General features: G+C 65.4%; 43 protein-coding genes (2 of these 43 cut by a window edge). 21 read left to right on the top strand and 22 right to left on the bottom strand.

Annotated features, from left to right (window positions below):
- Positions 1–2,159 carry the 5' portion of a TonB-dependent receptor gene (locus EDF58_RS11310; RefSeq protein ID WP_132265509.1) on the bottom strand. It extends 190 nt beyond the left edge of the window, so only the first 2,159 of its 2,349 coding nucleotides appear in the window; its start codon is at positions 2,157–2,159; the stop codon falls past the left edge of the window.
- A 207-nt stretch (positions 2,160–2,366) separates the two neighbouring features.
- Here EDF58_RS11310 and EDF58_RS11305 point away from each other — a divergent pair, with 207 nt between their 5' ends.
- Complete coding sequence (locus tag EDF58_RS11305; protein ID WP_132265507.1) at positions 2,367–3,146, top strand: DeoR/GlpR family DNA-binding transcription regulator; 780 nt, start codon at positions 2,367–2,369, stop codon at positions 3,144–3,146.
- Positions 3,147–3,157: 11 nt separating this feature from the next.
- On the opposite strand, the gene EDF58_RS11300 is transcribed toward EDF58_RS11305, so the two are convergent.
- The 3 genes from EDF58_RS11300 to EDF58_RS11290 are packed head-to-tail and all read right to left on the bottom strand — an operon-like array spanning position 3,158 to position 5,584.
- Positions 3,158–4,165: an SMP-30/gluconolactonase/LRE family protein gene (locus EDF58_RS11300; protein WP_132265505.1), complete on the bottom strand. Its 1,008-nt coding sequence runs from the start codon at positions 4,163–4,165 to the stop codon at positions 3,158–3,160.
- Positions 4,162–5,271 (bottom strand): Gfo/Idh/MocA family oxidoreductase, encoded by a 1,110-nt coding sequence (locus EDF58_RS11295; RefSeq protein WP_132265503.1) that lies wholly within the window; start codon positions 5,269–5,271, stop codon positions 4,162–4,164. The genes EDF58_RS11300 and EDF58_RS11295 overlap by 4 nt, the downstream gene beginning before the upstream one ends.
- 46 nt (positions 5,272–5,317) lie before the next feature.
- A complete protein-coding gene (locus EDF58_RS11290) occupies positions 5,318–5,584 on the bottom strand; it encodes a LuxR C-terminal-related transcriptional regulator (RefSeq protein ID WP_132265502.1) in 267 nt (88 codons plus the stop codon).
- Positions 5,585–5,918: 334 nt separating this feature from the next.
- Between EDF58_RS11290 and EDF58_RS11285 the strand changes: the two genes are divergently transcribed.
- Positions 5,919–7,265, top strand: a complete 1,347-nt coding sequence (locus EDF58_RS11285; RefSeq protein WP_132266164.1) for a gluconate:H+ symporter — start codon at positions 5,919–5,921, stop codon at positions 7,263–7,265.
- 76 nt (positions 7,266–7,341) lie between these two features.
- On the top strand, positions 7,342–8,019 hold the full coding sequence (locus EDF58_RS11280) for an FCD domain-containing protein (RefSeq protein WP_132265500.1): 678 nt from the start codon (positions 7,342–7,344) through the stop codon (positions 8,017–8,019).
- A 113-nt stretch (positions 8,020–8,132) separates the two neighbouring features.
- Here the strand turns inward: EDF58_RS11280 and EDF58_RS11275 are convergent, their stop codons facing one another.
- Positions 8,133–8,618 (bottom strand): gluconokinase, encoded by a 486-nt coding sequence (locus EDF58_RS11275; protein WP_132266161.1) that lies wholly within the window; start codon positions 8,616–8,618, stop codon positions 8,133–8,135.
- A gap of 212 nt (positions 8,619–8,830) precedes the next feature.
- On the opposite strand from EDF58_RS11275, the gene EDF58_RS11270 reads away from it, so the two are divergent.
- The 4 genes from EDF58_RS11270 to EDF58_RS11255 all read left to right on the top strand — a co-directional run bounded on the left by EDF58_RS11270 (position 8,831) and on the right by EDF58_RS11255 (position 18,892).
- Positions 8,831–11,878: a glycosyl hydrolase family 28-related protein gene (locus EDF58_RS11270; RefSeq protein ID WP_132265498.1), complete on the top strand. Its 3,048-nt coding sequence runs from the start codon at positions 8,831–8,833 to the stop codon at positions 11,876–11,878.
- A gap of 141 nt (positions 11,879–12,019) precedes the next feature.
- The gene (locus EDF58_RS11265; protein WP_132265496.1) at positions 12,020–15,010 is read left to right on the top strand and encodes a TonB-dependent receptor; all 2,991 of its coding nucleotides are present in this window, start codon (positions 12,020–12,022) and stop codon (positions 15,008–15,010) included.
- Between the two features lie 73 nt (positions 15,011–15,083).
- Positions 15,084–18,131, top strand: coding sequence for a glycosyl hydrolase family 28-related protein (locus EDF58_RS11260; protein WP_132265494.1), 3,048 nt, complete (start codon positions 15,084–15,086; stop codon positions 18,129–18,131).
- Entirely contained in the window at positions 18,128–18,892 is a 765-nt protein-coding gene (locus EDF58_RS11255; protein WP_132265492.1) for a ThuA domain-containing protein, read from the top strand. The genes EDF58_RS11260 and EDF58_RS11255 overlap by 4 nt, the downstream gene beginning before the upstream one ends.
- 63 nt (positions 18,893–18,955) lie before the next feature.
- Here the strand turns inward: EDF58_RS11255 and EDF58_RS11250 are convergent, their stop codons facing one another.
- The 3 genes from EDF58_RS11250 to EDF58_RS11240 form a co-directional block, all read right to left on the bottom strand.
- Entirely contained in the window at positions 18,956–20,578 is a 1,623-nt protein-coding gene (locus EDF58_RS11250) for a DUF5597 domain-containing protein (protein WP_132265490.1), read from the bottom strand.
- A gap of 14 nt (positions 20,579–20,592) precedes the next feature.
- Positions 20,593–20,937, bottom strand: coding sequence for an L-rhamnose mutarotase (locus tag EDF58_RS11245; RefSeq protein WP_132266159.1), 345 nt, complete (start codon positions 20,935–20,937; stop codon positions 20,593–20,595).
- A gap of 95 nt (positions 20,938–21,032) precedes the next feature.
- Positions 21,033–23,846: a TonB-dependent receptor gene (locus EDF58_RS11240; protein ID WP_132265488.1), complete on the bottom strand. Its 2,814-nt coding sequence runs from the start codon at positions 23,844–23,846 to the stop codon at positions 21,033–21,035.
- A gap of 266 nt (positions 23,847–24,112) precedes the next feature.
- Here EDF58_RS11240 and EDF58_RS11235 point away from each other — a divergent pair, with 266 nt between their 5' ends.
- The 7 genes from EDF58_RS11235 (at position 24,113) to EDF58_RS11205 (ending at position 33,048) form a co-directional block, all read left to right on the top strand.
- On the top strand, positions 24,113–24,901 hold the full coding sequence (locus EDF58_RS11235; RefSeq protein ID WP_132265487.1) for an IclR family transcriptional regulator: 789 nt from the start codon (positions 24,113–24,115) through the stop codon (positions 24,899–24,901).
- On the top strand, positions 24,898–25,866 hold the full coding sequence (locus EDF58_RS11230; protein ID WP_132265485.1) for an alpha/beta hydrolase: 969 nt from the start codon (positions 24,898–24,900) through the stop codon (positions 25,864–25,866). Before EDF58_RS11235 ends, EDF58_RS11230 begins: the two co-directional genes overlap by 4 nt.
- Positions 25,863–26,657, top strand: a complete 795-nt coding sequence (locus tag EDF58_RS11225) for a GDSL-type esterase/lipase family protein (RefSeq protein ID WP_132265484.1) — start codon at positions 25,863–25,865, stop codon at positions 26,655–26,657. The genes EDF58_RS11230 and EDF58_RS11225 overlap by 4 nt, the downstream gene beginning before the upstream one ends.
- Positions 26,654–27,478 (top strand): SGNH/GDSL hydrolase family protein, encoded by an 825-nt coding sequence (locus EDF58_RS11220; RefSeq protein ID WP_132265482.1) that lies wholly within the window; start codon positions 26,654–26,656, stop codon positions 27,476–27,478. The genes EDF58_RS11225 and EDF58_RS11220 overlap by 4 nt, the downstream gene beginning before the upstream one ends.
- The gene (locus EDF58_RS11215) at positions 27,475–29,103 is read left to right on the top strand and encodes an alpha-L-fucosidase (RefSeq protein ID WP_132265481.1); all 1,629 of its coding nucleotides are present in this window, start codon (positions 27,475–27,477) and stop codon (positions 29,101–29,103) included. The genes EDF58_RS11220 and EDF58_RS11215 overlap by 4 nt, the downstream gene beginning before the upstream one ends.
- Positions 29,104–29,200: 97 nt before the next feature.
- Complete coding sequence (locus EDF58_RS11210; protein WP_132265479.1) at positions 29,201–31,579, top strand: TIM-barrel domain-containing protein; 2,379 nt, start codon at positions 29,201–29,203, stop codon at positions 31,577–31,579.
- The gene (locus EDF58_RS11205) at positions 31,576–33,048 is read left to right on the top strand and encodes a GH1 family beta-glucosidase (RefSeq protein WP_132265477.1); all 1,473 of its coding nucleotides are present in this window, start codon (positions 31,576–31,578) and stop codon (positions 33,046–33,048) included. Before EDF58_RS11210 ends, EDF58_RS11205 begins: the two co-directional genes overlap by 4 nt.
- 52 nt (positions 33,049–33,100) lie before the next feature.
- Here EDF58_RS11205 and EDF58_RS11200 read toward each other — a convergent pair whose 3' ends face one another.
- The 6 genes from EDF58_RS11200 to EDF58_RS11175 all read right to left on the bottom strand — a co-directional run bounded on the left by EDF58_RS11200 (position 33,101) and on the right by EDF58_RS11175 (position 38,636).
- Complete coding sequence (locus tag EDF58_RS11200; RefSeq protein ID WP_243654193.1) at positions 33,101–33,946, bottom strand: IclR family transcriptional regulator; 846 nt, start codon at positions 33,944–33,946, stop codon at positions 33,101–33,103.
- Between the two features lie 91 nt (positions 33,947–34,037).
- Complete coding sequence (locus EDF58_RS11195) at positions 34,038–34,883, bottom strand: fumarylacetoacetate hydrolase family protein (protein ID WP_132265474.1); 846 nt, start codon at positions 34,881–34,883, stop codon at positions 34,038–34,040.
- Positions 34,884–34,905: 22 nt separating this feature from the next.
- A complete protein-coding gene (locus EDF58_RS11190; protein WP_132265472.1) occupies positions 34,906–35,682 on the bottom strand; it encodes an SDR family oxidoreductase in 777 nt (258 codons plus the stop codon).
- Positions 35,682–36,956 carry an L-fuconate dehydratase gene (locus EDF58_RS11185; RefSeq protein WP_132265471.1) on the bottom strand — a complete coding sequence of 425 codons (1,275 nt, stop codon included), beginning with the start codon at positions 36,954–36,956 and terminating at the stop codon, positions 35,682–35,684. Before EDF58_RS11185 ends, EDF58_RS11190 begins: the two co-directional genes overlap by 1 nt.
- Positions 36,953–37,696 carry an SDR family oxidoreductase gene (locus EDF58_RS11180; RefSeq protein ID WP_132265469.1) on the bottom strand — a complete coding sequence of 248 codons (744 nt, stop codon included), beginning with the start codon at positions 37,694–37,696 and terminating at the stop codon, positions 36,953–36,955. The genes EDF58_RS11185 and EDF58_RS11180 overlap by 4 nt, the downstream gene beginning before the upstream one ends.
- 49 nt (positions 37,697–37,745) lie before the next feature.
- Positions 37,746–38,636 carry an amidohydrolase family protein gene (locus EDF58_RS11175; protein ID WP_207912922.1) on the bottom strand — a complete coding sequence of 297 codons (891 nt, stop codon included), beginning with the start codon at positions 38,634–38,636 and terminating at the stop codon, positions 37,746–37,748.
- Between the two features lie 165 nt (positions 38,637–38,801).
- On the opposite strand from EDF58_RS11175, the gene fucP reads away from it, so the two are divergent.
- The 3 genes from fucP to EDF58_RS11160 all read left to right on the top strand — a co-directional run bounded on the left by fucP (position 38,802) and on the right by EDF58_RS11160 (position 41,136).
- On the top strand, positions 38,802–40,142 hold the full coding sequence (gene fucP / locus EDF58_RS11170; RefSeq protein ID WP_132265467.1) for an L-fucose:H+ symporter permease: 1,341 nt from the start codon (positions 38,802–38,804) through the stop codon (positions 40,140–40,142).
- A gap of 131 nt (positions 40,143–40,273) precedes the next feature.
- Positions 40,274–40,510, top strand: a complete 237-nt coding sequence (locus EDF58_RS11165) for a hypothetical protein (RefSeq protein ID WP_132265465.1) — start codon at positions 40,274–40,276, stop codon at positions 40,508–40,510.
- A 131-nt stretch (positions 40,511–40,641) separates the two neighbouring features.
- Positions 40,642–41,136 (top strand): trehalase family glycosidase, encoded by a 495-nt coding sequence (locus EDF58_RS11160; RefSeq protein ID WP_165921380.1) that lies wholly within the window; start codon positions 40,642–40,644, stop codon positions 41,134–41,136.
- A 430-nt stretch (positions 41,137–41,566) separates the two neighbouring features.
- On the opposite strand, the gene EDF58_RS11155 is transcribed toward EDF58_RS11160, so the two are convergent.
- The 3 genes from EDF58_RS11155 to EDF58_RS11145 form a co-directional block, all read right to left on the bottom strand.
- The gene (locus EDF58_RS11155) at positions 41,567–43,069 is read right to left on the bottom strand and encodes an aldehyde dehydrogenase family protein (protein WP_243654192.1); all 1,503 of its coding nucleotides are present in this window, start codon (positions 43,067–43,069) and stop codon (positions 41,567–41,569) included.
- A gap of 73 nt (positions 43,070–43,142) precedes the next feature.
- On the bottom strand, positions 43,143–45,491 hold the full coding sequence (locus EDF58_RS11150; RefSeq protein WP_132265461.1) for a TonB-dependent receptor: 2,349 nt from the start codon (positions 45,489–45,491) through the stop codon (positions 43,143–43,145).
- Positions 45,492–45,573: 82 nt separating this feature from the next.
- The gene (locus tag EDF58_RS11145; protein WP_132265459.1) at positions 45,574–46,875 is read right to left on the bottom strand and encodes a cytochrome P450; all 1,302 of its coding nucleotides are present in this window, start codon (positions 46,873–46,875) and stop codon (positions 45,574–45,576) included.
- A gap of 216 nt (positions 46,876–47,091) precedes the next feature.
- Between EDF58_RS11145 and EDF58_RS11140 the strand changes: the two genes are divergently transcribed.
- Positions 47,092–48,192, top strand: a complete 1,101-nt coding sequence (locus tag EDF58_RS11140; protein WP_132265457.1) for an NAD(P)-dependent alcohol dehydrogenase — start codon at positions 47,092–47,094, stop codon at positions 48,190–48,192.
- Positions 48,193–48,228: 36 nt separating this feature from the next.
- Here the strand turns inward: EDF58_RS11140 and EDF58_RS11135 are convergent, their stop codons facing one another.
- The 5 genes from EDF58_RS11135 to EDF58_RS11115 form a co-directional block, all read right to left on the bottom strand.
- Positions 48,229–48,924, bottom strand: coding sequence for a MerR family transcriptional regulator (locus EDF58_RS11135; protein ID WP_132266151.1), 696 nt, complete (start codon positions 48,922–48,924; stop codon positions 48,229–48,231).
- Entirely contained in the window at positions 48,917–50,170 is a 1,254-nt protein-coding gene (locus tag EDF58_RS11130) for a Bcr/CflA family efflux MFS transporter (protein ID WP_132265455.1), read from the bottom strand. The genes EDF58_RS11135 and EDF58_RS11130 overlap by 8 nt, the downstream gene beginning before the upstream one ends.
- On the bottom strand, positions 50,170–51,216 hold the full coding sequence (locus EDF58_RS11125) for an aromatic ring-hydroxylating dioxygenase subunit alpha (protein WP_132265454.1): 1,047 nt from the start codon (positions 51,214–51,216) through the stop codon (positions 50,170–50,172). The genes EDF58_RS11130 and EDF58_RS11125 overlap by 1 nt, the downstream gene beginning before the upstream one ends.
- 140 nt (positions 51,217–51,356) lie before the next feature.
- On the bottom strand, positions 51,357–52,136 hold the full coding sequence (locus tag EDF58_RS11120; protein WP_132265452.1) for an SDR family NAD(P)-dependent oxidoreductase: 780 nt from the start codon (positions 52,134–52,136) through the stop codon (positions 51,357–51,359).
- Positions 52,137–52,205: 69 nt separating this feature from the next.
- Positions 52,206–54,485, bottom strand: coding sequence for a TonB-dependent receptor (locus EDF58_RS11115; RefSeq protein WP_132265450.1), 2,280 nt, complete (start codon positions 54,483–54,485; stop codon positions 52,206–52,208).
- A gap of 249 nt (positions 54,486–54,734) precedes the next feature.
- On the opposite strand from EDF58_RS11115, the gene EDF58_RS11110 reads away from it, so the two are divergent.
- The 3 genes from EDF58_RS11110 to EDF58_RS11100 form a co-directional block, all read left to right on the top strand.
- Positions 54,735–56,048: a Rieske 2Fe-2S domain-containing protein gene (locus tag EDF58_RS11110; RefSeq protein ID WP_243654191.1), complete on the top strand. Its 1,314-nt coding sequence runs from the start codon at positions 54,735–54,737 to the stop codon at positions 56,046–56,048.
- A gap of 149 nt (positions 56,049–56,197) precedes the next feature.
- On the top strand, positions 56,198–57,130 hold the full coding sequence (locus tag EDF58_RS11105; RefSeq protein ID WP_132265448.1) for a PDR/VanB family oxidoreductase: 933 nt from the start codon (positions 56,198–56,200) through the stop codon (positions 57,128–57,130).
- Between the two features lie 94 nt (positions 57,131–57,224).
- Positions 57,225–57,671: the 5' portion of an MFS transporter gene (locus EDF58_RS11100; RefSeq protein ID WP_243654190.1), read on the top strand. Its footprint extends 909 nt past the window's final position; the window shows 447 of its 1,356 coding nt (coding positions 1–447); its start codon is at positions 57,225–57,227; its stop codon lies off the right edge, out of view.

The following is a 57,671-nucleotide window of genomic DNA, read 5'->3' as shown; positions in this document are numbered from 1 at the left end:
TGCGCCACTTCGCCGCCCACGGTATCGATGAAGCGATCGCCGACGAACTTGGTCGAGAGACCGGCCTTGAAGAAGTCTCGCTTGTAGTCGGCCGAGAGCACCCACATGTTGCGCGGCGAGCTTTCGACCTGAACGCCCGGCGTGATGCCAACGTCCGCATCCTGCTCGGCATTGCCGGTGCCGATGTAGACGGCGTGGTTGTAGCTGTAGCTGCCCGAAAGCATCAGGCCCATCGGCAGGCGATAGGCCAGCGCCGCCTCCACGCCGCGGCTGCGCACGCCGCCGACGTTGAGATAGACGCTTTCCTGCTGCTCCAGATAGTCGATGCCGGTGACCAGGTTGGAAGAGATCGAGACGATATGGTTGTCGAACTTGATGTCGTAAGCGGTGATCGAGGCCTGGACGCGCGGCGTGCTGTAGCGGGCGCCCACTTCGATGCTGTCGGCCGTTTCCGGCTTGATGCGATCGATCACTTCCTGCGATTCGCCCAGAACGCCGTTGCTGATGGCCGAGAAGTTCTGCGCATAACCGGCGAAGAATTCCAACCCGTCGATCGGTGCCTTCCAGGTCAGGCCCGCCGAGATCAGCGGATCGGAATGCGAGGTGATGCCGGTGCTGACCTGATCATCGAACAGCTCGGCCCGCGTCTGCTTCAGGAAGTATTGCTTGATGCCGAAAGCCGCCGTGAGGTTGCCGTAAGTCACGGCGTCCTGCGCGTAATAGACGAATTCGTTAGTGTCGTAGTCGGTGCTGAACTGGACCCAGTAGGGCGTCGTGTCATAGGCCAGGCCGAGCAGCGGGTTCTTTACACGGTGCCAGTCGCGAACCTGGTTGGCATTGACGTTCTCGTACCAGGCGCCTGCGCGCAGGGTATTGGTGATCGCGCCGAAATCATGGGTCCAATCGGCGTCAGCGGTGAAGCCGACGCGGTCGTTTTCGTAGTGGGTGTGGCGGTAGGACATCGCGCCGGTGGCATCGGCGGCATAGCAGCTCGGCGAATACTGGGCCGGGATGCCGGCCGTGCCGGTGCAACCTGCGATCATGGTCGCCGCAGCGCCGGTGGGCGTCAGGAAATAGACCTGGCCCAGCGCGCTGCCGCCGATCACGGTGGAGCCGCCCGCATATTCGCTCTCGGTCGCCCCGGCGCCATCTGCGGTCACATCCACGAGATAGGGCGGAAGCCAGTCACCCCGGCCGCGCATCCGGTGGTAGTAACCGGTCAGCGAGAGCTTCACTTCGCCCAGGTCGACCTTTCCGCGCAGATAGCCGAACAGGTTCTTGCGCAGTGCACGCGAACCGGCGCGGTAGTTCTGGTCGATATAGGGAATGCCGGTCCAGTTGTCGGTATAGACGTCGTGGTCGGGATCGGCCTCGAACTGCGCCAGCGAGACGGAGCCGAATTCGGATTCGTCGGCATCGTCGTAGGACAGGAAGCCGGTCAGATTGACGTTGGAGAGCGTGCTGGTGATCTTGGCGCTCAGGTGGTCGCGGCTGGTCTTGCCGGCGCCGCCGATCCAGTCGTGCGCCTTGGAGTGCGAGGCGCTGATATAGGCGCGGGTATCGGGTGCGAACTCACCGGTATCGACGCGGGCATAGAACTTCTGCGCGCCATAATCGCCCGCTGCGCCCGAAAGGCGAACGCGGAAGTCGTTCTCGGGATCGGAGGTCACGTAGTTGAGCGTACCGCCGAGCGCTTCGTTGGAGCGCGAAGAAATGTCGGCGGTGCCCTGGGACACTTCTACCGTCCGCAAGTCCAGAACGTCGATGTAGCGGTTCGCCTTGGAGCCGCCGCCATAGCCCGAGCCGCCGTTGGGCAGGCCGTCGATGGTGGTGCCGATCTGCGTGAAGCCGCGGATGGAGATGGAAGTCGCCCAGTCCGACGAACCGAAAGCATCGCCTTCCGAAACGAAAACGCCCGGAAGCTCGTTGATGACATCGTTCACGCTGGTCAATGCCGACTGGCGCTCGATCATCTCAGGAGTGACGCGGGTATTGGCGAAGTGCACAGCCTCGCCGGTGACGACGATGTCCTCGTTCGACGCCGTGTCACCGCTGTCGGGCGCTTCCGCGGTCGGCGCTGCCGCCGCATCCTCGGCGTGCGCCTGCGTCGTTGCCGCAGCGATCGCGAGGATCGCCGTTCCGATCATCCATGTCTTCATTTCTGCTTCCCCTGAAGATGCAGCACCCTGGCCTCGGCCATTCAGCCGTTGACGGCGAGCTAGGCGCCTCCGATTACAGGTCTGTGACATTTTGTGGCTTTGCTGGATTAAATCCACATAGACCGCCATGATACGGGCAAGAACCCACTTGCCCTCACAAGCACAAACAAGCATGGTCGGCAGGCACGTTCGTCAGGGGGAAACTGCATGATACAGGCCGACCGCATTTCCGCGATCCTGGCCGCGTTGGACGAGCGAGGGTCCTGTTCGATCTCCGAACTGGCCCTGCGCTTCGACGTCTCGGAGGAGACGATCCGCCGCGACGTGCGGCAGCTTGAGGCGAACGGTTCGGTGATCAAGGTGCATGGCGGCGTCACCCTGCCCGCCCCGCGGCTGGAAGCGCCCTATCGCAAACGCCTTCGCGAGCAGCTCGAAGCCAAGCGCTCGATCGCCCGCCACGCCGCGGGCCTGGTGCAGGACGGGATGACGGTGTTCATCGATTCCGGCACCACTTCCTTCTGGGTGGCGCAGGAACTGGGGCATCGGAAAGGGCTCACCCTGGTGACCAACAGCGTCGAAGTGGCGGCGGACCTGCTGGGCCGTTCCGACCACCGCGTCTTCCTGGCGGGCGGCATGCTCAATGCCGACTACCGCGCGGCTTTCGATGCCGACGCGGTCCGCATGGTCCGCGGTTTCCTGCCGGACATCGCCATCTTCTCCATGGGCGCCATCGACGCGCACCATGGCTTTCTCGATTTCGATCCGGACGAAGCCGCGTTCAAGCGGGCCCTTCTGGACCGCGCGCGGCGCATCGTCGTCGTGGCCGACCACGCCAAGTTCTCACGGGTGGGCACCGTCCATGTCGCGGACTTCGGCCAGATTCATGACCTCGTGACGGATCTGCCGCCCCCGCCGCCGCTCATCGACGCTGCAAGAGGCGGCGGGACGGCGATCCACCTCAGCGAGCCGGCCCTCCAGGGCGGCTGACGGCGCGGCGCTCAGGAACTGCGCAGCGGAATCACGGCCAGGCTGTCGGAAGAGGTAAGGAACAGGACCTTGCCGCCCTTCCCTATCGCGCAATTGGCGATCGCCTTGCCCGTCTCGATCACGCCGAGCAGCCGCGCGTCGGCCGTGCAGACGTGGACGCCGCCCGGCCCTGTCGCGAAGACGTGCCCGGAGGCGCCGACCTTGATCCCGTCGGGCAGCCCCGGCCGGCCGGCATCATGCTGCGCGCGCATGTCGAGGAACTGGCGGCTTTCACCGATCATTCCGTCCGCGCCGAGTGGATAGGCCAGCACTTCGGGACGGGTCTCGTCCGACAGCGACAGATAGAGCGTCCGCTCATCCGGCGAGAGCGCGACGCCGTTGGGGCGGCGATGGCTGCGGTCCAGCAGGTCCACCCGGCCGTCCGGCGACAGACGATATAACCCGCACCACGCCACTTCGCGCAGCGGCGAATCGTCGCCTTCCGCCAGGCCATACGTCGGGTCGGTGAAATAGATCGCGCCGGACCTGGCGACGCAGAGATCGTTGGGGCTGTTGAAACGCTTGCCGTCAAAACGGTCGGCCAGCGTTTCCCGCTGGCGCGTGGCGAGGTCGATCCGCACGATCGCCCGCGAGCCGCTGTCCGCCGCAATCAACCGCCCTCGCGCATCCAGCGCCAACCCGTTGAGCCCCGGCTCCCGGATCGCGGCAGGGACCGGCGTCTGCAGTCCCGAGGGACGCAGGAATATCTCTACGCCCTTTGCCGCCGTCCAGCGGTGGACTGTATTGCTTGGCGGATCGCCGAAGAGCAGGCAGTTGCTGCCGGGAACCCAGACCGGGCCTTCCGCCCAGCGAAATCCTTCGGCAAGACGCGTCACCGAAGCGCCGGGCGCGACGATCCTGTCGAGCGCCGGATCGAGGCGGCGCACAGTGCCGATCGCCGGCGCCTTGGCCTCGGCACCCACCGCGTCGAGCAGCGGCACGGCGGCGAGGCCGGCCAGCATCATGCGGCGATCGATCATGCCTTCAGCTCGACGATGCGGCGCTCCGCCGCCGATCGATAGATCGCCTCTATTATACGCATGTCCGCAAGTCCTTCTTCGCCCGCGACGATGGGGGCGCCGCCGGTCAGCACGCATTCGGCGAGGTGATCGAGCTGCCCGGCGAACTGATTACGCGCGGGCGGCGGCAGCGTCCTCGGTGCAGTGACACCGTCCTTGCGGATCGTCATCGCCTGTCCGGTGTAGGGCGTGGCCGGCTCCATCGCGATCCACCCCTGGGTGCCATGCACGCGGTAGGCATTGTGCGAAGAACTGTAACTGGAGATGCAGTTCGCCTGCACGCCCGATGGGAAGCGGAGCACGAAGCTGACGCGGTCCTCCACGGTGCGGAAACGCGGATCGGCACGGTCGGTCGATTCCACCGCGCTCACTTCCACCGGCTCCTCGCCGGTGAGGTAGCGGGCGGCGTTGAGGCTGTAGATGCCGATGTCCATCATCGACCCGCCACCGGAAAGCGCCTTGTCCAGCCGCCATTGATCGGGCTGAATGGGAAAGCCGTGCTCCGCCGTGACGAGCCGCGTCGGACCGACATGACCGCCCCGCGCCAATTCGATCGCCAGGCGGTTGTAGGGTTCGAACCGCGAGCGATAGCCGATCATCAGCTTCTTCCCGGCCTTGCGACAGGCCGCGATCATCGCCTGACATTCCGCCACCGAGGTGGCCATGGGCTTTTCGCAAAGGACATGCTTGCCCGCCTGAGCGGCGCGGATGGTGTATTCGGCATGGAGACTATTGGGCAAGACCACATAGACCGCGTCGATATCCGGGTTGTCGCGGATGCGGTCGAACTCGGCATAGTTGTAGCGATGCGTCCTGGGGATGCCGTATTGCGCGCCGTACTGCTCCAGCTTGGACGGCGTGCCGCTGACCAGCGCAACCAGCCGCGACTGTTCGCAATTGGCGAAGTTCGGCAGGATCTGCCGGGTGGCGTAGTAGCCCAGGCCGACGACGGCATAGCCGATCTTGCGCGGCGCCGCGAAGGCCTGCGCAGAAAACCCCGCAGCGACTCCCGCCGCCGCCAGTCCCGCGCCCATTCCCAGAACCTCGCGCCGCGAACCTGTCGTCATCGTCCTGTCCCCACGTTGCCGTTCCTGCCCCACGACGGATGCGCGATCACGCGCGCGCCAGACGTCCCGCCGCGATGGCGACCTGCGTTCGGTTGCGCACGTTCAGCTTGCGCATGAGCGCCGTCATGTGGACCTTCACCGTCGCCTCGGCCATGCCGAGTTCATAGGCGATCTGTTTGTTCAAAAGCCCCGAACGCACGCAGCGCAGCACTTTAAGCTGGGTCGGCGTGAAATGGAGCGGTTCGGCCGGAGCCTCCCGCGCGGCAACATCCTGACTGACGGGAACCGTGCACAGATCTGCAACCAGGTGCATCTCTTTCTCTCCCCTAAATGACTCGGTTCTTGAGGTACCGCGCATGCCCGCTGAGAGCCTGCCGCACCGGAGTTCGTTAAGCCTAGTGATAATGGAATCAGTCTGACAGGTTCAAGAGAAATCTTACCTCTCACACTAAATTGTCTAGAATATGCCGATCTTCCAGCTATAACCTGTCCAACAGGTTTGGGTGGTATTGCCAACCCGATCACAAAGCAAAGACTAGGGAGAGGCGAGGGATGACCCTGTCATTTCGTCGAGCGCGGGCGTGTGGCCCATGGAAGAATGTCCGATTCCCCGCAGCAGCATCGACCGCATCGGAATCGCAGGCATCATGACGCCGGAAGACATCAGGCTCGTCCTGTCCGCCATCGTCGGCATCGCGCTGTCGATTGCGCTCATCGTCCGCGGGCGACTGCATCCTTTCGTGGGACTGCTGTGCGGCGCCTTCACCGTCGGCGTGCTGGCCGGCATACCGCTGGATGAAACGGCAAAGGCCGTGGAGAAGGGCGCCGGCTCGATCCTGGGTGGCACCGGCCTGGTGGTCGCCCTGGGTCTCGGGCTTGGCGCCATGTTGCAACTGTCGAACGGCGCGGCCGGGCTGGCGCGAGCCGCGCTCGGCGTGTCGGGCGTCAAGGGCGCGCCCTGGGCCAGCCTCTTCACCGCACTGCTGATCGGGCTGCCGCTGTTCTTCGAGACCGGACTGGTGCTGCTGCTGCCGATCGTCGCCTCGGCCGCGGCGGCGCTGCCCAAGGGCCAGGACGATGACGCTTCCAAGCTGCGGCTGATGCTGCCGGCACTGGCGGGTCTCTCGGTAGTCCACGCCCTCGTGCCGCCGCACCCCGGACCGCTGCTCGCCGTGAATGCCCTTGGCGCCAACCTCGGCCTCACCCTGGCTTACGGCCTGCTGGTGGGCATTCCCACCGCGATCATCGCCGGCCCGGTGCTCGCCCGCTTTACCGCGCCCGGCGTGAAACTCAGCCCGCCGCTGCTCGCGCCCGAGACGATCGACGTGGCGACGCCCTCGGTCGGCCGCACCCTCACCGCGGTCCTGCTGCCGGTGGTGCTGATCGCCGCGGGACAGGCCGTCGCCATCGCTCCGCCAGCGGTCGCCGCGAAGCTGGCCTGGCTCGGCTGGGTGAGCGATCCCGTCATCGCCCTGCTCATCGCCAACCTCGTTGCCCTGCCCCTGCTGTTCGGAGGCCGCCTCGGCGAGCGCCGCATTCAGGACGCGATCTGGCTGGAGGCCATGGCGCCCGCGGGCGGCATCCTCCTGGCCATCGGCGCCGGCGGTGCGCTCAAGCAGGTCCTCGTCACCGCCGGTCTTTCGGACATGCTGGTGCGTCTGGCGGGCGGCGGGGCGATCTCGCCCTTGCTGCTGGCCTGGGGCGTCTCGGTCTGCATCCGCCTGGCCACCGGCTCGGCCACCGTGGCGACGATCACCACGGCCGGCGTCATGGAAGGACTGGTCGCCAGTTCGGGCGTAGAGCCCGAATGGATGGTACTGGCCATCGGCGCGGGCTCGCTGTTCTTCTCGCACGTCAACGATCCGGGCTTCTGGCTGGTGAAGAGCTACCTCGGCACGGACATGCCAGGAACGTTCCGCACATGGTCGATCATGGAAACCGTGGTCGCCGTGGTCGGACTGCTGCTGGTGCTTGCGGCCAGCAGCATCATCTAACAAAGGACCATCCCGGTAACCGGCCCGCACTGGCGGGCCGCCGACTGCAAACGATGATGGACAAACAGGAAACTCGATGAACCAGACGCGGCTTTCCGATCAGGCCTATGCGGGCATCGTCGAGATCATCAAGTCCAGGAACCTCGGGGTCGGCTCACGCCTGCCGTCCGAGGCGGGCCTGGCAGAGATGTTCGGCGTATCGCGCGCCATAGTGCGCGAGGCCCTGGTGCGGCTGGCCTCGGACGGCATCACCGAGGCGCGGCGCGGAGCAGGCTCTTTCGTCAAGAGCCGCCCTTCCGAGCGCCTCGCCGCCTTCATGCCGATGGCAGAGCTTCCCGCCACCCTGGGCAGCTACGAAGTACGGTTCGTTCTGGAAGCGGAGGCCGCCCGCCTGGCCGCCACCCGGCGTACTTCGGTGGAAATGGTCCATGTCGAGGACGGCATGGAATTGCTGCGCAGTGCCCTGCTGTCCAACGCGCCCGCCCATGCCGAAGACATGGAGCTGCATCGCCGCATCGCGGCCGCCACCGGGAACCCGGCGTTTCTGGTCGCTTTCGATGCGCTCTGGTCCGATGTCGAGAAGATCATGCGCGCCGGCGTGGACATCTCCCGTTCGCGCCCGCCCGAAGTGATCGCCACCATGCTGCGCGAACACGAAGTCATCGTCGAGGCCATTCGCGCACAGGATGCCGAAGGGGCCGCCCTGGCGATGCGCTGGCACCTCTGGGAGGGGCGCCGCCGCCTGATGCCCTGAACCTGAGAAAGGCCCCACAGGCCTTGCCAGGCGGCGTGGGGGCGTGTGCCGCCAGGCGATGTGGGGGTGTGTGCCGCCAGGCGGCGTGGGGACTGCGCCGAAGGCCTGGAGGTTCAGCCGCCGCGAAGCATGCGAAGCACGGAATCGCGCAGGATTTCCGGTGGCTGTTCGCTGGGGAGCACCACGGCCTGCTCGCGGTCCAGCGGCCCTTCGAGCGTGGCGAGCTGGCTGTCCAGCAGGCTGGCAGGCATGTAATGCCCCGGCCGGTTCTCCAGCCGCGTGAAGAGATCGTCGCGGCTCGCTTCCAGCAGCACGAAGCGGGCGCCCGCCTCGATGGCCGCACGCAAGCGGTCGCGGTAGACCAGACGCAAGGCCGAGCATGCCACGATCACCCGGCCATTCTCGCAAACCGCCTCGTCCGCCGCCCGGCCCAGGCGGTCGAGCCAGGGCCAGCGGTCTTCGTCGGTCAGGGCATGTCCGGCGCGCATCTTCGCCACCGCTTCGGGCGAGTGATAGGCATCGCCTTCCAGAAAGGCGCAATCGAGCGCCTCGGCCAGCAATGCGCCGAGTGTGGACTTGCCACAACCGCTGACGCCCATGACGATGATCGCGCCGCGAGGAAAGGCGCTTCCTGAGGATTTTGGCAAAACGGGGTCCTTGCAGCCCGGGCGATGCCGCAAAGCGCACCGCGATGATGGGCGACCTATAGAAGCGCGGCGACCGACCTGGGAACTACGACCTTTGTCGCAAGTGCCAAGTCCGCGCTTCCGCATTAGCAACAGGCAAAGATAAACCGACAGGGAGGCGGGAAATGATCGGACGCGGCGGAATAACGGCGGCCTTGCTGGCGGCCAGCGCGCTCGTTCCCGCGGGCGGCGCGGCCGCTGCCGTTCTTGAGAGCGGGCCTTCCGTATTTCCTGTCGCCCCGGCCGAACCGCGCGCGGTGACCGTGAAAGCCGCCGGAGACGGCCGCACCGATGACACGGCCGCCATCCAGCAGGCCTTCGACAAGGCGCGCGACGCCAGCGGACACGGCATCGTTTTCCTGCCTTCCGGCCGCTACCGGATCACCCGCACGCTGGTGGTTCCGGCAGGAGTGCGGGTCTACGGCGTCGGGCAGGAGCGCCCCACCATCTTCCTGGCCCCGCGCACCCCCGGCTTCCAGAAGGGCGTATCGACCATGATCGTCTTCGCCGGAGACGATCAATACGCGGTCGGCCAGGTGCCCGTCCCCGTGCCCACCGTGGTTCCGCGCGACAAGACCGTGCGCGACGCCAATTCCGGCACGTTCTATTCGGCCATGAGCAATCTGGATATCGAGATCGGCGAAGGCAACCAGGCCGCCGCCGGGGTGCGCTTCCGCATGGCGCAGCACGCCTTCCTCAGCCACATGGACTTCCGCCTCGGGTCGGCCTTCGCGGGCGTCTACCAGGCCGGCAACGTGATCGAGAACGTGCGCTTCCACGGCGGCCGCTACGGCATCGTTACCGAGAAGACCTCTCCTGCCTGGCAATTCACGCTGATCGATTCCAGCTTCGACGGCCAGCGCGATGCCGCCATCCGCGAACACGAAGTTGGCCTCACCATGGTCAATGTGCTGATCCGCGACACGCCGGTGGGAATAGAGGTCGACCGCGGCTACGGCGATTCGCTCTGGGGCAAGGACGTCCGGTTCGAGAATGTCAGCCGCGCGGGCGTCGTCATCTCCAACGAGAACAACGTCTTCACCCAGATCGGCTTCGAGAATGCCCTTGCCAGCGGCACGCCGGTCTTCGCCCGTTTCCGGGACAGCGGCCGGTCGGTCGCCGGCAAGGGCAAGGCCTACAAGGTCTCCGACTTTTCCTATGGCCTCGCCGTGCCCTCGCTCGGAAGCGACGGCGATTACGCGACGAAGGCGGATATGGAGGCCCTCCCCGCCCTGCCCGCCGCGCGCAAGCCTGCGATCCGCGACTTGCCCCCGATGTCGGAATGGGTCGACGTGCACAGCCTGGGCGTCATGGGCGATGGCCGCACCGACGATACCGCCGCCCTCCAGCGCGCCATCGACACCAATCGTGTGCTCTACCTGCCGGCCGGGTTCTACAAGGTCACCAACCGCCTGACCCTGCGGCCGGACAGCGTGCTGATCGGGCTTCATCCGGCGCTGACCCAGCTCTACATTCCGGACGGCAATCCGGCCCATGCCGGGCTCGGCGCAGTCCTCCCCATCCTCGAAAGCCCGCGCGGCGGAGACAACGTGCTCTCCGGCATCGGCCTGTTCACCGGCCGTATCAACCCGCGCGCGAGCGCCCTGCTCTGGCGCTCGGGCGAGAACAGCCTTGTCGAGGACGTGAAGATCATGGGCGGCGGCGGCACGCCCACGGCCGATGGCAAGCCCCTTGGCTCGCTCGGCGCACGCAGCGGCGATCCGGTTGCCGATGGACGCTGGGATGCCCAGTACCCCAGCATTTGGGTGACCGACGGCGGCGGCGGCACTTTCGCTGACGTGTGGAGCCCGAACACGTTCGCGCAGGCGGGCTTCATGGTGACGAACACCAGCACCCCCGGCCACGTCTACGAGATGTCGGTCGAGCATCACGCCCGCAACGAGATCGTGCTCGACAAAGTGGAGAACTGGGAGTTCCTGGCGCCCCAGACCGAGCAGGAAGTGGGCGACGGGCCGAACGCCGTCTCGCTGGAAATCCGCAACTCGCGCAATCTCCTCTTCGCCAACTACCACGCCTACCGCGTGACGCGCAGCTACCACCCGGCCCGCAGCGCCGCCAAGCTGTTCAACTCGGGCGAGATCCGTTTCCGCAACGTCCACGTCAACGCCGAAAGCGGCTACGCGACCTGCGACGACGAGGGCTGCGGCACCTTCCTGCGTGCCAGCAAGTATCCCTTCGACAATGCGATCGAAGATGTGTCCAGCGGCAGCCTGGTGCGCGAGCGCGAATTCGCCAGCCTCGACATCGGCGCGCCGGGCAAGGCTGCCGGTACGCCCGCGCAGCCTTCCGCGATCCCCGTGGAGAAGCTGGCGGAAGGGTTCTGGTCGATCTCGGGCGCGGCCGCGGATGCCAGGGGTTCGCTCTATTTCATCGACCGCCGCTTCCAGCGCATCCATCGCTGGACTGCGGACAAAGGCCTCGAAGTCGTGCGCGACAACGCGCTCGACCCCGTAAACCTGGCCGTCGATGCCTCGGGCCAGTTGCTGGTCCTGTCCTCGCTCGGCCCGAAGGGGGGCGTCTACGCCTTCGATCCCGATGGCCCGAAAGACGCGATGACCGTGATCGCGCCTACGCCGGTACGCGGAAAATCCGCGGCCCGCACGTTGCTCCCTGTCAACTGGTGGATCAATGGCGAATTCCGCGACCAGATCGATCCGAAGACCTACCAGTTCACCACCCTGGCCGAGATGTTCGCGCAGGATGCCGGGTCCGCCAAGGCCATGGAATATGTCTCGCCCGACGGCAGCCTGGCGCTGCCGGCCTTCCGCGTGTGGCAGCAGGGGCCGGAAGACCACGTCGGCTGGCGTTGGTCGCACAGCCTCGATGCCAACGGCCTGATCGGCGGTAAGCCGGGCGAGCAGGTCTTCGTCACCAACGGTTCGCAGAACATGACTTACAGCGCCACGATCGGCAGCGGCGGCGCTCTGCAGGGCCTCAAGCCCTTCGCCGGTCGCGGCGGCGAGAGCGTGGCGGTAGACCGGCAGGGCCGCGTCTTCGTCGCGAACGGGCAAGTCTACATCTACACGCCGGACGGCAAGGAACAGGCGCGCATCGACGTACCGGACCGGCCGCTCCAGATCCTGTTCGGCGGAGCGGACGGCGGCACGCTGTTCATCCTGACACATCACGCACTTTACGCCGCACGGCCATGAACGAGGCGGCCATGAACGGAACAGGCATGAACGGAACAGGCATGAAAGCCGATCGGCCCGAACATGGTCTGCAAAATGCGTCATCAGAAAAAGGGAGGGTCGTCTTGGGAGAGACGGCCCGGAAGTAAAAGGGGAAGGACGATGAAAATGAGGACAGCAATCCATCGACAGCGCGCCGGGGCCAGCCTCGTTGCGCTCGTCGCCGTAGCCCTCGCCGGCACGGCGCAGGCCCAGGAACAGACGCAGGACGCGCCGGAAACGGCCGCACAGGCTCTTGCTCAGACCACGCCCACGGGCGTCGCAGCCCCGGACCGTCAGGCCGCGGAGATCGTCGTCACCGGCTCGCGCATCACCACCAGCGGGTTCAACGCGCCGACGCCCACGACCGTCATCGGCGAAGAACAGATCACCGCCAACGCCCAGCCGAACATCTTTACCACGATCGCGCAGTTGCCCTCGCTCCAGGGTTCGACCGGCGCGTCGACGGGCACCTTCAGCACGTCAAGCGGCCAGCAGGGCCTCAGCTCGTTCTCGCTGCGCGGCCTGCAGCCGATCCGCACGCTGACCCTGCTCGACGGGCAGCGCGTCGTCGGCGCGAACGTGACCGGCGTGCCCGATATCAGCATGTTCCCTCAGCTTCTCGTCAAGCGCGTGGACGTGGTGACAGGCGGCGCCTCCGCTTCCTATGGCTCCGACGCGGTCGGCGGCGTGGTCAACTTCATCACCGACACCCGGTTCGAAGGCTTCAAGGGCAACATCCTTGGCAGCATCACCAAGTACGGCGACGATGAGACCGCGCTCGTCCAGGCGGCATGGGGCAAGTCGTTCCTCGACGACCGCCTGCATGTGGTGGTCAGCGGCGAGTACGACCACGAAGGCGGCGTCGGCGCCGGAGACTTCGGCACCGACCTTGCGGGCAGCCGCGACTGGTATCGCGCGACCACGCTGATGAACACCGGCCAGACCAACAACGGCCTGCCGCAGTTCAACTATCGCGACTTTGCGCAGCCCTACCAATATGCCCGCTACGGCCTCATCAACAATGGCCCTCTCCAGGGCATCGCCTTCGATGCCAACGGCACGCCCTACAACTTCAACTACGGGTCGAACGGCCAGCCGCTCGGCAATGGCCAGGTCAGCAACTGCTATCGCGGCAACAGCTTCTGCGAAGGCGGCGATCTGTCCGGCGCACCGGGCTCGGGCGCCTCGCTCAAGTCCGCGCTGGAGCGCATCAACGGCTATGGCCGCATCGGCTACGACTTCGCCGAGAACAACGAAGCCTACGTCACCGTCAACATCGCCCAGGTGAAGACCCACAATCAGCCCAGCCCCGGCTACAACCGTCCTTCGCTGACGGTGCAATGCGCCAATCCGTTCCTGCCGCAGCTGGTGCGCGATCGCTGCACCGCCGCGGGTATCACGAGCTTCGGATTCGGCACCAGCAACGGCTCGTTCCCTGATCCGCGCGTCGATACCGACCGCAAGCAGTACCGCTTCGTCGGCGGTCTCAAGGGCGCGTTCGACGCGGTGGGAACCTCGTGGAACTATGACGCCTACTATGAGCACGGCATCACCATCTCGGACATCAGGGTTCGCGACATCGTGCTGCAGAACCGCTACGTGGCGGCGACCAATGCGACCACGCTGAACGGCGCCATCGTCTGCGCCGATCCGGTGGCGCGCGCCAACGGGTGCCAGCCGATCAACATCTTCGGCAACTTCGCACCTTCCGACGCCGCGCTCGCCTATGTCGCCCCGCACGAAAACGGGCCGTTCCAGCACACCAAGCTGACCCAGGACGTCCTCAGCGCGAACTTTTCGGGCAATCCCTTCGATTCCTGGGCAGGCCCGGTCTCGGTGGCGTTCGGCGGCGAATACCGACGCGAGTTCTATCGCGTGAACGCCGACCCCTATGGTGCGGGCGTCTCCGACATCAGCCCCAACAGCGCCGACTATCCGGCCGATCCGCTGCTCAACTCCACGCTCGGCAGCAACTGGGCGGCAGGCAACTACAAGAACGGCAGCGGCAAGTACGACGTCTACGAAGGCTACGTCGAAGTCGACCTGCCCCTGCTCAACAGCGACTCGATCGGCCGCGCCAACCTCAACGGCGCAGCGCGTGCCACGCATTACAGCACTTCCGGTACCGTCTGGACCTGGAAAGTCGGCGGCACCTGGGACACCCCGCTCGACGGCATCCGCCTGCGCGCGGTCACCTCGCGCGACGTCCGCGCGCCGAACCTCTCCGAACTCTTCGCCGCGCCGACGGTCACCACGGTACCGAACTTCAACGACCCGTTCCGCAACCAGGCGGTACAGATCTTCCAGAACACCATCGGCAATCCCAACCTGAAGCCGGAAGTGGCGCGCAACACCGAACTGGGCATCGTGCTGTCGCGCCCCTCGTGGCTGCCGGGCCTCAGCCTCTCGTTCGACTACTACCGCATCAAGCTCGACGGCGTGGTCTCCACCCTGTCGGCCGACCAGATCGTGCGCTTCTGCTTCGAGGGTAATCAGGCCTTCTGCGGCGGCTTCCAGCTGGATGGTCCGCAGGGCACCAACTTCGTCAACGTCCAGCCTTTCAACCTCGCCTCCTGGAAGACCAGCGGTTTCGATATCGAGGCGAGCTACCAGTGGCAGCAGCCGCTGGGCCTGCCTGGCAGCTTCACCGTCCGCGCGCTGGCCACGCATATCCAGAAGTTCATCGTCAGCGCCGGCATCGCGGGGGTCGATCCGGTCGACCAGGCGGGCAACAACGCCGGTGCCACGCCCGACTGGAAGTGGTTGGCGGTGCAGACCTACGACAGCGACCGCTTCAGCCTGACCCTGCAGGAACGCTGGATCAGCGATGGCACGTTCGGCAACCAGTACGTCGTGTGCCAGTCGTCCTGCCCGGTTTCGACCGGCAACCATCCGACCATCGACTACAACACCATGAAGGGCGCCTTCTACGTGGACGTCGGCGCGACGATCAAGTTCGGCGACAACCTGCAACTCTACGGCAAGATCGACAACCTGTTCGACAAGGATCCCGTCGCCTCGCCGCAGACCAACACCGGGCTCGACGTGAACCCGGCCCTCTACGACACCCTGGGGCGGATCTACCGCGCCGGCATCCGCTTCAATTTCTGAAGCTTTCGTCGTCCCGGGTCGCCCCCGGGACGACGACAGGATACACGTGCCTTGAAACCCGGAGAGAATTGACATGAAACGTGGACCGATCGGCGCCTCGACGGCCCTGCTGGCCTCCCTTGTAGCGATCCAGCCCGCCTACGCCTCGCCCTCGGTCTACACCGCAGCTCCCGATGAACCCGGTGCCTTCACCGTATCCGGCAAGGCCGATGGCCGTGCCGATGATACGGCCGCGATCCAGCAGGCCATCGACGCCGCCGCCGAAAAGGGCGGCGGCGGCATCGTGTTCTTGCCCGCCGGCACCTACCGCATCAGCCGCACCATCTTCCTCTGGCCCGGCGTGCGCATCTTCGGCATCGGCGAAAAGCGGCCGACGATCGTGCTCGGTCCGCGCACGCCCGGCTTCCAGAAGGGCGTGGGCCACATGGTGATGTTTGCTGGAGGACGCCGCGAGCGGGACCCCAAGGATGCTCGCCCCGTCGCCTTCGCCCCGCCCGGCAGCGTGCCCTTCAACAAGGACATTCCGGACGCCAACCCCGGCACGTTCTACTCCGCGCTCGGCAATATCGACTTCCGCATCATGGACGGCAATCCGGCCGCCACCGCCATCCGCTTCCACTCCGCCCAGCACAGCTTCGTCAGCCATGTCGATTTCGACATCGGCTCCGGCCTCGCGGGGCTCTATCACGTCGCCAACGAGGCCGAAGACCTGCACTTCCGCGGCGGCCGCTACGGCATCCTGGCGGAGAAGCCCTCCCCCGCCTGGCCCTTCGCCCTGGTGGACGCCACTTTCGAAGGCCAGCGCGATGCGGCGATCCGCGAGCACGAAGCGGGGCTGACCCTGCTCAACGTCTCCATCCGCGACACGCCGGTGGGCATCGAGATCGACCGCGGCTACGGCGACTGGCTCTGGGGCCAGGATGTCCGCTTCGAGAATGTCTCCAAGGCTGGCGTGCTGATTTCCAACGAGAACAACGTCTATACCCAGATCGGCTTCCAGAACGCGGTGGCCACGCATACCCCGGTCTTCGCGCGCTTCCGCGAAAGCGGAAAGACGGTCGCGGGCAAGGGAGAGACCTACAAGGTTTCCTCATTCACTCACGGGCTGACGCTGCCGGCGTTCGGGCAGATGGGCGCCTATCGCACCCAAGTGGATGCCGAGCCGCTCTCCGCCCTGCCCGCGCCGTCCGCCCTCGCCATCCGCGCGCTGCCGCCGGTCTCCGACTGGGTGAACGCCCGCAGTCTCGGTGCGAAGGGAGACAATCAGAGCGACGACACCGCCGCGCTTCAGAAGGCCATCGACACGCACCGCGTGGTCTACCTGCCTTCCGGCTTCTACAAGGTCAGCGACACCCTGCGGCTGCGGCCCGATACCGTGCTGCTGGGCCTTCATCCCAGCCTGACGCAGATCGTCCTGCCGGACGGATCTCCCGGCTACGCCGGCGTCGGCGCGCCGAAGGCGCTGGTGGAGAGCGCCTCGGGCGGAGACGCCATCGTCGCCGGCATCGGTCTCAATGCCAACGGCAACAACCCGCGCGCCGCCGCCCTGCTGTGGAAAGCGGGGGCACGCTCGATGGTGAACGACGTGAAGTTCCAGGGCGGCCACGGCACCAACCGCTTCGACGGCACACGGATGGATCCCTACAACAACAACGCGACGGCCGATCCCGATGCCGCGCGTCGCTGGGACGGCCAGTACGCCAGCCTCTGGGTGACCCAGGGCGGCGGCGGTACTTTCGCCAATATCTGGAGCCCCAGCACTTTCGCGCACCCCGGCATCCTGATTTCCGACACGACCACGCCCGGCCGCCTGATCCAGGCCTCGGTGGAGCACCACGTCCGCACCGAGATCGGGCTCAACCGCGTCTCGAACTGGGAACTGCTGGCTCCACAGACCGAAGGCGAAGCCGGCGAAAGCGGCGATGCGGTGGCGCTGGAAATCCGCAATTCCAGCAATATCCTGGTCGCCAATCTCCACGCCTACCGCGTCACCCGCACGCGCAAGGCGGCCCCGGCCGCCATCACGCTCTACAATTCGCAGGACATCCGTTTCCGCAACGTCCACGTCAATGCCGAGAGCGGCGTCGGGACTTGCGACGAGAACGGCTGCGCCACGTTCCTTCGCCTCACCAAGTTCCCCTTCGAGAATGCCTTGCGCGACGTGACGCATGGGCTGGACGTGCGCGAACGCGAATTCGCGGTGCTGGACGTCAGGGCCGCCCCCCAGCCCGTCGCACCCGTCACGTTCGAAGGCGCCCGCATCGAGAAACTGGCAGACGGATTCCACTCCATCGGCGGAGGCGCCGTAGACGCGCAAGGCAAGCTCTATTTCATCGACCGCCAGTTCCAGCGGATCTGGAGCTGGTCGGACAGCGGCAAGCTGGAAATCGTGCGCGATGCCGCGCTCGATCCGGTGAACCTGACGGTCGACCGCTCGGGCAACCTGCTTGTGCTGTCCTCGTTCGGGCGCAACGGCACCGTCTACAGCCTCAAGCCGGGTTCGCCCGACACCGAGCTGACAGTGATCGCGCCCCGACCGGCGGGCAAGTCGGGCAATGCCGCAACGGTGCTGCCGGTCAACTGGTGGATCAACGGCGAGTTCAAGGATCAGATCGACCCGAAGACTTACGCTTTCACCACGCTTGCCGAGATGTTCACGCGCAACATGGCGCTGCCCAAGGCCGAGGAATATGCCTCGCCCGATGGCAGCGTGGTCCTTCCCGCCTGGCGCGTGTTCGCCCAGGGTCCGGCCGATCACCGGGGCCTGCGCTTCTCGGACTCGCTGGACAGCTACGGCTTCATCCAGGGCAAGCCCGGCACGCGCGTGTTCCTGACCAACGCCTCGGAAAACCGCACGTATAGCGGCGTGGTCGGCGCGGAAGGCGCCGTCACCGGCCTCAAGCCCTTTGCCGAGCGCGGCGGAGAAGGCGTTGCCAGCGATGCGCAGGGCCGGGTCTACGTGGCCAACGGGCAAGTCTTCGTCTACTCGCCAGAAGGGCAGGAGGTTGGACGGATCGACGTGCCCGAGCGGCCGCTGCAACTGGTGTTCGGCGGCGAGGACGGCAAGACGCTCTACATCCTGACGCACCACGCCCTCTATGCCGCGCGGACCGGCCGGTGACGCGCCTGATCCGGGCGCTGCTGCTCCTGCTCGCGCTCGCCTGCCCGGCGAGCGCATGGGCAGAAGCGCAGTACCGGCTGCTCGTCCTCGCGATCCCGAACAAGTACCATTACGAGTATATCCCGATCGCGCGCGACAGCCTGGAGCATCTTGCCCGGCTTCACGATTTCGACCTGACGTACACCAACGATCCCAAAGTCTTCGAAGGCGACCTGCAGCGCTATGCCGCGGTCATGTTCCTCAACACCCCGGGCGAGGAACTGAACCCGGCCCAGCGCCAGAACTTCGAAAGCTACATGCGCGGCGGCGGCAATGCCATCGTCGTCCACCGCGCGCTCATCATGCCGCCGGGGAACTGGCCCTGGTATGAGAAGCTGGTCGGCCGCAGCTTCGTCAATCACCCGATGCTGCAGACGGGCGTTGTCACCGCCGCCGATCCCGGATTCCCGGCAACCTTCGGCCTGCCTTCGCGCTGGATATGGAGCGATGAATACTATGTGCTGACCAATCCGCACGGGATCAGGATCGAGCCGGTGCTGCGTGTCGACGAAACGAGCTACGACCCCACCCGCATCTGGCCGGGACAAGTCGCGAAACCGATGGGGGACCACCCTGTCGCCTGGTATCACCGTTTCGAAAAGGGCCGCGTCTTCGTCACCACGCTGGGCCATAGCGGGGAGGCCTACCGCGAGCCGCAATACCTCGCGCACCTGATGGGCGGGATCTACTGGGCCGCCACCGGGCTGGGCCAGCAACGCTGAGAACGCGCTTCCGCGGAGACGCGAAGTCCCCGCTCTTACCCAGGGCTTAGCGCAGGCGCCTTCTTACCTGTAGCGCCCCATCGTGACCTTCAGCCACACGGGCCGCGCGGTGAGATTGATGCCGTAATCGGTCTGGTCCCCGTTCCACACCCGGTCCGTAACCCAATCGTCCTTGGCGAAGTGCCCTTCCTCGATCCTGAGGACCATGCCGTTCGGCGGGCTGCCCGCTGCCGGTGCAAACGACACTCGGGCGTGATCGCCCGTCAGCAGGAACGTGTCGGCCGAAAGCTGCGCGACGGCGATGCCGCCGACTGGCTCCGAGGCCCAGGCCGGAAGGTCGGCATCGGGGAACCATTCGCGCTGGCCGAACTGCCACTGGCCGAAGCTGGCCGTGATCTGCCAGCTGCCCATGGTCATCTCCTGCGCCGCGCCGTCATCGGGCTTGGCGGCACCCCAGGTCGGATGCTCGAAGGCGATCTTCGCCCAGGGCCGCATCGCCTCCGACAGCACGCGGTACTTCGCGGCATAGGCGTCCAGCGTGGCCTCGTCGAAGCTCTTGGCGCCGAGCGGGAAGTTGAAATAGTCGCTGCCGTCCATGCCGAACGGCGAGAACCCGATGGCGCCGCGCCCCAGCGCCGGCCAGAAGTACCGGGCGTATTCGCGCGCATTGCCGATTTCCGGCACCATCAGCGCGTTGTCCGGCCGGGTGTAGAGATCGAGGTGCTTCAGGACATTGCGGCTCTTGCGGTCATAGATGTCAGGCGCCGCGAAATCGAGCGAAGGCGCCGCCGCCTTCCAGATGTCGAGGACATCGCCCTGCGGCCCGCCGCTGGCGACGCTTTGCGGATCCGGCTCCTTGAACGGGTCGGCCAGTGCGGCGTTGACGTACATCGGCAGCGGCTTGATCGCCTTGCCCGCCGCCGCCAGTTCCTCGATGTAGCGCGCCGTGAACCAGGTGTTGAAGGCCCGGTCCGCCTTGTTGCCGAAGACCTGGCTCCAGGTGCCCGAGCGGCCGCCAAGCCGCCGCGTCAGTGCTTGCGGCACGGCGCCTGCAAACAGCTTCTGCGCCGCTGCCCCGTAATCGCGGGGATTGCGGTAGCTTCCGACCTCGTTCTCGGGCTGGACCATGACGATGGTGTTCTGCGGATCGTGGTCCCGCACATAAGTCATGAGCGCCAGGAAGGCCCGCTTGTCCGCGCGCAGCGTTTCCGCGCTGTGCGGCGTCAGGACATCGTGGTCGCTGCCATCCGGCTTCTTCATCCGCGGGAAGCGCCGATTGTCCACCTTCACCCAATCAGGCGTATAGGCGAGGCCCGTGTTCTTCCAGGCACCGAACCACAGCAGGACCACGCGCTTGTCATGGCTGCGCGCCTGGTCGAGCAGGGCCTGGACGAAGCTGAAATCGAACTGCCCCTCGCGCGGCTCCAGTTGCTGCCAGGCGACGGGCACTTCCACCGTGTTCGCGCCGATCCGGTCCAGCACCGGCCAGGCGGTCTGCAGCGGCTTGGGATAATTGGAGCTGTTGTTGACTTGCCCCGCCAGCATCAGGAACGGTGCCCCGTCGACGATCAGGGCATGGCGTCCCTGGCGCGTCTCGATATGCGGGACCTCGCCCTCCTGGGCCAGTGCCGGGGCAGCCGTGACGGAGAGCATGGCGCTGGCCAGCAGGATTGCAGAAGATCGCATCGTGCGGGTCGTCCTCAGGGCTGTTCTTGAAGGGAAAAGATGCGGCTGGCCGCCGTCCATTTGCTGTCGGCGGCGGCCCAGGCAAGCGGACGCTGGAACTGGTCCATCAATTGCTCCCAGGCCTGCACGGCCGGGTCCGCAGCATCGGCGGCCGCCTTCTCGGCCGGATCGAAGCCGGGCTCGGTCTCCATGACCATGACCAGCCGGTTCCCGGTGCGGTAGATCTCCATGTCGCGGATCCGCGCGGTGCGAATGCTCTGCACGACCGCCTCCGGCACCGCGCCCGCCGCATGCCAGGCCTCATAGCGCGCGATGGCTTCGGCTTCGTCCGCAAGATCTATCAGCAAGACCTGTCGCATCGCCTTCCCCTCTTCCGTGGCATCGCCGGCGGCCGGCGTCATGAGCGGCCGCCTCGCCTGCGGGATAGCAAGCGAGGCGGCCGCAGCAAGCCGGATCAGTAGGTCAGGCGTGCCGTCAGGCTGACGCGGCGATCGTTCAGAACGTTCGACTGCGGCCTGCTGGCGATACCGTAATAAGTGCGGTTCTCCGTATTGGTCAGGTTCACGCCGTCCACCGTCAACGCGAAGTTCGGCGTCACGGTGTAGGTGATCGAGGCGTCAAGCTGGCCGCGCGCGTCATTGAAGATCGGCAGATTGCCGCTGCCGTTGCCACGCGTGGTCACCACGTACTTGCTGCGCCAGTTGTAGGCCACGCGGGCCGAGAGCGGCCCCCGATCGTAGAAGCCGATCAGGTTGTAGCTGTACTTCGAGAGCAGTTCGAGCGGCACCGACAGCTTGTTGCCTTCGTTGTCGGCCGCGTCGGGGCTCGGCGCCTTGCTGTCCACGTAAGTGAAGTTCGCCTGGACACCGAAGCCGGACCATATGCCGGGCAGGAAGTCGAAGAAGGTGTTGCCACCGATCTCGAAGCCCTTGATCTTGCCGTTGTCGCCATTGAGCGGGCGCGTGACGTCGACGGTGAAGGGACCATTGCCGAAGTCATACGTCTCGGTGCTGGTGATGTTGGCGATGAAGCCGTCCACCTTCTTGTAGAACGCCGCGCCGTAGAGCGAGCCGGTCTGGGAGAAGTACCATTCGAGCGAGGCGTCGAACTGCTTGGCTTCCAGCGGCTTCAGGAAAGGATTGCCGCTGGAGGCGGTGCGCAGGCCGCTGCCGGAATTGAACTCGACGATATTGATGTTGGGGTTCAGCTGCGAGAAGTCGGGGCGCGTCAGGCCCTTCGACGCGGCCAGGCGGAGCTGCAACTTGTCATTGAAGTGATAGCGCAGGTTCAGGCTCGGCAGCGCCTTGGTGTAGTTGGAATTCACCCCCAGCGCCACGTAGGAGATCGGGCCGTTGCCCGGCTGGCCGTCGATGATGACCTGGGGGGTCTGGACGATGAAGCCGTCGGTTGAAACCTTGGTCTTGATCACGCGGACGCCGATATTGCCGTCCAGCGGGAAGCCGGCGTCGGCGAAGTCGAACTTGGCCAGACCATAGGCGGTATAAGTCTTCTCGCCCTGGGTGTTGCGGTCGCTGGGGACGTAGCTCACGCCGTCAAGCAGCGACTGGCGCTGGGAATCGCTGACATAAGGCGCCAGCGCCTGGCGGGTGGCGTCGTAGTCGAGCACGATCCCGCGGCTGAAGAACACGCCGCCGTCCGGCACGCCCTGATAGCCGCGATAGAGATCGCCGCGGAACGGGTGGACCTCATAGAGGTTATCGGCCAGCGCGCTCGTGCCGTAATAGGCGTAAGTGCTGGAATCGGTGACCGCGGAACGGTCGGTATAGCGCAGGCCTGCCGAAATCGAGCGCAGGATGCTGTTGTCGAAGCGGTATTCCGCATCGAGGCGCCCGGCGTATTCCTTGCCCACCGAGTGATCGATGTGGTCCAGGTACCCGCCGCCCAGCGGGGCGTAATTGGCCACGTCGGTGACGGAGCCGTTGCCGTTGCTGGGATCGTTGTCGGGCAGGATGTCCATCGTCGGCACGCCGCTGCCGACCACCTGATAGAGCCGCTCCGCATTGGAGTGCAGGATGACGATCGAGCGCTGGCCGTCCGTGGTGCCGCGAATGTACTGGAAGTCGCCGTTGACCGACAGGTTGTTGGTCGGCGTCCACTTCAGGTTGAGCGAGAAGTCGTTGGTGACCGACTTGCGGCGCTCGAGGCTGGTGTTGGAATCGATGGGAACGCTGGCGAAAGTGCCGCTGCGGAAATTGCCGTCGTCATCAAAGGTGAACGGCTGGGTATAGTCCGGCGTGATCGGATTGTTGCCGGTATAGGCGAAGAAGCTGTAGTCGCCGTACTGGAACTTGTAGTCCGAGCGCACATATTCGCCCGTGACGAGCAGGGTGTCGGTCGGCTTCCACTGGATCGCCGCGTCCACGCCCAAGCGGCGGCGATCGCCCAGGTACTGACCGATGCCCACGCCGTGCGGCAGGTAGGTGTCCTTGCCCAGGCGGCCGAGACCGGATGCCACGGCATAGTCGGTGGCGTTGTTCGGATTGCCGTTCGCATCCAGTGACTGGTCCAGTTCGTAGAACGGCTGGCTGGAGATCTGGTCCTGGCGGAACGCGGTCTTCTGGTAGGCGAAGTCCACCATAACGCCGATTTCGCCGATGCCGGTATTCCAGCGATCGGAGAGCAGCAGGTTGGCCTGCGGCGTCGATTTTCCGTAGAGATCGTAATAGTTGATGCTGGCGCTGGCCGAGGCCTTGAACCCGTCGAAGTCGAAGGGCTTGCGCGTGCGCAAGTTGATCAGGCCGCCGATGCCGCCTTCGATCTGGTCGGCCGAGGGGTTCTTGTAGACGTCCACGCCGGCCAGAAGCTCGGAAGGCACGTCTTCGAGGCTGAGGTTGCGGCCGCCGTTTGCCGTGAACACGTCGCGGCCGTTCACTTCGGTGCGCACCTGGCTGAGGCCGCGGATGGAGACCGAACTGCCTTCGCCGAAGCTGCGCTGGATCTGGATGCCGGTGATGCGCTGAAGCGCTTCGGCCACGTTGCGGTCAGGCAGCTTGCCGATGTCTTCCGCCACGATGGAATCGACGATCACGTCCGAGTTGCGCTTGATCGACTGCGCGTTGCTGAGGCTCGCGCGCACGCCGGTCACGACGATGTCTCCGGCCTGGCCTTCCGCATCCTGCGGCGCGGCGGCTTCCACGCCCGAAGCGTCCTGAGCGCTGGCAGGCGACATCACGCCCAGAGCGACGGTTGCAACCGAAATACCCGTAAGCAGACGCGCACGGCGCGATGCCTGATCAATCGTCCTCATGGACTTCCCTCTCCCTGGCTCCTCGGCGGAGCACATCCTCAAAAGTCGCATCGCCGGGCGGCCTTGGCCCGTTACCGACCTTGCCCGTTCCCGATCCTGCTTCGCCTTGTCCGCACGAGCGCGGTGACGACGAGCGACTCATTACTCGCAATTGACACATTGTGAAATATAAAAATTGATTTCATATGTGGATTGTGGTCGATGGCACATGGAAATTCCGCGCTCCCTCGGCGAATAAGGGGCGGGCAAGGGATCGGAGAGGATCGATGGACGGCAAGACGCGCTATCAGGCGCCCGCGCTGAAAAAGGGGCTGGAAATCCTCGAACTTCTGGCAGGTTCGAGCGAGCCACTGATCATGTCGGACATATCGGCGGCGCTGGGCCGTTCGGTCAGTGAAATATTTCGAATGTTGCAGGTGCTGGAAGAGCACGGCTACATCGCGCGGGCCGAGGACGGCTACCGGCTGACCAACCGGCTGTTCGCGCTGGGCATGAGCCAACCGCCGATCCGCGACTTGGCCTCCACCGCGCTTCCGGTCATGCAGGAGCTGGCCCGCGGCGTGGGCCAGAGCTGCCATCTCGCCGTCGCATCGGGTGCCGAGATGATCGTCATCATCGCGATCGAAGCGCCGGGACTTTCGGGATTCGCGGTCAGGGTCGGCTATCGCCGTCCGCTGCATCTCTCGAACTCCGGCCGCATCCTGCTCGCCTTCCAGTCGGCCGAGTCGCGCGCCGCCATGCTGGGCGACATCCGCAGCGCAAACCCGGCCTTCGATGAGGACGAGCTGATCGCCAGGCTCGAAAAGGTGGCCGCTGCCGGCGGCGCCAGCGAGCCCAGCCCGATGCTGACCGGGATCACCGACCTTTCGGCCCCCATCCTGTTCGGCGGGATCGCGCGCGCCGCGCTCACCGTGCCGTTCGTAGCCGGGCCTGCCAGCAAGACCACGATCGAGGAATGCAGCGCCAGCGTGCGCCAGGCAGCGGCCGCGATCGGCAATGCCATGTCCCCGATCCGCCAATGGACATCCCCGGAGCTTCAGGAGCAGACCCCGTGACCCAGTTCACCCGCCGCACCACGCTGGCCGCCGCGGCCGCGCTGACCATCCTGCCACGCCTGGCGCGTGCGCAGACCAGCGCCCAGGACGAAGTCGTGCCGCTCTGGCCCGGCGCGGCGCCCGGTGCGCCTGCCGCGCCGATCCACCGCAAGGTGGCGGACCAGTCCAGGGACCCCGCAAAGCCCGATCGCTGGGTGACGGGGATCGACCGGCCCGTCCTGGTGGTGAAGCGTCCGGCCCGGCCCAACGGCAGCGCCATGCTGATCGTGCCGGGCGGCGGCTATGGCTTTCTGTCCTACGACAACGAAGGCACGAGCCAGGCGGCCTGGCTCAATGCCAGGGGCGTGACGGCCTTCATCCTGCTCTACAGGCTCCCCGGCGAAGGCTGGAGCAAACGCGAGGACGTTCCCTTGCAGGATGCCCAGCGCGCCATGCGCCTGATCCGCGCCGGCGCGAGCCGGTTCGGCATCGATCCCGGCAAAGTGGGCGTGCTCGGCTTTTCCGCGGGCGGCCACCTGGCCGGATCGCTCGCCACCCGGCATTCCGAGCGCGTCTACCAGCCGGTCGATCAGGCCGACAGCCAGAGCGCCGCGCCGCAAGTGGCCGGTCTGGTCTATCCCGTCGTCAGCCTGCTCGCGCCCTTCACGCATGTCGGTTCGCGGGACAACCTGCTCGGACCGGGTTCCACCCCCGCCATGCAGAAGGCCCGTTCGGTGGAAGAGCGCGTCGACGGCGCGACCTGCCCGACGTTCCTGGTCCATGCGGCCGATGACGGTCTGGTGCCGCCCGCCAACAGCATCGCCCTGTTCCAGGCCCTGCAGGAAGCCAAACGGGCGAGCGCCCTGCACATCTTCGAGAACGGCGGCCATGGCTTCGGCGTTCGCCTGCCCGCAACCATGCAGGCAGCCGCCTGGCCTTCGCTTTTCACCAGTTTCGCCGCCACGCACGGAGTGACCGCGTCGTGAGGGCAGGCATTGCCGCCCTGGCGCTGGTTGCGGGCCTCGCTTCTGCCCAGGCGGCGGCGCAGCAATACCAAAGCTCTCCCGAGCGCAGGACCGTGGAGGAAAAGGACTGGGGCCAGTGGCTCGGGCCGTTCCGCGCGAAGCTCGTGCCCAGCCTGATGCAGGACTTCGGCGAGCGCTATCTCTATGCCCCCGCCAACGCGGCCCTTCCCGCACCGCGCCCCGGCGAAAAGCGCGTGGTCTTCCTGGGCGATTCCATCACCGATCGCTGGAACCTGACGGCCAGCTTTCCCGGCAAGCCTTACGTCAATCGCGGCATCGGCAGCCAGGTGACCGCGCAGATGGTCCTGCGTTTCCATCAGGACGTGGTCGCGCTGAAGCCGTCTGCGGTCGTCATTCTGGCGGGGATCAACGACATCCAGGGCTTCCTCCAGCACGAGACGCCCGAACAGATCGAGACGAATTGGGAGGCCCTGGCCGACCTGGCGGATCGCCACGGGATCAAGGTCGTGTTCGGCGCCCTGCTCCCGGTGAACAACTATACCCCGGCAGCGAAAGACGTCGTCAAGGAGCGCGATCCGAAGGAAATTCTGGCGCTCAATGCCTGGCTTCGCGCCTTCTGCACCCGGCGGAAATACGGCTTCGCAGACTACCACACCCCCATGGCCGACCGTGACGGCCTGATGGCGGCGCGCTTCACCGAAGACGGCGTCCATCCGCTCGACAACGGCTATGCAGTGATGGCGCCAATCGCCCAGCGCGCCATCGAAAAGGCCCTGAAAGGCAAGAAATGAAAACGAGCCGCCTGCTCCCGGTCGCCGCGCTGGCACTGGGTTTCTGCCTTGCCCACCCTGCCGCCGCGGAAACGCGCGTGCCGGGAGATCCCCACGCCGAGGACCCGGTCGGCATCGTCGCCGATCCCTGCCCGGTCCATCCCGCACCTGCGGATGCCGCCGGCTGGCAACTCTGGAACCTCCACATGCTGACCCGCGATTTCGGGCAGCTCTGCCGCTATGCAGAGGCGAACCGGGCGCTGGCGGGGCAGAAGGTCCGGGTCGTCTTCATGGGCGATTCCATCACCGACAACTGGATCAACGCCGATCCGCAATTCTTCACCGGCGGCATCGTCGATCGCGGCATCAGCGGCCAGACCACCGCGCAGATGCTGGTGCGCTTCCGCCAGGACGTCGTCGACCTGAAGCCCGAAACCGTGCACATCATGGCCGGCACCAACGACATCGCGGGCAATACCGGCGCGGCGACGATCGACACGGTCATGGGCAATATCCAGAGCATGGCGGAACTGGCCCGTGCGCACGGGATCAAGGTGATCATCGCCTCCGTTCCCCCCGCCGCCGCCTTTCCCTGGAGCCCGGGCAAGCTGCCCGCGCCTCAGGTGGACGAGATGAACAGGCGGCTCTCCGCCTATGCCCGCATCAACCACTTCGGCTATGTCGACTACCACCGGGCCATGGCCCAGCCGGACGGCGCCATGAAGCCGGGCCTTGCCAGCGACGGCGTTCATCCCACGCCGGAAGGCTATGCCGTCATGCGCCCGCTGGCCCTTGCCGCCATTGCCGCCGCCATTACCGGAACTTCGGGAGCCCCCAAATGATGGACCTCAAGCGACGCTCCTTCCTGGCCGGCGCCGCGGCGCTGGGCCTCGCCCGCACCGCGCGTGCCGCCAGCGCCATGGGCACGACGCCCGGGCCGGTGCAGGCCAACTGGCCCTCGCTGGTGGCGAACTACCGCTATCCCGACTGGTTCCGGGACGCGAAGCTGGGCCTCTGGGCGCACTGGGGGCCGCAATCGGTTCCGCAGCAGGGGGACTGGTACGGCCGCTTCATGTACATGCAGGGCCACCCGATGTACGAACATCACCTCAAGACTTACGGCCATCCCTCGGTCGAGGGGATGAAGGACATCCAGAACCGCTGGACGGCGGAACGCTGGCAGCCGGAAGCGCTGGTGGAGCGCTACAAGAAGGCCGGCGCCAAGTATTTCGTCGCCCTCGCCTGCCACCATGACAACCTGGATTGCTACGACAGCCGCTACCACGCCTGGAACAGCCTGCGCGTCGGCCCGCGCAAGGACGTGGTGGGCATCTGGGAGAAAGCCGCGCGCCGGGCCGGGCTGCGCTTCGGCGTCTCCAATCACGCCGCCCACGCCTGGCACTGGTACCAGACCGCCTATGGCTACGACCCGACCGGACCGGATAAGGGCCGCCGCTACGATGCCTTCAGCCTGCGCAAGGCCGATGGCAAGGGCCAGTGGTGGGACGGGCTCGACCCGCAGGAACTCTATACCGGCGGTCACGCCGTCATGCCTGACGGGATCGACAGCATCGCCGCGATGAACGCCTGGCACGAGGCGAACGACGGCCAATGGATCGAGACCGGCCCCAAGGACGATCCCGCCTATGTCACCCGCTGGCTGCTGCGCCAGACCGACCTCATCGACAAGTACCGGCCCGACCTGGTCTATTTCGATGACTACGGACTGCCGTTCGGCCCCGTTGGGCTGGAGGCGGCGGCGGACTACTACAACCGCTCGATCCAGTGGCACGGCAAGATCGACGTCGTCCTGACCGCCAAGCAGCTCTCGCCCGAGGCCCGCTTCGGCGTGGTCCAGGACGTCGAACGCGGCTATACCGACCATATCTGGGACGAACCCTGGCAGACCGACACCTGCATCGGCGACTGGTTCTACAACGTCGCCCGCCTCAACGACAAAAGCTACAAGACCGCCGAGGAAGTGATCCAGCGGCTGGCCGATGTCGTGTCGAAGAACGGCAACCTGCTGCTGTCGATTCCGCAGCCGGGTGACGGCTCGATCGACAGCGAGGAAGACCGGATACTCGACCAGATGTCGGAGTGGATGGAAACCGGGGGAGAGGCGATCTTCGGCTCCCGTCCCTGGCGCCATTACGGCGAAGGCCCGAACCGTCCGGTGCTGGGCATGCAGAGCGAGGACAAGGCGAAACCCTTCACCGCGCGCGACATTCGCTTCACCACCAACAAGGGCGCGCTTTACGCGCTGGTGCTCGGCAAGCCGGAGGGCGACGTCACGATCGCGACGCTCGCTGCCGGCCGCGAACCGGGGATGGTCGAACAGGTGACCCTGCTTGGCGGCGGACCGCTGGTTCACCGCCGCGACGGGCAAGGGCTCCATCTTGAAATGCCGCGCGGCCACCGCGGCTTCGTACCGGTCGTCCGTATCGACGGGCGTGGATTGATCTGAATTGCAAAACGACATTGCAGGCGAACAGGGGACAAGAGGAATGATCGCAGGAAGCCTAAAAGCCCGAATGAAGGCTCAAACGACAATGGCCAGATCGATGAAGGCCAGATCGATGAAAGCCGGCGCGCTGGCGAGCGTTGCGGGCGCGGCCTGCCTCGGCCTGGCCATGCCCGCGCTGGCAGCGCCGATGGCATTGCTGGACCGCAACGGCACGCGCGTCGCCGTGGAGCCCTATGCGCCCAACATCGTGCGCGTGACCATCGCTCTCGATCCCGAACTGGCCGAAGCCGCGCCGGGCGAAGGCCCCAATGCCGCGCCGGACGCCGCAGGGTGGAACCATAGCGCCGGCACCGACGGCGACATCTTCGCATCCTCCGCGCTCAGCCTCACGGTCGATGCCAAGCCCTGGCCCAAGGCGCCGAGCCAGATGGAGCGCTATTTCGCGCCCTCGCTGCCGCCGGTCAGCCTGTCGATCCGCGACGGCCAAGGGGAGTTGCTGACGAAGATGACGGGTTGGGACATGGCCCCCGTCACCGTCAACGGCGAGAAGACATTCAAGGTCGGCGCCACGTTCGAGGCGGTATCGGGCGAGCATTATTACGGCCTCGGCCAGAACCAGGAAGGCGCGCTCGATCTCAAGGGCCGCCAGATCGACTGCTCGCACAGCTATGACGCGCCGGCGGGCGAAACCGTCTGCGTGCCGTTCCTCGTCACCACCAAAGCCAACGGCAAGCTCTGGGGCATCGTCTGGGACAACCCGGCGCGCACCCTGGTCTGGCCGGGCCTTCATTCGACCACCCGTTTCCAGTCGCAAGTGGGTGAGCGCGTCTCGTTCTTCGTCATCACCGGCAAGACCAGCGACGAGCTTTATGCCGGTTACGCCAAGCTGACCGGCGCCACGCCGCTGCCGCCCAAGGCCGGCTTCGGCCTGATCCAGAGCAAGGCGCGCTACGAAAGTCAGCAGGAACTGCTCGGCATCGCCAATGGCTATCGCCAGCGCGGCTATCCGCTCGACGTCATGGTGCTGGACTGGTTCTACTGGACCCGCATGGGCCAGCTCGACATCGACCGGACGTACTACCCCGATCCGAAGGGCATGAACGACACCCTGAAATCGATGGGCATGCGCTCCATCATCAGCGTCTGGCCCCGTTTCGAGCGGGAATCGCGTTACTTCGACATGCTGGCGGGCAAGGGCTGGTTCCTGAAGGACAAGGACGGCAAGCCCGTGGACGGATTGCCCATGCGCTTCGACCGGGCCGGTGCGCTGATCGACAGCACCAATCCCGAGGCCCGCGCGTGGTTCTGGGGCAAAGTGCGCGACAATATCCTTAGCCAGGGGTTCGACTGGCTCTGGCTGGATGAAACCGAGCCCGATCTCATTCCGGACGGCTATTTCTACTCCATCGGATCGGGCGATCGCTATCACAACCTGTTCCCGCTGGTGCACACCTCGGGCGCGGCGGAAGGCTCTGCGCGCGACCGGCCCGGCATGCGCAACATGATCCTGTCGCGCGCCGCCTACCTCGGCTCGCAGCGCACCGGCAGCCTGTTCTGGTCCTCGGACGTGAAGTCCACCTGGGAAGCCCTGCACCGGCAGATCCCCACCGGCCTGAACTTCACTGCCTCGGGCCTGGCCTATTGGGGCAGCGACATCGGCGGCTGGCAGTGGCCGAGCGGTCCGAAAGCCGAACATCCCGTGCTGGTCGATCCCGCCGGAGCGACCGCCATGGCGCCCGACTATCCGGACTATCCGGAACTCTTCGTGCGCTGGTTCCAGTACAGCGTCTTCACCCCCACCTTGCGCATCCACGGCCAGCGCCCAGCCACGGCGATCTGGGAATACGGCACCGCCGCCGAGCCGATCCTCGCGGACTACCTGCGCCTGCGCTACACACTCATGCCCTATATCTATTCCCTGGGACGGCACACTTACGAGACCGGCGCGCCCTTCATGCGCGCGCTGTTCATGGACTTCCCGAACGATCCCAAGGCCGCGACGCTGGGCGACGAATATATGTTCGGCCCGGCCTTCCTGGTGGCGCCGGTCACCGAGCAGGGGCAGACCCGCAAGTCGGTCTACCTCCCCGCCGGCACCGCCTGGTACGATTACTGGACCAACCAGCGCTTCGAAGGCGGACAGAGCGTGGACGTCGATGCCTCGATCTCCCGCATTCCGCTGTTCGTGAAGGCGGGCTCGATCGTGCCGATGGGCGCGGCCGTGAAGAGCACGGCGGAGCAGCAGGCGATCGAAAGCATCCGGGTCTATCCGGGCGCTGACAGCCACTTCACGCTCTACGACGATGACGGTACGACGAACGCCTATCGCAAGAGCGACGGGCGCAAGGCCGAACTGGTGTGGAACCAGGCGGCCGGAACGCTCACGAGCAAAAGCAAGCTCCCCACCGGCCAGTCCGTTTCCGGCCTGGTGCGCGTGATCGGGCCGGGTACGGCAGAACAGGAAGCAGGACAATGACCGGTATCAATCGCAGGGAACTCGGGCTGGGGCTGGCAGCAGCAGGCCTCGGCACGGCACTGGGCGCCTGGCCCGCCTCCGCGCAACCTTCCGCCCCCGGCACGGGGCCGCGCACGGATCGCGGGGCTCAGGACCCGCTGGGCTTTCCTGCCGACTTCATCTGGGGCTGCGCCACCGCAGCCTACCAGATCGAAGGCGGCGTCAAGGAGGACGGCCGCGGCGAGACCGTCTGGGACACGTATGCGCACACCCCCGGCAAGACGACGGACGGCGGCACGGGCGATGTCGCCTGCGACAGCTATCACCGCTATGCCGAGGATATCGCGCTGCTGAAGGCGCTGGGCGTGAAGGCCTACCGTTTCTCGGTGGCCTGGTCGCGCATTTTCCCGAGCGGCAAGGGCAAGCCCAACCAGAAGGGGCTCGACTACTACAACCGCCTTGTCGATGGCCTGCTCGCCGCGGGCATCGAGCCGCACATGACGCTGTTCCACTGGGACCTGCCCACCGGCCTCCAGGGGGGCTGGCAATCGCGCGATACCGCCCTTGCCTTCGCGGACTATGCCGGCTTCATGGCCAGCAAGACGTCCGACCGCGTGAAGCACTTCATGACGGTGAACGAACTGCGCTGCTTTACTGACCTTGCCTACTGGAACGGCAACAAGGCCCCCGCGCTGCGGCTGCCGATGGATCAGGTCAACCAGGTGCGGCACCACGGCGTGCTTGCGCACGGGCTCGGGGTCCAGGCGATCCGCGCCCATGCCAGGGCCGGAACCCAGGTCGGCCTGGCCGACAACGCCACCATCTTCGTCCCCGCCATCGAAACGCCTGAGCACATCGAGGCGACCAAGAAGGCCATGCGCGAGGAGAACGCCATGTTCCTCACCGCGATCATGGAAGGGCGCTATATCGACAGCTACCTTGCCGCGCAGGGCAAGGACGCGCCCAAGGTGCAGGCAGGCGACATGAAGGCGATCGGCAGCCCGCTCGATTTCGTCTCGCTCAACGTCTACACCGCGAACACCGTGCGAGCGGCTGCTACGGCGAGCGGCTACGAGATCCTGCCGCATCTCGCCAATTCGCCGCGCATGGCCTCACCCTGGCTCTATGTGACCCCGGAAGCGCTGTACTGGTCGATCCGCACCGTCAGCGAGCTGTGGAAGCCGAAGAAGCTCTATATTTCGGAGAACGGCTGCTCGGCCGACGATCCCGTGGCCCAGGACGGCAAAGTCTACGATGCCGACCGCGTGATGTACTTGCGCAATTACCTGACCCACCTCCAGCGGGCAGTGAGGGAAGGCTATCCCGTGGACGGCTACTTCCTCTGGAGCCTGATGGACAACTTCGAGTGGGAGGACGGCTATACCAAGCTGTTCGGGATCCACCACGTCGACTTCAAGACCCAGAAGCGCACGCCGAAGCTCAGCGCCGACTGGTACCGCGAACTGATCCGCAGCAACAAGCTGGTCTGACTATCGCGCCCCCGGCCGGTCCTGTCCGGCCGGGGATACCGCGGCGATGGGCTCAGTCTTCGTCCCGTGGCGGCAGCCAGCCGAGTCCGGCGGAGATCTGGCGCGCCGCTTCGCCCAGCATCCGGCGCGTTTCGTTGAGATCGGTTCGCTGGGAGCCGTCGATGGTCAGGAGAAACGGCAAAGTCAGCGCGGCGCTGACCTGCCCGTCGAAGCCGAAGACCGGGAAGCTGATGTCGGTCACGCCGGACGCCCGCGCACTCGGCTGCATTTCATAGCCCTGCTCGCGGACCGTATCGAGGCGTTTTTCAAGCCGCCGCAGCGCTGCCTGGCTGGCGTCTGGCAAATCGGCGATCGCGGCCGCCCGGCGCTCCGGCGAGGTGAAGGCCAGCAGGACGTGCCCGGAACAGCTCGTCATCATGTCCACCACCGTGCCCAGCCGAATGCCGAAGCCTACCGGCCCGGCGTTCTCCTGGCGATGGATCACCGTGGCGGCAGCGCCGGTGCGGACCACCAGATGGCACGACTGGTTGGTATCGATCGACAACTGGTGCATGACCGGCGCCGCGACATTGCTCAAGGTATGCGCGGGCGTGGCCCGAAAGGCGACGTCCAGCACGCGGTAGGACACGCTGTAGCGGTCGTTGGCGGGATCCTTGCGCAGCCAGCCGCGCCGCTCCATCACGATGATGATGCGGAACACTTCGCTGATCGAACGTTCCAGCCGCTGGGCGATCTCGCTGATCGTAAGGCCGCTGGGATCGCGCGCGAAAAGTTCGAGGATCTCGATCCCTTTTTCCAGCGCGGGTGCGGAATAGGCACGCTTGCCGTCCGTCTCACCGCTTTCGGTGTCGGATCCGCGCTTTGCCCCTGATGCTCCTGCGGAGCGGACGTTGCCCAAAATCTTTGCCCTTCCTTGCTCCTGCCCGCCCCCCGCGAGCCACGCGGCGGGGACCGTCCCCGCCGCGATCATCCTTGACGGCCGTTCGCTATCAGCCGGCCGCGACCACGCGCTGGTTCTGCTCGCCCAGACCCTCGATGCCCAGGCGCACGGCCTGGCCTGCCGAGAGGAAGCGAGGCGGATCGAAGCCCAGTCCGACACCAGCGGGCGTACCCGTCGATATCACGTCGCCGGGCTGAAGGCTCATGAACTGGCTGAGATGCGAAATGATCGCCGCGACGGGGAAGATCATTTCGGCCGTGGTGCCATCCTGCACGCGCTCGCCGTCCACTTCCAGCCAGAGGCGCATGTCGTCCAGCGCCGGAGCCTCGTCGGGAGTGACCAGCCAGGGGCCGATCGGGCCGAACGTATCGCAGCCCTTGCCCTTGTCCCAGGTGCCGCCGCGATCGAACTGGAAGCTGCGTTCCGACACGTCGTGAACCACGCAGTAGCCGGCAACGTGGTCCAGGGCTTCGGCTTCGGAAATGTAGACCCCGCCCTTGCCGATCACCACGCCGAGTTCGACTTCCCAGTCCATCCGGTCCGAGCCGCGCGGCTTGACGATATCGTCGTCCGGCCCGCAGATCGCGCTGGTCCACTTGTTGAACACCACCGGTTCCGACGGGATCGCCATGCCGCTTTCGCGGGCGTGGTCGCGGTAGTTGAGGCCGATGCACACGAACTTGCCGACACCGCCCACGCAAGGCCCGATCCGCGCGCCCTCGGGCGCGAGCGGCAGGCTTGCCAGGTCCAGCCCGCGCAGTGCAGCCAGCCCCTCCGGCGTCAGCACGTCACCGGCGATATCCGGGACGATCTGCGATATGTCCCTGATGCGGCCTTCACCATCGAGGATTCCCGGGCGTTCCTGCCCCTTCTCACCGAACCGCACTAGCTTCACAGCATACTCCTTCGAAAGATAATCACGTCAACAGCCGGTCGAGGTGCGTATAGCCGCCGTCCGGAAATATCCATTGTCCCGTCGTGTGGCTGGCCCGCGCGGAGAGCAGAAAGACCACGGTGTCCGCCACTTCGCCGGCCATGGTCATGCGCCGTCCCAGCGGTACCCGCTCCGAAATCTCCGCCAGCTTGGCGCCGGGATCCTCGAAACTCTCGATCCACCGGGCATAGAGCGGCGTCATCACTTCGGCGGGCAGCACCGCGTTCACGCGAATGCCGTCCGCCAGCAGCGCCGCCGCCCATTCGCGCGTGAGGCCGAGCTGCGCCGCCTTGGCGGCGACGTAGCCACTGGTCTGGCCCTGCCCGGTCACCGCCGTCTTGGACGAGATGTTGACGATGGCACCCCGGCTTTCGCGCAAGTGCGGCAGGCAGTGATGGGCGAGCCCGTAGTAATGCGCAAGGTTGGCGTGGACGGAGGCCATGAAGGCCTGCGTTCCGGCCTCCAACCCCACCCCGTCGTTCGCCCCGGCATTGTTGACCAGACCGTGGATCCCGCGGCCGGCGGCGGCGATCTCGGCGATCGCGTCCCGGCAGGCATCGTCGTCAGTGACATCGACTTGCCGGAACAGCGCATCGCCTTGCAGTTCGCGCAGCTCGGCTTCGAAGTCGGCGGCCAGGGGACTGCGCCCCAGGATCGCCGGAATGGCGCCTTCGCGCGCGAGGGCCAGCGACACCGCGCCGCCGATACCCGCCCCGCCGCCGCTGACCACGACGACCTTGTCCTTCAGTTCCAGGTCCATCAGTCCACCCGGTACTGGGCGATCGATTCCGCCTTCATCTCGATGGAGAAGCCCGGGCGCTCCGGCGGCATATAGGCAGCATCCCGGATCACGCAGGGGTCCACGAAGTGCTCGTGCAGATGGTCGACATATTCGATCACGCGGTCCTCCATCGTGCCCGAGAAGCAGAGGTAATCGATCATCGACAGATGCTGGACATATTCGCAGAGGCCCACCCCGCCGGCATGGGGCCAGACCGGCAGATCGTACTTCGCGGCCATGAGCAGCACGCCCAGGATCTCGTTCACCCCGCCGATGCGGCAGCTGTCGATCTGCACGACGTCGATGGCCTTGCGCATCATGAACTGCTTGAACAGCATGCGGTTCTGGCACATCTCGCCCGTGGCGACACGAACCGGTTGGATCGCCTCGCGGATGGCCCGGTGCGCCTCGACATCGTCAGGGCTGGTCGGCTCCTCGATGAACCAGGGCTTCGCGAAGGCCAGCGCATTGACCCAGTCGATGGCCTGCTGCCGTTCCCATATCTGGTTGGCATCGATCAGCAGGCGGCAATCCGGCCCGATCACCTCACGCGCGATGCGCACGCGGCGGATATCGTCCTCGAGATCGCGACCGACTTTCAGCTTGATCTGCCGGAAGCCTGCATCGACGGCCTCCTGCGCCAGACGGCGCAGCTTGTCGTCGGGATAGCCGAGCCAGCCCGCCGAAGTGGTGTAGCACGGGAAGCCGCTCTCCAGCAGCCGCTCCACCCGCTGGGCCTTGCCTTGCGCCTTGCGCGTCAGCAGTTCGAGCGCTTCCTCCGGGCCGATGCAATCGGTCATGTAGCGGAAGTCGATGGCGCGCACGATCTGCTCGGGGCTCATCTCGCCGATCAGCCGCCAGAGCGGCTTGCCCTCTACCTTCGCCCACCAGTCCCACACCGCATTGACAACGGCCCCGGCAGCCATGTGCATGGCGCCCTTGTCGGGGCCGATCCAGCGCAATTGGCTGTCGCCGGTGACATGGCGCCAGAACCGGCCCGGATCGTCCCTGATCCAGTCCAGCTCCAACCCCACGACCAACGGCCGCAGAGCTTCGATCGCGGCAACGCAGATCTCGTTTCCGCGCCCGATGGTGAACGTGAGACCGTGCCCCTCGATATCGAGATCGTCGGTCTCCAGGATGACATAGGCCGCCGAATAATCGGGGTCGGGGTTCATGGCGTCCGATCCGTCCAGCGCCAGGCTGGTCGGGAAGCGAATGTCGGCGGTGCGCAGGGCGGTGATGCGGCTCATTCGACGGTCCATCCGCCGTCGATCACGGCCGTGGTGCCGGTCGTGAACGCGCTTTCGTCCGAAGCGAGGTAGGTCGCCAGCGCGGCGATCTCTTCCGGCCGGCCAAGCCGGCCCACCGGCTGGCGCGCGGCGAAGGCGCTGCGCGTCTCCTCGAAGGAGTTGCCGGTCGCCTCGGCCTGCGCCTTCATGCGCCCTACCAGCGAGGGGCTTTCCACCGTGCCCGGACAGATCGCGTTGCAGCGGATTCCCATCTCCACGTAATCGGCCGCGATGGACTTGGTCAGCCCGATCACCGCGGCCTTGCTGGCGCCGTAGGCGAAGCGATTGCGCACCCCGATGATCGAAGAGGCCACCGAGGAGATGTTGACGATGGATCCCGTTCGCTTGTCCACCATGGCCGGGAGATACTCACGGATCACGCGGAAAGCGGCCGTGACGTTGAGATCGAGCGCCTGCGCCCATTGTTCGTCGGTGCAGTCCAGCAACGCACCGGGATGGACGATCCCGGCGCAGTTCACCAGAATGTCGCAGCTCCCCGTGGCGCGCGCCAGTTCCCGGATAGCCCCGGCATCGGTGAGGTCGACCACATGGGCCTCCACGCCCGCCAGGTCCGCCAGCCCTTCGCGGTCCCGGTCAACGGCATGAACCGCCGCGCCTTCCGCCACGAACCTTTCCGCGATCGCGCGGCCAATCCCTGCTGCCGCAGCGGTCACGACCGCGCTCTTACCGGCAAGTCTCATCAAGTACCTCGTTCGAATGGAGTGTCGGGCGATCCGGCTGGGCGTGACGTCAAGCGCCGGTTCCCATGGCCGTTTCGCGGCAGGCAGCCAGATCGCCGTCGCCGGCAAGCTGGAAATAGGCACGGCGGGCATTGCCGCCCATGATGGCGTCGCGGTCCCCCGCGCCGAGCGGCGCCAGGAGTTTCAGCGCGAGCGCGTGAACCTCGCGGTAACTGGCGGCCAGTTCGCAGACCGGCCAGTCAGAGCCATAGATGAGCCGCCCAGGTCCGAAGCAGTCCAGCAGATGCTCCATGTAGCGCAGCATCTGCAACTCGCTCCAGTCCCGTCCGCACGCCTGGGTAACGAGGCCGGACAGCTTGCAGAACACCGGATAGGCCCGCGCGACATGGGCGATCCGGCTTGCCCAGGGCTCCCACTCGCCCGTCGCAATTCCCGGCTTGGCACCGTGATCGATGACGATGCGGCCCGGCCCCACGGCATCGAGAAAGGCAGGAACGCCCTCAAGCTGCGGCGCGTGAATGAGAAGGTCGTAGGCGTAACCGGCTTCCAGAACCTGCCGCACGCCGCGCCGGAAATCCGGGCGCTCCAGGAAGTCCGGATCGGGCTCGTCCTGCACATGGTGACGAAAACCGATCAGGCGTGGCTCGTCCGCCAGCACGGCAAGACGTTCGGACAGATCGGGAGCGGTCAGGTCAACCCAGCCCACCACGCCCACGATAGCGGCATGGTTCGCGGCCAGGTCCAGCAACCAGCGAGTCTCGCCTTCGCTCTGGCGCGCCTGGACGGCAATGGAGCCCGCGATTCCGCAAGCGATGAGATCGTTTGCAATAAGGTCGGGAGTGAAATCCCGATCGATGCCGGAGCCCGCCTCGATCCACGGGTATGCCCCCGGATCATAGGCCCAGAAATGCTGGTGCGCATCGATATGGCCCGACATCATCGATCGGCGCTCCTCTCTCTCACTGCCGTATTTGACAGCATCTTCTATATGTGAAAATTTAGCGAGCGATCGGGCATAGCGCAAGCGTCAATCTTTTGTGGAAGACGGTTGCGCGCGAAAGACCGGCGAAGCACAAGTCCTGAGGACGGGACGGAGAGGATGGAAATGGAGACGATCCTGGCGGCAGACTTGCCGGCGGTTCCACCGACGGGGCAACTTGCACCGGAAGAGCCCGGCACCCCTTCGCGCTTCGTATTTCCGGGGTTCTGGCCCGGCTTCGTGCTGGTAACGAGCGTGTTCTTCGCCTGGGCCCTGGCAAACAACCTGAACGATATCCTCATCCGCCAGTTCCAGAAGGCCCTCGCCCTCTCGCGCGGAGAGGCCGGTTTCATCCAGTTCGTGTTCTACCTCGCCTATTTCGTCTGGGCGCTCCCTGCCGGCTTCTTGCTCAAGCGCTTCGGCTACCGGGCGGGACTGCTGACAGGGCTTGGCCTCTACGCGCTGGGCGCGCTGCTGTTCTTTCCCGCGGCAGAAGTGCACCGCTACTGGGCCTTCCTGCTCGCCTTGTTCGTAATCGCCTCGGGCGCAGCATTTCTAGAGACTTCGGCAAACCCCTATGTCGCTCGCTTCGGCGACCCATCGCGCGCCTCGCAGCGGCTTACCTTGGCGCAGGGCTTCAACGGGCTTGGCGCCGTCGTTGCCCCGATCCTGGGCGGGCTCTTCATCTTCTCGGGCGTAGAGCACAGCGCGGCCGACCTCTCGGCGATGACCCATGCCCAACTCGAAGCCTGGCGCGGCACCGAGGCGGACATGGTCAAGATCCCTTACTTGTGCCTTGCCGGCTTCGTCGTGATCCTCGCCGCCGGGCTCGCGCGGGTTCGCTTGCCGCGAATCGAGAGCGCGCCGAACGACGCCCTGACCGGTGCCTCCACCGGCAGCTTGCGCACCGTGCTGGCCAATCGCCTCCTGCTCGGCGCCGTGATCGCCCAGTTCTTCTACGTCGGCGCGCAAGTCGGGATCTGGAGTTTCTTCGTGGACTTCACCAAGCACCTCGCCCCGCAGACGCCCGAGCGGACCGCTGCATTCCTGCTCTCCGGCAGCCTCGTGCTGTTCATGGCGGGCCGCTTCGTGGGCGCCGCCCTGATGCACCGCGTGCCGGCGGCTAGGTTGCTCCTGGGTTTCGCGCTCGCCAACATCGTCATGGTTGCACTGGCCATGTCGCTGAGCGGCGTGGCCGCCATTGCCTGCCTGGCGCTTACCAGCTTCTTCATGTCGATCATGTTTCCCACGATCTTTGCGCTGGGCATTCGCGATCTGGGTGCGGGCACCACGATGGGGTCTTCGCTGATCGTCATGGCCGTGATCGGCGGCGCCGTGTTCCCGCCGCTGATGGGCCTCCTCAGCGAGCGCGCGGATCTTCAGGTGGCGATGGCGCTGCCGCTGTTCTGCTTCGCCGCGGTGGCGCGCTTTGCCTGGGGCGCAGCTTCCCGTCCCTCGCCCGGATGACAATGGGCGTTAACTTCCTGGCCCTGGGAACTTTTCCGGATTGTCCCGCATTCTCAAGCCGGCAATGACAGGGCAGACAAGGCGCGGCGCCAGTGAGGACCGCAACGGTTCCCGGCGCCCGGAGGATGCAAATGAAGATCTACACCCTGAAGTTCGCACAGCCACACGGGGCCGGCGAAACCATCAATTTTGAAGCATTCGACTTGCCCGAGGCCCTCATGCTCGCCCACCGAGAGGCCGCCACCCGCGACGCCGAGCTATGGGACGGCGAAACCCGGCTCTGTGCTATCCGCCGCTCGAAGGACGCCCCCTTGCGCCGCTCCCCCATCGTCGCGGCGCCCGATATCGACACTGACGTCGCCGCCTGAGCCTGCTCCGGACCGTCCTCGAATAGAAATCCAGCGCGGGAAGAACCGGTTTTTCCGCCATATACCGGGCACTTTGGCTCGGTATATCGGTTGAGCCTGCTGAATGCAGGCAAGGCTGGATGGGACCGGGCATGAGCAACAAGACAACACCTCGCGGCACCGCGCTGCGCCTTCGATTGGCTTCCGCGCTTGTCGTGACCAGTATCTGCGTCGCTCTCTGCGCCAACACGGCGCCGGTGCCTTCGCCTGCGGACCAGTATGGCGCCCTGTTCTCGGACGTACAGGAGAACAAGATTTTCGAGGACGGCAAGACGTTCGTCGATGCCGTGCCCCGCACTGATCCCGCAACGATCATGCGCAAGTTCGAGGCAGCGAAGCCCACGACGCCTCAGGAACTGCGCGCCTTCGTCCTGGCCGAGTTCATCGTCCCCGGCATAAACGACACCGCGCCGACCGCGATGCGCGCCCACATCAAAGCACTCTCGCCGCAACTCGTCCGCCGAGACGCACAAGCCCCGCACGCGGGAGATTCCGCGATCCATCTCGAACAGCCCTACGTCGTTCCAGGCGGCCGTTTCCGCGAGATGTACTACTGGGCATATATAACCAATATTTTCTCACTTTAATTCAAGATGCCTTTGATGGAATCTAAGAAACTGATTGACTGAAGCACTTGGCCGATCAGGAGGTTGGTATGGGTCATTAGAGCCTCCAGGCGCGGCGGCGACGGCCCCGCGAACGATGTTCACAATCTCAAACGTCGCTTCCCAGCGGCAGACCCTATCTGGTGCAGTGAAGCACCTTTCCGGGGCAACTGAACAACCGGCAACAGGACCACTCAACAAATGATCAGCTAGCGCATTATCGCACTCTAGCCTTGGCAAAATTGATGCTTACGCATGCCAAAGAGAGCCAATCCTCTCGGCGGAGCCAGAGCCCGTGAATTTTTTATAATAATTAAGATCACGGGGTTCATATGAATAAAGCCACTGCCAGATGCTGCCAACCTTTTGACCATCAAGCTCTTCTGCAGCCGATCTCAGCATCCAACCATTTTTACAAAAGCACCGTCACGGTTTTCGTTTCAGTGTAATTGATCACGCCCTCCTCGCCGACTTCACGGCCCCATCCGGACTCCTTGACGCCGCCGAACGGTGCAGAAGGATCGTTCATGCCATGCGTGTTCACCCAGACCACGCCGGCCTGAAGACGCCGGGCCGTCAGATGCGCGCGCGAGATATCACGCGTCCAGATATTGGCGGCAAGGCCGTAGCGCGTGTCATTCGCTGCACGCACCACCTCGTCGGCATCGTCGAACGGCGTCGCCACCAACACCGGGCCGAAGATTTCCTCGCGCACGATGGCGGCCTCGGGATCGGTGTTGGCGAAGATGGTCGGCTCGACAAAGTAGCCCTCGCGATCGCCCGTACCGCCGCCGCAGACGAGTTCCGCACCGGCCTGTTTGCCCTGCGCGATGTAGTCCAGCACCCGGCTCTGCTGGGCACGGGACACGAGTGGACCCAGCATGACCTCGGGATCTCGCCCATTCCCCAACTTGAAGCCCGCCGCCGCCTCGGCCACCCCTTCGACCACCCGGTCGAAAACCGAACGCTCCACATAAAGGCGCGACGCCGCCAGGCAGACCTGTCCGGAATTGAAGAACACCGCCAGCGCCGCCCCCATGGCCGCCGCGTCCAGGTCGGCATCGGCAAAGACCAGCGAGGGCGACTTGCCGCCAAGTTCCAGAGTGACTCGCTTCAGGTCCTGCGCGGCGGTCTGGACGATCTGCTTGCCCACGCGGGTCGATCCCGTGAAAGCGATCTTGTCGATCCCGGGATGCTCGACCAGCGCCTGTCCCGCTTCATGGCCGTAGCCTGTGACGACGTTGAGCACGCCTTCGGGCAGACCCGCCTCCAGCGCCAGTTCGGCCAGCCGCAGGGCAGTGAGCGGGGTCACTTCGGACGGCTTCAGCACGATCGTGCAACCGGCAGCGAGGGCGGGCGCGATCTTCCAGGCCGCCATCGCCAGGGGATAGTTCCAGGGCACGATCTGACCCACGACCCCGATCGGCTCTCGAACCGTGTAGGAATGATACTGGCGGCCGTCACCCGAGAACGGGTTGACCTGCCCGCTGATCTTGGATGCCCAGCCCGCCATGTAGCGGAACACGTCGACTGCCGAGGGCACGTCCACCGCAAGCGCGTGATGGTAAGTCTTGCCGTTGTCGTAGCTTTCCAGCAGCGCCAGTTCGTGGGCGTTCTCCTCGATCTTGCGCGCGATCGCCTCGATGATGCGGCCCCGGTCGAGCGGGCGCATGCGCGACCATTCCGCGCTTTCGAACGCCTTGCGCGCACGCATGACGGCACGGTCGACATCTGCCGCGCTGCCCGCCGGTACACTGGCGAAGACCGTGCCGGTGGCGGGGTCCTCTACCTCAATACGCGCGCCGCTTTCCGCCTCGCAGCGCACGCCGCCGATCAGCATCTGCGTGACCGGCAGGTCCACCTCGTGACCGGGCTCGCCATGGCGGGTCACTGCGAAAGTCGAGGGTGCATTCATCTTGTGTCTCCGGTGAAGGCGCAAAAAGGAACCGCACCGGGATCGGTCCCGGCGCGGCTCATGGGGAGGAGCTTCAGAAACTGGCCGAAACGGTCAGGCCATACGTGCGAGGCCGACCGGCGAAGCGCACGGTCGTGTCAGTGATGCGGGTGGCGTTGGACCAGTAGTACTTGTCGGTCAGGTTGCGCACGAAAGCGGTTACCTTGTAGCGCTTGTCGTTGAAACTGAGGCCGGCGCGCAGGTCAATCAGGGTATAGTCGGCGATGGTCAGCCCGCCCCTGCTGGTCAGTTCTGCCGAAGGCGTGTCACGCGCATCGCCGAGAACCGCCTTGGTATCGCTCTGGAAGCTGAGGTTGCTGCCGACGAACGCACCGGTGGTTTCGCCCAGTGCCCAATCGTACTGCCCGTCGATCACGATCTGATACTTCGGTGTATAGGGGAACGACGATCCGCCGAAGTCGACCTGATTGCCATAGGAATCGTAGTTGACGAAGCTGCCCTTGATCTTCGTATCGAGGTAGGTCGCCCCGATCGAAACGCGCAGTCCGTCGGTGGGGGCAAGGTCGAGCTGGATCTCGGCGCCCTGCACGCGGGACTTGGGCACGTTCACCAGCGCTTCCAGCGGACCGAAGATGTTCGGATCGGCGACGACCCGGCCCTTGAACTGCTTGTTGCTGTAATCGTAGTAGAACACCGCGCCGTTGACTTGCGCGGTCCTGTTCAGCAGCGTCAGCTTGGCGCCGATTTCATAGGCGGTGACGGACTCCTGCTTGACCGGCGCGAACTGATTGGCGTCGCTGGCCGAGAGCAGCGGGAAGCTGCCCGACTTGTAGCCCTTGCTGACCGAAGCGTAGAGCAACGCGTCCTTCGAAGGCTTGAAATCCACGCCCGCGCGCCAGGACACGTTGTCTTCGTCCAGGCTATCCTGCACTTCGACTGCGGTCAGCGTGGAAGCGTCGATGGTGACGCAGGCACCGGGCGCGATCGAGATCGGGTCCAGTCCAGCCCCGCCGCGTATCGCGTTGAGCAGGTTCTGGATGCCCTGGCCCAGCGCGAAGCCGCGGTCGGCGGTGCATCCGGCAAAGTCTATCTTGGTATCGGTGTAGCGAATGCCGCCGTGCAGCGTGATCCTATCGCCGATGTCGTAGTCGAGATTGGCGAAGACGGCCTTGTTGACGAACTTCTGCCGCGCATACTGGCTATAGACGAAGAATGGCACGCCCAGTCCGGCATCCACGAAGTTGTAGGCCGATGTGGACTGATCGTAAGGCCCAGCGTCATCCTGCTGGTAGGTCTTTTCGCGCGCGTAATTGGCACCGATGATCCAGGTGAGGCCGCCCGACTTTCCTTGAAGGCGAAGCTCCTCCGACAAGGCTGTGATCTTGCCGGTGGTGTTGTAGAAGTAATCCCGCAGCGCCACGCCGTCAGGGTCTATATCGGCGTCGTTATGATACTTCGAAAAACTGGTGATCGAGGTCAGGGTGATATCGTCGCTGAGGTCCACGTCGCCGCGCAGCGAGGCCTGATAGAACCAGTCGTCGCGCTTGGGCGCCTGTTCCGGCGTCCAGTCGGCATCGCGGTTGTTGGCAGGCGCGATCGGATAAGTCGCAAGATCACCGAGCCGCGCCGGATTGCCGAGCGGCACCACGCCGATAAGCTGCGCGGCCTGTCCATCGCTCTTGTCGATGAAGCCGTTGAGGTTGAGTTCGAAGCGCACGCTGTCGGCGGGCTGGAAATCGAGCAACAGGCGTCCGGTGGTGAAGTTGCGGTCGCCCAGCTTGTCGTCGCGCGTATAGCTGCGCTGCCACGCCCCGCCCTGCTCGGTGCGCACGGCGACGCGGGCGCTCAGCGTGTCGGAGATCGGGCCGCTGACATAACCGCCTGCGGTGATTTCCCCGAAGTTCTGGATGCCGGCATCGACACCGGCTTTGAACGTGGTGGTCGGCTTGGCGGCGATGTAGTTGATCGCGCCGCCCGTCGCGTTCGATCCGAACAGTGTGCCCTGCGGGCCTTTCAGCACCTCCACGCGTTCGAGGTCCAGCGTCGCGCCGCGCGTCATGATCGAGAACGGCAGCGGCACCTGATCCTGATATATGCTGACGGTGGGCTTCGCGGCCAGGCTGGTATCGTAGAAGCCCACGCCGCGCAGCGTGTAGACCGGCGTGGCGTAGGCGCTCTCGGTATAGTTGAAGCCCGGCACGATCTTCACCAGATCGCCGACATTGGTGATGCCCTGATCGCGCAGCTTTTCGCCGGAAGCCGCGGTGATGGAAAGCGGCACGTCGTTGATCGCCTCGGAGCGCTTCTGCGCCGTGACGACGATCTCCTGGATGCCCCCGGTGGGGGCCGATTCCTGAGCATGAGCTTGTGCCGGGATTGCCAGCGACGACGCGCCTGCCATCAACAAGACGTTGCGATTCATGGTTCTTACCTCTCCCGTATGTCCGCACTTTTGCGCCGGACTGTTCTTGTCTCGGCCCGATCCCATGCCGGGCCGGTACTCCTCAATTTTTGACGAAGCGGATCGGCAGAGACTTGTAGCCCCCGACGAAATTGGTCTCGACCAGGCGCGGATCGCCCGCGAGTTCCACGGATTTCAGGTGCGGCAGCAGCTCCTGGAACAGCACCCGCATCTCCAGCTTGGCAAGGTGCTGGCCGAGGCACATATGCGGCCCGAACCCGAAGGCGACGTGCTTATTGGATGAGCGGGTGATGTCGAACCGGTCGGGATCGACGAACACGTCGGTGTCACGGTTGCCGGAGGGGTAGCACATCATCAGGCGGTCCATCGCCTTGATCGACTGCCCGCGCAGGACGGTATCCTCCGCCGCATTGCGCATGAAGTGCTTGACCGGGCTGGTCCAGCGGATTGCCTCGTCCACCAGACCGGGGATCAGGCCGGGGTCCTCCTTCACCTTGGCGAAATTCTCCGGGTTCACGATCATGCCGTGCAGGCCGCCGGCTGTGGAGGACGAGGTCGTATCGTGTCCGGCCGTCGCGATGGCGACGTAGTATCCGTTGGCCTCCGCGCGCGGGATCGGCTCGCCGTTGATGCGGGAATTGGCGATCAGCGAAAGCAGGTCGTCGGTCGGTTCCGCACAGCGTTTGGCGCTGAGATCGTCGAAATAGGCGTAGAAGTCTTCCAGCGCAGCAGCCCACATCTTTGCCCCGGCCACCGGGTCGGCAACCATCTCGGGCCGTTGCTCCTCGGGGTCGTGGACGCCGAAGAATTCCTGCGTCAACTTGAGCATGCGCGGCTCGTCTTCGGGCGGAACACCGAACAGCGTCATGATCACCCGGAGCGGATAGTGCAGCGCGAAGTCACGCACGAAATCGCACTCGCCATCGAAGCTGAGCAGGTTCTCGACCGACTGGCGCGCAAGACGGCGCACCTGTTCCTCAAGCTGGCTGACCCGGCCCGGCAGGAACCAGTTCGACGTGAGGTTGCGATAGGAAGCGTGTTCCTTGCCGTCCATGTAGGTCAGCGAGGAAATGATTTTCGTCGATCCGCCGTTGATCGAGCGGGTGAACTCATCGGAGGCCCGGTCGTTCAGCACCGGGTTGAAATCGGCGTTGCGGAACAGCTTCGAATTGCGCTCGGCCTCGCGAATGTCCGCGTGCTTGGTGACGATCCAGATCGGATCGAAACCCGGGACGTGCGCCTTGGCCAGCGGCATGTTCTCCCGCAGCCAGCGGAAGGTGCCGTAGATCAGCGCGTCGTCGGTGTAGGATCTGGGCGAGATCACGATGCGTGCGATCTCCTCCGGTATGACGGGGCAGCTCTCGGTATCGAGCGAAACGGTCATGGGCTCTCCCTCGGGCGGTTGGTTCCGCCGTCAATTGCGTGTTACATACACGTAACTATGGACAGGGCCTGAGGTCAATCGTAGATATAGGTCCGACCATTCGAGGGATGAAATGCCAAGGATGGCTGTTTCCCGGCGCCCAAAGCACCGATCAGCCATAGGACCATCCCGCTAATCGAATGGCGAGGCGAAGATCGAATAGGAGAGAGATGCGCCATGGAAATTCGTGCAGCAGTGGTTCACCGCCCGGGCGAGGACTTCGCCGTCGAGACGCTCACGCTTTCAGGGCTGCGACCCGACGAAGTGCTCGTGAAAGTCGTCGCAACGGGCCTGTGCCATACCGACCTCGTCGTGCGCGACCAGATCCTGCCGGTGCCGCTACCCGCCGTTCTGGGTCATGAGGGTGCGGGTATCGTTGAGGTAGTGGGAGCAGAAGTGACGACGCTGAAAGTGGGTGACAGCGTCATCCTGGGCTTCGCCGCATGCCGGGCATGTCCGCAGTGCGACGCCGGCGAACCCGCCTATTGCCAGGACTTCGCCGCGCTGAATTTCGGTGGGCGCCGGATGGACGGCAGCACCTGCATCCACGACGGCGACCACGACGTCAGCAGCCATTTCTTCGGGCAATCGTCTTTCGCCACTCACGCCATCGCCGCCGCGCGCAATCTGGTGAAAGTGCCCAGGGAAGCGCCGCTGGCGCTGCTCGGGCCGCTCGGCTGCGGGATCATGACCGGGGCGGGTGCCGTGCTCAACGCCCTTGATGTCAAGCCGGGTGAGAGCCTGCTGGTGACGGGCGCCGGGCCGGTGGGCCTGAGCGGGGTGATGGCCGCTGCCTATGCCGGAGCGCACGCGATCATCGTCTCCGACCCGCTTGCATCGCGGCGTGAGATGGCGCTCGATCTTGGCGCAACCCATGCCCTCGATCCCGCTGAGGGACCGCTGGCCGAGCAGGTCCGTGCCATCCTGCCGTCAGGCGCCAAAGCCATGCTCGACACCTCGGGCGTGCCGGGGGTGATCGAGGACGGAATGGGCGCTATGGCCGTGCTGGGGCGCCTCGCCATGGTCGGCGTACCGCGCAGCGCGGACGCCGCAATCTCGCTCAATCTCCTGCACATGCTCTCGCTCGGCCTGAAGGTCTGCGGGGTGACCGAAGGGAACGCCGACCCGCAGGAATTCTTGCCCAGACTGATCGAACTCCATGCCGCCGGGCACTTCCCGTTCGACCGGATGATCCGCACTTATCCGCTCGACCGGATCAACGAGGCCGTTGCAGACCAGCACGCGGGCCGCTGCGTCAAGGCCGTGCTGACGATGTGACCCGATGGACCGGGCGGCCTCGAAGGCTGTCCGGTCTCAGGCTTCCGCCTGCCCCCTGATCGCGTCGAAGTGACGGAAGAACGCGCGCTGGCGCAGGACACCGAAGAAATCGAGCATCAGCGGCAGTGCCTGCTCTACCAGATCGGCCGCCTCGCCCACTTCCACCCGCCCGGTCACGCGTTCGAGGAAGGTCGTGGCTTCCCACTTGCCGACGAAGTCCGCCGCTTCGACATAGAAACCCAGCACCTCGGGGGTGTAGTCCAGATGCGCGTCGAAGCCGGCCTTGCGCATGTCCCCCCAGATGCGGACCATCTGAGCATCGGAAATGGATAGTGCATCGCCGTCAGGCGTCTCAATCACCGCAAGGACGCCGATGGCCGCGAGGATGCGGGTATCCGAGGCGGCGGAAGGATAGGTTTCCAGCAGCGAGGCGACCGTGACCGGCCCCTGGTCCTCGCCCGCGCGGTGCGCCACGAGTTGTTCCAGCTGGTCCAGCGCCGTCGTATCGACGCGGGGCTGCTGGCCGCCGCCCTCCATCAGCGCCTTGATCTGCGACAGGCTGAGGCGACTTTCATGCTGGAGCTTGCGGACCGTGGCGATCGCCTGGACATGATCCTCGCGGTAGATCGCGACCGTGCGCTTGGGCCGGTCCGGCTCCGGGATGACACCGCTGCGCAAATAGAGGCGGATCACCTCCCGATGCACGCCGGTGCGTTGTTCAAGCTCACGCATCTTCATGGGCACGTTTAGAGCATGGCACGGGGGCCTTCGCAATGCGGCGCGCCCGGCCTGCGAACAGGCACAGCGCGGCGATCTCGCAGCCGATCAGGATCGCGATGGCCGTCATCGCGCCGTCTCGCCCGAAACTTGCCCCTGCCGCCGCCAGCGCGCCAACGGCCATCTGGATCGCTCCATAAAGCCCCGAAGCCGATCCGAAGGCGGCGGGATCGACGGACGTGGCCAGCGCCAGTGCCGCCGGTCCGGCAAGACCGACGCCGCAGGTGAAGAGGAACATCAGCCCCGTCACGAGGACCGGACTGGCAAGGCCGGAAAGGAATGCCGCCAGCAGCCCAAAGGCCGCGCCCAGCGACAGCCGGCATCCCAGTGCCAGCATCCGGGGCGCCGACCAGCGCTGGCTCTGCCGCGAGGCGGTAAAACTGCCGATCCAGGCCCCGGCCACCACCACGCCAAGGTGCATGCCGCTCGCATCGGGCGTCAGTCCGAAGCGCTGCTGGTAGATGAGCGGCGCAGCGCTGAGGAAGGCATACCAGCCCGTGGTGACGCAGCCGCCACCAATCGCGTAGGCCGCGAAATGACCCGAGGTGACCAGCCGCACATAGTTTCCCAGCACGCTCCGTGTCGTTGCCGAACGCGGCGTACCGGTCTCCGGCAGGAGCGAGACGATCGCAGCAGTGTTGAGCGCGCCCGACAGTCCCAGCAGGATCAGGATGGATTGCCAGCCCGCGTGAGTGACCAGGAACCCACCGATCACCGGGCCCAGCCCCGGCCCGACCAGAATCATCAGGTTGAGCTTGGCGAGGCTGCCGGTCGAGCCTTCCTGCGTGCTTACGTCGCGCACGATGGTCCGGGCGATCACCATTCCCGCGCTGCCGCCCAGCGCCTGCGCGAACCGGCACACGTTGAAGAAGCTCGCCGAAAACGCCGTTGCCGCGATGAGGCTTGCCAATGTGAAGACGGCGCTGCCGGCAATCAGGACAGGCCGCCGGCCGAAGCGGTCGGACAGTGGGCCATGCACGAGCTGCCCGAAAGCGAGACCCCAGATGTAGAGGCTGATACCGAGTTGCAGTTCGGCGTTGCGAGCACCGAAGGCCTGCGCGGCGACTACCAGCGCGGGGGCGAAAATATGGATGCCGAGCGTTCCGCTCAGTGTCATCGATCCGAGCAGCCAGACCGGCACCCTTGCGGGGGCGCCGATTCCGGCCTTGCTCAGACTGGCCTCACCCGAACCGGCAGGCATTACTCGGCGGCGACGAGTTCGCCCTGCTCCGCCTCGAAGAGATTGCTCAGGACGCGGCGGGCCTGGTTGACCGCGCCATCGCTGGCGATACCCACGAAGCCGCGATGCGGTGCATCATCGATGCGCAGTTGCTGCGCCTGGAGCGTTTCCTCATCCTCGGTGATGGTGTCGAAGAACTGGTCGAACAGCACCTCGGGCACGCCGCTTTCCTTCGAGGCGGTGGTGCAGATGGTCCAGAGGTAGTGGCTGGTCCGGTCGGTCTCAGGCGTGATGAAATGGTTGTTGGCAAGCATGAAGCCGTTATCGCGCTTGCCTTCATAGGCTCCGGTCCCGACATCGCAGCCGCCCGCATTGACGCGGCAGGTCATGCCCACGCGCGGTTCGAAGCGCACTTCCTGCCAGCGATCGACCCGGCCCTTGAAGCCGCCGGCGTCGATGTAGGAACGCGGCGGAACCGAGTTGGGCATCTTGCGCAGCAGCGTCACCTTGTTGCCGTCGAACTCCACCTTGGTGTCGGCGCCGTAATGCTGTTCCGGATTGCCGCCGATGGTACGCGCGTGGATGTAGGGGACGTGCGTCAGGTCCATGATGTTGTCGATGATGAGCTGCCAGTCGGCCTTCACATGGAAGTTGTAGGGGCGCCAGGTCCAGGCCGGATCGTTGTGCTCGGGACTGTCGATCACGGTGGAGGGATCGGCCAGCGCCTCGTCTCCCATCCAGATCCAGATCAGGTGGTCCTTTTCCAGCACCGGATAGTGGCGGACATTGGCCGAGGGCGGGATGCGGGTCTGGTTGGGGATGCGCGTGCAGGCACCCAGGCGGTTGAATTCGACGCCGTGGTAGCAGCAGCGGATGACATCGCCTTCGACATGGCCCGCGCTCAGCGGCATGGCGCGGTGACTGCACCGGTCCTCCAGCGCGGCGATCTGGCCGTCCGAGGTGCGGAAGAGCACGACCGGTTCATTCAGAAACCGCCGCGCCAGGGTCTTGCCGGGCTCGATCTCGGCAGCAAAGGCGGCGACGTACCAGGTGTTGCGAATGAACATGAGACTCTCCTTGTCCGGATCGGTCTTGCCGCCGTCCGGATTGCTTTACGGATAGAAGCTATCCCGGCGGAAATCCCGCCTCCAATCGCAATTGAATAAAGCCATTGGAAAAGCGGGACGAGCGCCGGTTTGCCATGCGCTTACCGGAGGTAGAGGCCGCCGTTCATGTCGAGCGTGGCCCCCACGAAGAACCCGCCGCGATCCGAGGCGACCAGTGCGACGGCAGCGGCGATCTCGCCCACTTCCATGAAGCGGCCGACCGGCACTTCCGCCTCCACGCGGGCGATCTGTTCTTCCGAAAGCCGGCCCTTGGCGGTGTCGATCGGGCCGGGCGCGATGGCGTTGACGGTCACGCCGGTTCCCGCAAGGTAGCGCGCGAAGTACTTCGAGAGCATGATCGCGCCCGCCTTCGAGGCCGCATAATGCGGCGAGGCGACGGTGCCACCGTTCTGGCCCGCCAGCGAAGTGACGTTGACGATGCGGCCATAACCGTTCGCCTTCATGTGCTCGGAAAAGATCTGGCAGCTGAGGAACACGCTGCGCATGTTGATGGCGACGATCTCGTCGAATTCCTCCGGGCTGATATCCTGCGTCGGCGTGCGGCGCGCGAGACCGGCGTTGTTGACGACGATATCGACCCGCGCCCACGCGTTCGCGATCCGGTCACGCGCGGAGAGGAAATCGTCCTTGCTGCGAACGTCGAGCGCGATAGCCATGGCGGTCTCGCCCGAAGGATCGAGCGAGCGCGCCACCGCTTCGGCAGCGTCCAGATCGAAATCGCTTACGGCCACCCTGCCCCCGCCCGCATGGATCTCGCGCGCAACGGCCTCGCCCACCCCGCGGCCCCCGCCGGTGACGAGCGCGGTGCGCCCTGAAAAGGAGAAGCTGCCGTTGGAAGGAAGCTGGGTCGGCACGGTCATCACGATTTCCTTGATACCTGAATTTCATTGAAAAAGGCGGGGAACGGCGCACCGCTCCCCGCCAGGCCGTCAGCGCCGAATGCTGAGAGTGATGCCGTAAGTGCGCGGCGTGTTGGTGAAGATCTTCCAGTAGGTCGTGCCGTTGCCCGGCACCGCGAGGAAGGCGGTGATGTCGTCGGCATTGACGATCTGGTAGTTGTTGGTGAGGTTCTTGCCCCAGATGCCCAGGGTCAGGCGCCCATCGGAAGACTCGTAGTTCAGGCGCGCGTTGAGCGTGCGTCCTCGGGTATCGTCGTAGAGGTTCTGGTACAGACGCAGCGTGTTCGCATCGTCGGTCGAGATGCGCGCGGAATAGTTGAAGTCCACCTGCGGTGTCAGGCTGGCACCATTGCCGAGAAGTGCCTGATAGCTCGCACCGATGGTGAAGGCGTCACGCGGCGCGAACTTCGCGGGATTGCCGGAGTAGTCGAGGCCGACCAGCGGGTCTTCCAGCGAAGTATATTTGCCGATGAGGTGGGTATAGTTCCCCGTCAGGCGCAGTCCGTCCATCGGCCGCAGCACGGATTCGATTTCCCAGCCCTTCATCTTGAGCGTGCCGTTATAGGTATGGGCGATGCCGCCTGCGCCGGAGAAGTTCTGGAGGTCCTTGGTCTTCTGGTGGAACAGGGCGACGTTGAAGTCCAGCATGTCGCCAAACAGGCGGGTCTTGGCGCCGACTTCGTAGTTTTCGGCATGTTCGGGTGCGAGCGGGATGGTGGGATCGCGATAGGCGTTGTCCACGAAGCCGCCCGATTTGAAGCCCTTGGCGTAAGTCGCGTAGAGATTCACCTTGTCGAAAGGCTCGTACTTGACCGTGAAGCGCGGGGTGAAGGCGTTCCAGGTCTTCCCGCCCGAGGCAATCACTTCACCGGGGAAACCGAAGCCCGGGATGGCGCCTGCATCGGTGGTCGAGAAGGCATGATAGTCGATCTTCTTGCGGTCTGAAGTGTAACGCCCGCCCGCCACGACCGAAATCTGGTCGGTGACCTTCAGCGTCGCCTCCCCGAACACCGCCAGGCTGCGCACGTCGCCGTCCTGTACGCGGGTGATGTTAGTCACACCGGGATTGCGGCGGATGCTGGCAGGCACGGCCGAGCCGGGCAGCGGGCTGTAATTGAAGATATTCTCGGTCGAGACGTCGGCCGAGAGGTAATAGGCCCCCACCACGTAGGACAGCACGCCCGGCGCCGAAGCGAAGCGCACTTCCTGCGTGAAGCTGCGGTTGCGCACCACCTGGCGGCGGTCGAACACCGGCACTTCGGTGCCGACCGGCACGTCGTCGTTGGTCGCCCGGCTGTCGTTCATGCGGTAGCCCGTGATCGAAGTCAGCGTGCCGCCCAGCAGGTCGAGATCGCCGCGCAGATAGCCGCCGCGCAGGCGCTGGCGATAGGGCGAGGCCGCATAGTCGTTGTTCACCCACTCGTCATTGGTGAAGTCACCGAAGGTCGCCGGCACGACCTGGTTGCCGCCGATCCCCAGGCCGATGGCGCCGCCATTGCCCTTGGTGTAGCTGTAATCGCCCGAAAGCACGACTTTCAGCGTATCGGTGGGCTGGAACAGCAGCTTGCCGCGCATGGCATAGCCGTCCGTCTTTCCGTAGCTGCCCGACTGGTTGGGCGTATCGATCTGGCCGTCCGAAGTCTCGGTGCTGAACGAGAAGCGCGCGGCAATCTTGTCCTCTACGAGCGTGGTGTTCACCATGCCCTCGCTGCGGAAGTAGCCGGCGTTGCCGCCGGTGCCCTGGAGGAAGTAGTCGTCCTTGAATTCCGGGTTCTTGCTGATGACGGCGATCGCACCGCCCACCACGTTGCGGCCGAACAGAGTGCCCTGCGGCCCGCGCAGCACTTCGACACGCTCGATATCGTAGAAGTTCGCGTTCAGGTCGTTGTTGAACACATAGTAGATGTCATCCATGAAATAGGCGACCGGGGTGTCCAGCGTCGCCGTGCGGAACGTGGAGACGTTGCCGCGAATCGCCACGATCGAAAGCGACTTGTCAGAGGTGTTGATGGTGATGCCCGGCATCTGCTGCGTGAGAGCGGTGGGGCTGAACACCTGATCGGTGCGGAGCTGCTCGCCGCCGAACGCAGCAATGGAGAAGGGAACCTCGCGCACGGTGGAGGCGCGGCGCTGGGCGGTGACAATGATATCCTGCGAATCGACGCTGGGGCGCTGAGCGGCACCGGCATTGTCGGCCAAGGGTTCGGCCGGCGCGGCGTCGGCAGAGGCCTCCGATTGCGCGAAAGCCGGTGCAATCGTTATAGTAGACAGGGCGCAAGCGGCCGCGGAAGTCATATACTTGAATGTCATGGATGGCATCTCCCCAAGGGCTTTATCGCGGCTTCCCTGCCGCCTTGAGACGCTGAGAAGCGGCAAACGCCAAGCCTTGCAATAGTTTCATCCCGGTTTTCGAATGGTAAGACCATATTCCGATTGGGGTTGGCGGAAATCTGCGGCTAGCTCGAATGGGCAAACGAGAACCGCCGCCTCCTCACCTGAAGGACAAGCTTCAGGAGGACGGTCGAGGCGATCGAAGACGACCAAGGAAGAGCCTGAACCATGCAGCCACAAGACAGCACCGACCTCACCCGCGTTGGCCCCGGAACCGTCATGGGTTCCTTCATGCGGCAGTACTGGATGCCTGCCTGCCTCTCCTCCGAGGTGAAGGCCGACGGCGATCCGGTGCGCCTGATGATCCTGTGCGAAAAGCTGATCGCCTTCCGCGACAGCTCCGGCCGGGTGGGCATCATGGACCACCGCTGCCCGCACCGCTGCGCCTCGCTGTTCGTGGGCCGCAACGAGCAGAATGGCATCCGCTGCGTCTATCACGGCTGGAAGTTCGACGTGGACGGCAAGTGCGTGGACATGCCCTCGGTGCCCGCCCGCATGGACTTCAAGGAAAAGGTCCACGCCAAGGCCTACAAGACACACGAGGCGAACGGCCTGATCTGGGTCTACATGGGCGAGAACCAGGCGAGCCCGCCGCCGCTTCCCGAGATCGAGGCGACCATGCACGCCGATGCCGAGATCTGGTGCCTCCAGCGCGACTGCAACTGGCTCCAGGCGCTGGAAGGCGATATCGACACCAGCCACGTCGGCTTCCTCCACGTCGGCTCGATCGAAGCCGAGGATCTCGACGAAGATCACCCGATGCGCCCGACCGTACTCAACCGCGCGCCCGAATACGAAGTGCTCCAGTCGGACTGGGGCGTGATGTACGGTGGCTACCGCCCTAACGACGACGGGCAGATGTCATGGCGCGTGGCGCACTACATGTTCCCATTCTGGACGCAGACGCCCAACAACCGTTTCGCCACCCGCGCCATTGCCCGCGCGTGGGTGCCGATGGACGACGAGCATTCGATGCTGTTCGACATCACTTGCGGCGTCGATGCCGGCAACCCGGCCTATACGTCCACGCTCAAGGACGGCACGCCGCTGTTCGGCCCGCTGGAATATGCGCCCCAGACCACCGACTGGTTCGGCCGCTGGCGTTCGCCCGACAGCGAGGCCAACGACTGGGCGATCGACCGCGAATCCCAGCGCAACGGCACCCAGTTCACCGGCATCGCCAACATCACGATGCAGGACCAGGCGGTGACGGAGAGCATGGGCCCGATCACCGACCACAGCTTCGAGAACCTGGCCCCGACCGACCAGATGATCGCCCGCGTCCGCCGGCGCGCGCTCATCGCCGCGCGCGCCTTCGCCAACAAGGGCGTGGTGCCGCCGGGCGTCGAGGATCCCTCGATCTTCTACCGCGCCCGCGCCGGATCGTTCCTGCACGATCCGCAGGACAGCCTGCAGAACGCCTACGAGTCCGCGCTTGCCAAGGCCGTCCGCTGGCCTGAAACGGCAGAAGCGGCAGAGTAATCAAAACCGGCGGGAGGGTGCGATCCATGCACCGTCCCGCCCGATAGAAAAGGACAGAGGGTGACGAGACGCATGAGGGTCTCCATCGGGCGCCGATCCATCGCGCACCGGGGTGGCCACCGGACGCATCGTGCCTCAAGGAGAGTGTGATGCAGGCATTCATTCGGACCATTCGCTGGGAAGCGGAAGGCATCAATTCCTACGTGCTCGAACCCGTCGGCGGCGGCCTGCTGCCTGCCTTCGACCCCGGCGCGCATATTGACGTCCAGCTCAAGCCCGGTCTTGCCCGCAGCTATTCGCTGGTCAACGATCCCGCCATTCGCGGCTATTACGAGATTGCCGTCCACCACGCGATCGACAGTCGCGGCGGCTCGAAGCACATCCACCAGGAATGGCGGGTGGGCGAGCGCGTTGAGATTTCCGAGCCCAAGAACAACTTCCCGATGGTCGAGGATGCATCGCATACCGTGCTGGTCGCCGGTGGTATCGGCATCACGCCGATGCTGCCCATGATCGCCCGCCTCGAAAAGCTGGGTCGCTCCTGGGAACTGCACTATGTCGCCGCCACGCCCGAACGCGCCGCCTATGTCGAGCGGATCGAGGACCATGACCGCGTCAACGTCGTCTACGACGGAATGCCCGGCGCGCAGCGGCTCGACCTTGCCGCGATCTGTGCCGCTGCCCCCGCCGATGCGCATCTCTACTGCTGCGGCCCGAACGGCATGCTCGACGCTTTTGTCGCCACCAATGCCGCGCGGCCCAAGGGCCATGCCCATATCGAATACTTCTCGGCCGAGACCGAACTGGCGACCGAGGGCGGCTATACCCTCGAACTCGCGCGCAGCGGCAAGACGCTGACGGTCAGCGAGGGCGAGACGATGCTGGACGCCCTGCTCGGCGCCGGGGTCGATGTCGGCTTCGCCTGCTCCGAAGGCGTCTGCGGCACTTGCGAGGTCAAGGTTCTGGGCGGCATTCCCGACCACCGCGACCACTTTCTGAGCGAAGACGAAAAGGCGGCCAATCGCTCCATCATGGTCTGCTGTTCGGGCGCGAAGACAGCCAGTCTCGTACTCGACATCTGACATGCTCGACATCTGATAGATCGGCCACCAACAGCGGGATCGGCCATCCCGGCGATAACAAAAAGGGGCAGAGACCCCATGAAGAGGAGAAGCTGTGGCGATCATCGCGACAGACCGGGACGCGAAGGGCTTGCTGGACGACGCACCGATGTCGTCCTTCCAGGTATGGACGGTTCTGATGATAGCGGCGACCGTCGTCCTTGACGGTCTCGACAACCAGATGCTCGGCCTCGCCGCGCCGTCGCTGCTGAAAGAGTGGGCGATCGGGCGCGAGGCGCTCGGCGGCGTCTTTGCGCTCGGCTTCGTGGGCATGGCGGTGGGCACGCTGGCAGCGGGCTATATCGGCGACCGTTTCGGACGGCGCGGCGCATTGCTGGCAGGGGTTGCCCTGTTCGGGGTAGCGACACTGCTGACCGGCGCGAGCACCAGCCTCTGGCACATTGCCGCGCTCAAGACCCTGGCCGGAGTCGGCCTCGGCGGCGTGCCTGGAACGGCCAGCGCCATGATCGCGGAATTCACGCCGACCCGCTGGCGCAGCGTG

The organism is Novosphingobium sp. PhB57 (genome assembly GCF_004342985.1).
Taxonomy (GTDB): Bacteria; Pseudomonadota; Alphaproteobacteria; order Sphingomonadales; family Sphingomonadaceae; genus Novosphingobium.
Note: the sequence above shows the minus strand (reverse complement) of the source record. Positions and strands in the feature narration are given on the sequence as shown.

Bases quoted from the DNA above. Each gene is read 5' to 3' on its own strand.
- EDF58_RS11305 (WP_132265507.1), top strand. From the start codon at position 2,367: ATGATACAGGCCGACCGCATTTCCGCGATCCTGGCCGCGTTGGACGAG.
- EDF58_RS11300 (WP_132265505.1), bottom strand. From the start codon at position 4,165: ATGATCGATCGCCGCATGATGCTGGCCGGCCTCGCCGCCGTGCCGCTG.
- EDF58_RS11295 (WP_132265503.1), bottom strand. From the start codon at position 5,271: ATGACGACAGGTTCGCGGCGCGAGGTTCTGGGAATGGGCGCGGGACTG.
- EDF58_RS11290 (WP_132265502.1), bottom strand. From the start codon at position 5,584: ATGCACCTGGTTGCAGATCTGTGCACGGTTCCCGTCAGTCAGGATGTT.
- EDF58_RS11285 (WP_132266164.1), top strand. From the start codon at position 5,919: ATGACGCCGGAAGACATCAGGCTCGTCCTGTCCGCCATCGTCGGCATC.
- EDF58_RS11280 (WP_132265500.1), top strand. From the start codon at position 7,342: ATGAACCAGACGCGGCTTTCCGATCAGGCCTATGCGGGCATCGTCGAG.
- EDF58_RS11275 (WP_132266161.1), bottom strand. From the start codon at position 8,618: ATGGGCGTCAGCGGTTGTGGCAAGTCCACACTCGGCGCATTGCTGGCC.
- EDF58_RS11270 (WP_132265498.1), top strand. From the start codon at position 8,831: ATGATCGGACGCGGCGGAATAACGGCGGCCTTGCTGGCGGCCAGCGCG.
- EDF58_RS11265 (WP_132265496.1), top strand. From the start codon at position 12,020: ATGAAAATGAGGACAGCAATCCATCGACAGCGCGCCGGGGCCAGCCTC.
- EDF58_RS11260 (WP_132265494.1), top strand. From the start codon at position 15,084: ATGAAACGTGGACCGATCGGCGCCTCGACGGCCCTGCTGGCCTCCCTT.
- EDF58_RS11250 (WP_132265490.1), bottom strand. From the start codon at position 20,578: ATGCGATCTTCTGCAATCCTGCTGGCCAGCGCCATGCTCTCCGTCACG.
- EDF58_RS11245 (WP_132266159.1), bottom strand. From the start codon at position 20,937: ATGCGACAGGTCTTGCTGATAGATCTTGCGGACGAAGCCGAAGCCATC.
- EDF58_RS11240 (WP_132265488.1), bottom strand. From the start codon at position 23,846: ATGAGGACGATTGATCAGGCATCGCGCCGTGCGCGTCTGCTTACGGGT.
- EDF58_RS11235 (WP_132265487.1), top strand. From the start codon at position 24,113: ATGGACGGCAAGACGCGCTATCAGGCGCCCGCGCTGAAAAAGGGGCTG.
- EDF58_RS11220 (WP_132265482.1), top strand. From the start codon at position 26,654: ATGAAAACGAGCCGCCTGCTCCCGGTCGCCGCGCTGGCACTGGGTTTC.
- EDF58_RS11215 (WP_132265481.1), top strand. From the start codon at position 27,475: ATGATGGACCTCAAGCGACGCTCCTTCCTGGCCGGCGCCGCGGCGCTG.
- EDF58_RS11210 (WP_132265479.1), top strand. From the start codon at position 29,201: ATGAAGGCCAGATCGATGAAAGCCGGCGCGCTGGCGAGCGTTGCGGGC.
- EDF58_RS11205 (WP_132265477.1), top strand. From the start codon at position 31,576: ATGACCGGTATCAATCGCAGGGAACTCGGGCTGGGGCTGGCAGCAGCA.
- EDF58_RS11190 (WP_132265472.1), bottom strand. From the start codon at position 35,682: ATGGACCTGGAACTGAAGGACAAGGTCGTCGTGGTCAGCGGCGGCGGG.
- EDF58_RS11185 (WP_132265471.1), bottom strand. From the start codon at position 36,956: ATGAGCCGCATCACCGCCCTGCGCACCGCCGACATTCGCTTCCCGACC.
- EDF58_RS11180 (WP_132265469.1), bottom strand. From the start codon at position 37,696: ATGAGACTTGCCGGTAAGAGCGCGGTCGTGACCGCTGCGGCAGCAGGG.
- EDF58_RS11175 (WP_207912922.1), bottom strand. From the start codon at position 38,636: ATGATGTCGGGCCATATCGATGCGCACCAGCATTTCTGGGCCTATGAT.
- fucP (WP_132265467.1), top strand. From the start codon at position 38,802: ATGGAGACGATCCTGGCGGCAGACTTGCCGGCGGTTCCACCGACGGGG.
- EDF58_RS11165 (WP_132265465.1), top strand. From the start codon at position 40,274: ATGAAGATCTACACCCTGAAGTTCGCACAGCCACACGGGGCCGGCGAA.
- EDF58_RS11160 (WP_165921380.1), top strand. From the start codon at position 40,642: ATGAGCAACAAGACAACACCTCGCGGCACCGCGCTGCGCCTTCGATTG.
- EDF58_RS11155 (WP_243654192.1), bottom strand. From the start codon at position 43,069: ATGAATGCACCCTCGACTTTCGCAGTGACCCGCCATGGCGAGCCCGGT.
- EDF58_RS11150 (WP_132265461.1), bottom strand. From the start codon at position 45,491: ATGAATCGCAACGTCTTGTTGATGGCAGGCGCGTCGTCGCTGGCAATC.
- EDF58_RS11145 (WP_132265459.1), bottom strand. From the start codon at position 46,875: ATGACCGTTTCGCTCGATACCGAGAGCTGCCCCGTCATACCGGAGGAG.
- EDF58_RS11140 (WP_132265457.1), top strand. From the start codon at position 47,092: ATGGAAATTCGTGCAGCAGTGGTTCACCGCCCGGGCGAGGACTTCGCC.
- EDF58_RS11135 (WP_132266151.1), bottom strand. From the start codon at position 48,924: ATGCGTGAGCTTGAACAACGCACCGGCGTGCATCGGGAGGTGATCCGC.
- EDF58_RS11130 (WP_132265455.1), bottom strand. From the start codon at position 50,170: ATGCCTGCCGGTTCGGGTGAGGCCAGTCTGAGCAAGGCCGGAATCGGC.
- EDF58_RS11125 (WP_132265454.1), bottom strand. From the start codon at position 51,216: ATGTTCATTCGCAACACCTGGTACGTCGCCGCCTTTGCTGCCGAGATC.
- EDF58_RS11120 (WP_132265452.1), bottom strand. From the start codon at position 52,136: ATGACCGTGCCGACCCAGCTTCCTTCCAACGGCAGCTTCTCCTTTTCA.
- EDF58_RS11115 (WP_132265450.1), bottom strand. From the start codon at position 54,485: ATGACATTCAAGTATATGACTTCCGCGGCCGCTTGCGCCCTGTCTACT.
- EDF58_RS11110 (WP_243654191.1), top strand. From the start codon at position 54,735: ATGCAGCCACAAGACAGCACCGACCTCACCCGCGTTGGCCCCGGAACC.
- EDF58_RS11105 (WP_132265448.1), top strand. From the start codon at position 56,198: ATGCAGGCATTCATTCGGACCATTCGCTGGGAAGCGGAAGGCATCAAT.